Here is a 57,671-nt window from a genome sequence, read left to right as displayed (position 1 = left end):
TTGGTGCTAGCCAGTCCAAAATAGCTTTCCATAATAATATTTTTTCTTTTGTCAGCATTTCGGAAAATGAAAAAGATATTATTCCTGTTGCAGTTAGACAAACAATAATGGTATATCCCAATGTTACAATAATTCTTGCACCAGCCAATTGAGCCGGAGTATAAGGGCAAGACGCCTCCAGTTCGCTTGTATCATAAAGCGCTGCTCGGTGTTCACAAAAAAGTGTCAATAAACCTAGAATAGGCGCTACATTTGTTAAAAAAATCAGCGAATCAGCATTACCTTTTGTTAAAACAATTCCCACAAAAATAATCAAACTGGTTAGCGCCATAAACCGCCAATTCAGTATATTTATTTGTGGTTTCACCAGACGAAAAACAGAGAGTAATCCGCCATCACCAACCGTTCTTCGCACCGCTAATCTATCAACGGGTTTAATAATTGGAACATCGTTATTCGCATTTTCCTGCAAAACTTCTTTAAGGTTATCTACCAAGCTGCAGGTCATCGCAGTAGTCGGCTTAGGGCCGATATATTTAGATAGTTTATTAAAAACAGCAACCATCTCTTTGTCATTAGCCTCTTTATCTATTTCGCTAAGAATTTCTCGATATTTATCCAAGTTCCTCGCCCTCTTCTTTAAGCAGCTTTTTAAGATTATTTAAACCATTGGATAACCTTGATTTAACAGTACCTACAGGAATATTCAATACCAATGCTATTTCTTCCAGCTTTAATTCCTCATAAAAACGAAGGATAATCACTTCACGGTGAATATCTGACAATTTAGTGAGAACCTCCATAATAGCTTCCCGCTCGTCCTGCTTTCGCAGACTTTCTTCCGGTGTATCCTCACTGTCCCAAATATTCTCTGACATCTCAAGACCAAAAACATTTTTTTGTACATATGCGCTTTTCAAATAGTTTTTACATGTGTTTAACGCAATTGCATAAATCCAGGCTTTAAAAGGAAACTCCGGATGATACGTCCTTATACTCCGACATATCTTGATAAATACCTCTTGCGTGATATCGTTAGCACTATGATAATTCTTACTCATCAAGTAAATATAGGAAAATATCTTGGAATGGTAACGAACAATCATGGTCTCCAAAGCCGTTTCGTCTCCCTGTTGTATTTGCCTTGCAAGTTCTTCATCAGAAATAATTACTGTCACCTTCTGGTTTAAGCCAATTTTTTTATACTATATATATAGAAATGATTAAATTCGGCCCTATTTAATTCCAAAAATAAATAGAGATAAAATACTCACAACTGTAGTATAGAATAAGTTACCACACAAATCCAAACATAGGAAGTGAGTCCATGTCTCATGCCTCTATTTTATCAGATGATTCAACAATTCACAATTTCATTCCAAAATTGCATTTAATCATTCCTAGCTATTATAATGGGGATAACATAAAAAAAATCCTATTTTGAGACACCTTTTTTATTTGTTTAGGACCATAGTCATTTTGTGTAAATATTTGCTAGGAAATAGCAAATATTGTGACGAATGTAATGATAGAATTGCAATTGAGTATTTCGGGGGATGAAATATTTTGCGGAAAATTAACATACAATATGCTAAACCGGACATGACTTTAGCCCGCGACATTATTACCGACACTGGCATTATCCTACTTGTACGCGGTATCGCCCTCTCACAAAATTTAATTAATAAATTAGCCACTTTACACATCACAACCATTTTTGTAGAAGACCCTCTGTACGAAGGAATTATAGCGCCCGAATACATTAGTCTCGAATTGCAACAACAAGCCCTATCAGTACTCAGTACTGTGCTCCAGACCTTGAAAAACAAAGGCACGCTCAATGTACAACCTGTTATCCAATTGTCTACCCAGATTGTAGAAGAATTAATGTGTAATCCCAAAACATCCATTTGCTTAAATGAAATTATGACGCATGACGATCCAACTTTTTCCCATTCTTTAAATTGCGCAATTTATGCCATTTTACTTGGTCAATTCAATGGCTTAAACTATCCAGATTTAAAAGAACTGGCTGCAGGCGCCTTACTGCACGATATAGGGAAAAATGATATTAGCACAACCCTATTAAATAAACCAGATAAACTATCTGCCGATGAATTTGAATTAATCAAGAAGCATGCGCAATGGGGCTTTGAAAAACTGATTGTTTTGCATTGGGACTTATCCAGTCTCGTCGCTCATATGGCCTGGCAGCATCATGAAAAAATGGATGGCAGCGGTTATCCACGCGGTATAGGGGGAAATGACATCCTTTTTCATGCTCGAATTGTGTCTATTGCTGATGTATATGAAGCACTTACTGCTAATCGTCCGTATCGTCCTGCCCTATCACCCAAAAAGGCCCATGATATTATCCAAGCCGGACTCGGCACCCATTTTGATGATGAACTCGGAAAGCTTTTTTTATCTAAAGTAGCTCTTTACTCTCCAGGCACACTCGTTACAATCAACACAGGAGAAACAGCCCTCATTGTTTCTATTCCACCGAATAACCCTAAATATCCAGTCATTAGAATTATCAAAGAACCTGACGGACAACCTTGTAAGCCCTATGAAATCCATCTTGAGGAACATCCACAAATTCATATTATTAATAGCCAATAAGAAACAATCAATAAAAAATGCAAAATTCCCCTGTTTGTTGTATAATCTAATCATTGCTGATAATTTTGAAAGGAGCATACAGGCATGGCTACAATTAATGAAAACTACTTAAAATTACCTGGAAGTTATTTATTTGCGGAAATCGCTCGGAAGGTTAATTACTTTAAAGAACAAAATCCCTCCGCGAACATTATCCGCTTGGGTATTGGCGATGTAACCCTGCCACTCCCGCCGGCAGTGATTGCAAGCCTGCATGACGCTGTTGACGAAATGGCCAATGCAGATACTTTCCATGGCTATGGACCCGAGCAGGGTTATACATTTTTAATTCAAAAAATCATTGACACAGACTATAAACCACGTAATATTCAGCTCGATGTTGATGAAGTATTCGTAAGTGACGGATCCAAAAGTGACACAGGAAATTTCCAGGAAATTTTTGGTGTAGACAACACCATTGCCATTACTGATCCCGTTTATCCCGTTTACTTAGATACCAATGTTATGGCAGGGCGTACAGGCGAACTCGTAAATGGCAAATTTGGTAAAGTACTTTATCTCACCTGTAACCAGGACAATAATTTTGTACCTGAATTGCCTAAGGAAAAAGCCGATATTATTTACATATGTATGCCAAACAATCCGACTGGCACGACCTTGACAAGAACTCAACTAAAAACTTGGGTCGAATATGCCAAGAAAAACGGCTCTATTTTACTCTACGATGCAGCCTACGAAGCTTATATTCAACAAGACGATATTCCCCATAGTATTTATGAAATCGAAGGCGCAAAAGATGTTGCCATAGAATTTCGCTCTTTCTCTAAAAATGCCGGATTTACAGGAACTCGTTGCGCCTTTACTGTCGTACCCAAAAGTGTCAAAGCTAAAACCGCTTCAGGAGAACTCTATCCTCTAAATAGCTTATGGAATCGACGTCAAACAACCAAATTTAATGGTGTCCCTTATATCATTCAGAAGGGCGCAGAAGCTGTTTATTCAGCTAATGGTCAAAAACAAATCAAAGACCTTGTCAGTTATTACATGACAAATGCTAAGGTTATTCGTGAAGGACTGACAAGTATCGGTCTTAGTGTCTATGGTGGCGTAAATGCCCCTTATATCTGGTTAAAAGTTCCACAAGGACTCGACTCTTGGGCCTTCTTTGACAAACTGCTTGAAGAAGCACATATTGTCGGCACCCCAGGATCAGGCTTTGGTCCGGCAGGCGAAGGTTACTTCCGTCTCACTGCTTTTGGTAGCCAGGAAAGCACGGTTGAAGCCATCGAACGTATAAAAACACGTTTAAAGCTTTAACAAAAATAGGCAGTAGTTAAACTACTGCCTATTTTTTATTCTTGCTGGACTACTATCTGCTGTTCTGATTTACGTTGCATATAGTCATGGAGTTTTTTCTTAGCCTCATGAAACTCAGCCTCATCAGGCAAATAATTAAAAATAACATTTACGTAATTTTTCGCTAAAATCTGCTGGATTGTCCATGAATAATTTATGTCATAAATCCACATCAATCGCACTAACTTGCGATCATCAGGAGTTTTCATAGCTGTATAGAGAGACTGCCCCCCTGTAAGCAGCTTATCAAGCAAACTGGGTGTACAACCGTCCGGAGTCGGCGGCGTTAACATCGGTTGCAACACACGGTAAATATCCAATTTATCAGCATCACGAATGATCTTAGCAAACATTGCTTGCCTCGTCGTGGCTGTGCTTGGAATGCCTACTGCATTATGATAGGCAATCGCAAATTGAATCATTTCCTGTTCGTCAGCAGAAAAACGCTTTAACCAGCCAAGTTCCTGCAATTCCGTTAAGGCCAGCTGAGCATGATTGGTTGAAATAACATCGTTAAAAGTACGATACAAAGTGTATTGCTTAAATCGTCCCAAATCATGCAGCAATCCAATTGCTTGACAAAGAAAGTTATCATAAACCGTAAGACCTAGCACTTTCGCTAGACTTTGGCAATGCTCAACAACCTTTTCCGTATGCACAGCTTTCATATCCATATGCAGCTGAATATCGGAATTGTCGGACTGAAACTGGTGTACATAATCCAAAAACTTTTCCGTCAGATCCTTTAACTCTAGTTCTGTCATTATTATCCTCCCTATCCTATTCTTATTGTAACGCCAAAGATCCGAGTGGTAAAGTGCTTTACTCTGCTATCAACATTTAGTAAGATATAGGAAGAAGATACATTTCGAAGGAGAGATAGGAATGAAAACTATTGCACTCATTGCTCATGATCGAAAAAAACAAGAGATGTTGGAATTTGTAAAGAAGCACCAAACCATCCTAGCTAAATATCAGCTTGTTGCAACAGCTACAACGGGTCACATGGTAGCAGAAAACACAAATCTCGCTGTTACAACCTATTTATCCGGTCCATTAGGCGGAGACCAACAAATTGGTTCAAAAGTCGCTTGTGGTGTTATAAACTTAGTCGTTTTTTTACGTGACCCTTTAACAGCCCAGCCTCATGAACCCGATATTACGGCGCTCCTCCGGCTATGTGATGTTCATAATGTACCCCTTGCAACAAATCTTACAAGCGCTCATTTATTGCTCAAAGGATTTGATGCACAAGAAGCCTAACAAAAAAGTGCTGAATATATTTAGTATATTATAAAAGTAAGTCCTCATCAGTTATATGATAAGGACTTTTTTTATACCCTTATATGCTTTTCAGCCTACTTGATCACCATTACAGGAACAGGCAAGTAAGTCACTAATTTATGTGCGACACTGCCTACAAGTAATCCTTCAAAACCACCTAACCCGCGGGTGCCACAAATGACCATATCAGCGTTACAAGATTGAACATAATGCAGAATTTCATCAACAACATTTCCAAATAACGTTTCCGTTGTAACTTGTAACTTCTTTTCTTCGCAAAAAGCTCGAGCTTCAGCTAGTTTTTCACTAATTTCCCTTTCTGCTAACTCTTTCAAGTCCTCCGAAAAACAGACACCTGCGTAATCCACTCCCACTAAGAGAGAAGACGGCACAAGCACCATTACAACATGAATAGCAGCCTGTGAAGCAACTGCGAATTTACTTGCCCAGTCTAACGCCTTTTTACTATGCTCAGAACCGTCGTAAGCAACGACAATTTTTTTCAAAGTAATCATATCACCACTCCTCTGCCGAAATGAACTCTCTAGCCTATTACTAAACGCATTTACACAATTTTTTCGCCATGGTACCTCTCACCGTCAGCATCAGGCAAAACACCATACCGCTCCGTCCACAAGGTTTTATATTTAATGGCTTGAGCATGGATGCTATCAGCCTCTTCAACTGTTGATTTAACAATTTTTCCTGGTAACCCAACAACAAGGGAATAAGGCGGAATAACTTGTTTTTCTCTCACAAGGGCTCCAGCAGCAACGATACTTCCAGTACCAATAACAGCACCGCTAAGTACAATAGCCCCCATACCAATAAGGCAATGATCCTCAATGGTACAGCCATGAAGGATGGCGTTATGTCCTACTGTCACATAATTGCCGATAAGTGTCGGAAAATCATCTGTTACATGGACAACACTATTGTCTTGCACGTTGCTATATCGGCCAATCTCGATTCGATTCACATCGCCCCGAACGACTGTATTAAACCAAATACTGCTAAATTCTTTCATTTCTACGGCACCAATGACCTGCGCTCCATCAGCAATAAAGGTCTTCTTGTCGAGCGTGGGAAGCACTCCTTCAAATTCCTTTGTCATATACCCTCACCCTTTCCATGATATCTCAACGTTCTATTGATAGTATTCACACATTATCCAGCAAAATCCTGCATATCAAACAAAGCCCATCCATTTCACTAGAAAACAAAATCTTTCATCCTGGTTCAAACATTTATATAATTTTCAAACATTCCACATTACCCCGGACACGAAAATCACCCAAACAAGCCGGAATAAGCAGTGTATCACCCGGTCCTACAGGCTCACTGCCAGCTCTAGACAAAATCGCACCACTGCCAGATATAATACACAAAACAACAAAATGATCGGCTGTAAAACAATTCAATTCGCCCTGAACAGATACTTTCTCCATAGTAAAATAGGGTGATTTTAAAATAGACCGTTTAAATGAAATCGCTTCTTGTGAATGAAAATGAATAACACTTAGCGCTTTATCCACAGCAAGTGGACGTTTCTTGCCATCGGCATCCACACGATCATAGTCATAAATGCGGTAAGTAGTATCTGACGTTTGTTGAACTTCATACACGACAACGCCGCCACACAAAGCATGAACCTGACCTGCCGGTACATAGATCATATCTCCCGTTTGAACAGGTACCTTATGAAGCACTGCAGCAATATTCTCATTCATGGCCTGCAAAAAATTCTCTTTCGTTAGACCCGGCTCTAGTCCATAAATAATTTCAGCATCGGGTGCCGCTTGTACAACATACCAAGCCTCTGTCTTTCCTTGGCCCGATTCCATGCGCTGCGCAGCTTCATCATCAGGATGAACCTGCACAGAAAGTTTATCATTAGCATCTAATAATTTTACGAGCAAGGGAAAAGCGGCTGGGCCTTCATAGTGACTACCAAAAATTTTCCCGGGTTCTCGCGCCGTCAACGCATTCAGTGTTTGACCCGCATAACAACCGTTTTTGATAATACTTTGGCCGTTGTCATGACTGCTAAGTTCCCAGCTCTCACCTGTTTTATTTGTAGGCAAATTTCTGCCAAACAAAGACTGAAATTGATTGCCGCCCCAAATGCGCTCTTTATAAATAGGAATAAATTTCATTGGATACATAATATGTCCCCCCCTTAATCAATTACGGCAATTGGCAATACATATAAAAATACAGCAATAAAATGGGCTGCACTACCAGCAAGAACAAAAACATGCCAAACAGCATGATGATAAGGAAGGCGATGATACAGATAAAAGATAGCACCCACTGTATAAAACAAGCCTCCACCAACTAGCCAATAGAAACCGGCAGCAGGCAACACAGCCATCAGCGGTTTAATGACAACAACAGCAAGCCATCCCATCAACAAATAACCAATCGTTGAAAAAATCTTGAAGCGCTTCACAAAAAAGATCTGAAAAACGATGCCGCCAGCGGCAATCGCCCACACGACCGTAAAAACATGCCAGCCCAGCTGCCCGTGAAGCGTCACAAGGGTAAAGGGAGTATAGGTACCAGCAATAAGTAAATAAATGGCCGAATGATCAATAATTTTAAAAATATATTTCAACTTTTCATTAGAAAAACTGTGATAGAGAGTCGAGGCCAAATAAAGTAAGACTAACGACACTCCATAAATTCCAAAACTAACTTGATGCCACAAATTTCCATGAACATAAGCCGCAACAACAAGAATAATCAAACCAATAAATGACAATGCAGCTCCTACACCATGAGTAATCGCATTTAATAATTCTTCTTTCATAGCCCCTCCAAACAAATTTTGACCTGTAATTAATCCAATATTTCCTGAACTCGCCCCACAATGCCATTATCCAGCCGAACCTTAATACCTCGAGGATGAATAGCACTGTTGGTCAATATATCTTTTACAATGCCCTCTGTTAACTGCCCGGTCCGTTGATGTGGTTTTTGTACAATTTTTACTCGCTTACCTGGCATAATATTTTTTCGCTCTGTACCTGTCATAACAATTCCTCATTTTCCATCAATTTACTTGCCTTTTTTATGACTCACTTAATCTCATTTTCGCCTAAGTTTCAGTGTGGCACCTGGCACTGCCGGACTCCACACAGGAACTGGCATCCCTGTAGCCGGAAAATCGGCTGGTGCTGTCCACACTTCACCACAATCATGCATGGTCACAAGCTGCTTCACATTGACTGTTAAACAAAATTGCTCAACCCCGAGTGTTCGGTATTCAGCTAACCGACTATCAACAGGGAAAAAAGCAATGTCCAATGCGACTCCAGAAAGCCGCTTCAATTCTTGCTGAAAAGCGGCGGCAGCAGCATGATTATTCTCATCTGTGTCACCCTTCCAGTGCCACCAATTAAGATCCCCGGCATGAAAAATTCGCCAGTCATCTGCTTCAACATAAAATGAAAGCCCCTCATCTGTCGAACCATATGTCACTACTTTCAGGCCTGAATGCTCTTTCTGCTCATACGGCCTCATATACACAATCTTGTCACCTGTTATCCCCGACAATCCACCAGACTGTTCAATATCATCACTCAGATAATATTTCTCCACATCATGAGCCCACTTACTAATCTTGGGGTTAAAATGATCGCCATGCTTGTGAGAACAAAACACGCTTGTTGTTTTCCCAACGACTCGGAGGGGAAAAACACTTGCTGAAGGATCTTGATAATAATCAAAAATCAATCGATGCCGTTCTGTTTCTACAACAAATCCGCTGTGCTGTAAATAAATAATCTTCACATAAATTCCTCCTGTTAAAGATTCAATACATCCATTGATCTTATGCAACCTTCACTCATTATTTTACACTAAATCTATTACCCCCACAGAAGGAGAAGTCCCGCCCCATTCTTTCACGCTTGTACGCTACCTTTTATTTTATTATACTACACTAAAATAAAAATTATCTAGAACAGTCAAAAGATTACGCAGGACTCTCATAAAAAAAAGCAGAATAATAATGAAAACAAATTACATTTTACTAAAGGAGGTTTTCCCATGCAACGAATAAAAAAACTACGCCGCAATATCATTGTCTCTGCTTTACTAGCCAGTCTGCTCTTCATGCCCCTTGTACCAACAACAACTTCCGCTTTTGGTTTTGGGAGTCTTTTTAAAGTCGCAGGAATTGGCTTTTTAGTGGATCGGTTTGCTTCACCGCTGAACGACTTTATCAATAGCTTGATGGCAAAACACAACGCTGGAACTTCCTACGCTACCAAGGTCGTTCCAATCTTAACGGTAGGTTCTAACAGCTACATCGGTGCAGCCCAGGTAACAGGAAGTGAAGATCTAGTGGCACAGACGCAAGCTGTACTCCAGCTTGAAGGCGACTTCAACGGCGGAACTTTCCGAGTCAAAGGATTAATTCCTATTGACAGCAAAAACCCCCTGAATTTTTCTCGCGTTCAAGGTGTCGGCATTTCAGCGATTATTGACGTACGTACCTAATAAAACAATGCCTATCACAAAAAGTGATAGGCATTGTTTTTTAATCAGACAAACGAATAATGGTCGGTGGAACCCCCTTGACATCAGCCGTTCCTGTCAAAATCATGGCCGCCTGTAGTTCATTTTTAAGCCGTTCCAAAGCAAACGCCACACCATCACTACCGCCGCCCACTGCTGCCTTAGCAAGAAACCTTCCAATAAGTACGGCATCCGCTCCCAAAGCAAGCATTTTCAAAATATCAGCGCCCGTCTGAATGGCACCATCAACAAAAATCTTCACTTTTCCCTTCACAGCCTGACTAATTTCGCCAAGCACCTCTGCTGTCCCCGGCGTATGATCCAAAGCCCGCCCACCATGATTAGATACAACGATAGCATCTACGCCTGCTTGATAACAAGCCTCTGCTTCATCACCTGTCATAATTCCCTTCACAATAAATGGAATTGTTGTATGTTGTTTAATATATTTTAGTTCAGATAAACTTTTCGGCCCTACTGCCTGTCCGGCCCGTGTCATATTGACTAAGGCAGCCGCGTCAATATCCATGCCGAAGGCTAATGCTCCCGCTGCTGCGGCCTGCTGAGCCAAAAGAACAATTTGCTTCGGTTCACGAGGCTTAATAACAGGAATCACCCGTCCTTTTTCATTCTCTAATGCCGCTAAGCCTGCAGCAAAAATTTCCGGTTTCGGACCATCGCCAGTCATAGCCACCACACCCGCCTTAGCACAGCCTGAAACAATGGCAGAAACATAGTCTGCTTCACTCATGGCACCTCGCATATTGAGCGAAATCCCACCAATCGGCGCAGCAATGACAGGTAGTTCCAGCGAAAGTCCCAACAATGTTACAGCCAGGTTGGGTACGTTCACAGCATGAATCGTACGCAAATTGAATTTCACATCAGCCAATGCCTTTACATTATTAGTAAAACTAGTCCCTGTTCCAAGACCTCCCATGCCAGGCACCTCTCCAGCACAAACAATGCCATTACACACCCGACAAACACGGCAAGCGCCATTAAAATTTTTACGCGCACTCTTTTGCAATGTATCCCAATCCATGATCATATCCCTCCGTCCTATTTGTACAGAGTAATATTCGCTATTTTAGATAAAATAACCTTGTAAAACCATTGACACCATGATTGTCCCATTGTAAAATAAACTCATAAACAGTTTGTGAAAAAAATAACGAGAAAAAGGGTGGGTTATGATGAGTAGATTTACAATCCCTAGAGATGTTTATTTTGGCAGAGGCTGTATGACAGAAGTATTAGAAGGCTTAACAGGTAAAAAAGCCATTGTTGTAACAGGTGGAAGTTCCATGCAAAAATTCGGTTTCTTAGACAAGGTCGTTGCCAGTTTAAAAAAGGCCAACATGGAAGTAAAACTCATTGAAGGCGTTGAACCGGATCCTTCCGTAGAAACCGTCTTTAAAGGCGCACAAACGATGCGCGAATTTCAGCCTGACTGGATTATCGCACTAGGTGGCGGCTCTCCCATTGACGCTGCCAAAGCCATGTGGATATTTTACGAACATCCTGAAACTACTTTTAATGATGTCAAAGATCCCTTCACTGTCCCCTTGCTGCGCAACAAGGCACGGTTTGTTGCCATTGCTTCGACAAGTGGAACAGCAACAGAAGTAACTGCTTTTTCCGTCATTACTGACTATAGCACCAAAGTAAAATATCCTTTAGCTGACTACAACTTAACACCTGATATTGCCATCGTCGACCCTGAACTTGCCGAAACGATGCCGCCAAAACTCGTTGCCCATACAGGGATGGATGCTCTCACACACGCCCTTGAAGCCTATGTCGCCACAGCGCGTTCACCCTTTACCGATCCCTTGGCCCTGCAAGCCATTCTTATGGTCAAGGATAGCATCTTAAAGTCCTATGAAGGCGACCATGACGCCCGTGAACAAATGCATATGGCTCAATGTCTGGCAGGCATGGCTTTTACAAACGCCCTTCTCGGCATTACACACAGTATGGCCCATAAAATCGGTGCGTTGTTCCATATTCCTCATGGCTGTGCCAATGCCATTTTATTGCCTTATGTCATTGAATTCAATCAAAAGGTTTCACTGAAAGACTATGCCAAAGTTGCAAAAGATATGGAACTGCCCGGATCTTCGGCTGAAGAACTTGTAGCGAGTCTCATCCGTTTCATTCAGGATTTGAATAAAAAACTCGCCATTCCGGCGACCCTCAAAGAAGCAGGCGTAACAGAGGAACAATTTACTGACAATGTAAAATTCATTGCCGAAAATGCTGCTAAAGATCCTTGTACAAGCTCAAATCCACGTCAGGCAAATGCAGATTTACTAGAAAAAGTATTGACGTGTGCCTTTAAAGGTGAAAACGTAACTTTTTAACCGATAAATTCTCCTACCATAACAAAAACTGTCTGGGAAATCATTCCCAGACAGTTTTTTTATTACGAAACTAAATTAATTTTAATTTCAAACAATCGATTCCAAGGAAAAGAAATCTTCACTTTTTTCGGATCCATCCATAGATATTGCTTAGTAAATAATTGCTCTCTCTCCTCAGCCTCACGAACCATCACTGCTTGAGAATTATCAAGAAACTGCGAATTGCCACCCAACTCATATAACTTTTGCTGCAATTGACTGCGAATATTCGCCTGATAAGCCCAGTCATCAAGATAGCGCACAGCTAATAATTGCTGTCTGCCTTTCTCTGTCATACTGCCTGCCATCATCCCCTGGGCCACCGCATATCCTACCGTATTACTCGCTGTATTCCAACCCGAATAAGCACTAATCTTATCAAGCAATTGCTGTTTCGCTAATGAATTCATCAAAGCATTATCAGCACCATTAGCAAAAGCAATATCAGCAACAGCGACCTGCCTGCCTTGAATTAAATCCGACTGAATCTGAGCCGTTTGCATCCGTGACGAAACATTATCCAATACCTGATTCTTCATTTCATTTGCTTCATGAGTTATGCCATCCATAGGAGTATTGACAGCCAAAATCAAATCGGGAACTTTGGGATTAAGTAATACAATACCGCCTGCAGCCACAACATGATCCCGAATAGTACCCGCAATGGGCTGATCTTCATACGAAGGAATAGTAGTGCCGCCGGTACCTGGTGCATAATCAATACGCACAAATGGAAGCTGCCCGGTTAAATTATTATAGGCCCGAGCCAATAATACCATGCCCAACTGGTCCGTACCGGGAAACGCCCCAAATATACTAGCCGGTAACTCAGCTCCATCCTTTTGAAGAATCCGCCACTCATGTTGCGACTGTGAATAAACAGCCGTATCGTCCCGTCCCATAATGACATAATCAAAAACTCCCGTTTTCGCCATTGTAATAATTTGCCGATTAATGTCCAAATTTTTATTGCGCCGCTCAAACCAATCTGTCAAATACTCTTGTGGAATCTCAGCCTCATCTTTTTGCAAGGATTGCCGTTCCTGTGCCGAAAGGCTGTTTCTTTCCGCCTTGTCTTGCAAAGCCGTTAGCTCAAAAATCCGCGGCCCGTATTCTTCATAATAATCCGGCTCCACACCGCCCGCACTCATTCTTGGGGATCGCATAATCGTACTGAAAACATAGAGCTGCGCCCCAAAACTCCGTTCCTTAATTGTCTTAAATCTCTCTAAACGTTCCTGCAGTATGCTCAAATCTAAATGATGCACACGCGAATCAACAAGCCCGCCATAAATAAGCGAATCTGTTGACAGAACCAGTGCATCAGCCTGCTGACAATGATCAAATACCCACTGCCATAGTTTTTCAGGATCTCCCTGATGAGCGCGACTGGCTAAATATTCTGCCGGGGGTGTCAATATAGTCAACCCAGCCGCCTGCGCTGTATCAACTGTATAGTCCAAACTGACGGGTCGATCATCAATTGGCACATATAAAATCGTTCCAGCATAGGCAAAAGAAAACGGTACAAAACAAGCAATAAAAAAAATAACGCCACTAATCCATTTTTTCATATCATCAAACCTCATGTTTTATTCAAATTCAACAGTTCATGAATACACTTCCAATAAGTTATTATTATACCACTTGTCAGCCAATTTTTGAATTACAAAGCAATAAAATTTCTTGCAAACATCACTTTAATCGCGATAATACACTGAGTTCTCCCCCCACTTCCTGCTCCAATTCAGCAAGCATAGCCAGTGTCATATGTCGCGCATTGGCCATTTTCCATGAACAAAACTCTTGACAAAGTTGAATTTCATGAGACTTTTGATGATAATTTGTGTGATTTTTTTTATCATAAAAAGCTTGAATCATTTTATCTAAGTAAACTGCTTGTATGTTCTCCTGCGATAAATTTTGCGGAGCGTCCTCTAAGTTACAAAATTTTTTCTCATAATAAATCATTGGATGCTCTAGACCGAAAACAGAACAAACAAGCTGGTGCATAGCGATTACATCGAGCCCGAATTTTCGGCAAAAATAATGATCCATCTCTAGCAGCTTCCCTAAATAATACAAAACATACCCTTGCGTCAAATAAGCCACCTGACTCACTTGAGCATGCTGGGCATCATCAATGAATGAACACACACGTTGATTGGACTCATTAGCAAGAAATAATTCTTCAAACAAGGTCTGAGGAATCTCAATAAGCCAATAGTAAAATAAAGCACGTGTCTTCCAGTCTATTATCTGAAGAATAGGCTCCGTGGAGTAAGTAAGAGACTCGATTAAATCAAAATGAATCCTTTCCTCTGTAGAATATAGGAAAGGGCGAAAAAACAATCCCAAACCACTCCGTGTCAAAAATATTTTTAGTAAACTATTTTTCCATATTCCTCTGGCCATATTCTCACCCGATTCCAACGTAATTTGGAAAGGACTTGGTGCAAAATGCCTAAAAAAAGACCTGCTAAAATAGCAGGTCATCATTGACTCATATTATTTATCTAATTAATAGCTACGATAGAGCAGTTTTTTTTGATAATTCCGTGCAACAACGGACAAAGAATAATTCAAAACAAAGTACGTCAGTGCAATCACCCCAAACAAGGAAAACACCTGTGCCGTCGTACCGTATTTCCCCATAATAATCATCCCTTTGCCTGTCAAATCCTCAATTCCTACAGCCCAAACAAAAGAAGTGTCCTTAATCACTGTCGTAAACTGAGAAACAAGCGGTGGAATCATATTCCTGAGTGCCTGAGGTAAGATAATATAAAGCAGAGTCTGAACTTCACTCAATCCTTGTGATTTTGCTGCCTCCCATTGCCCCTTATGAATAGAATTTAACCCGCCACGAACAATCTCAGCAATAATGGCTGACGTGAAAACAGTCATCGCTAGAACGCCAGCATTGAGCGGCGGAAGATTTGTCATAAAACGAGCAGCTAAAATAAACAGCAAGAGGGGTGTATTGCGGACAATTTCAATATAGATCGTAGCACCCTGGCCCAAAACCGGATAATTTGAAAATCGTGCAACACCTAAAATAATGCCGAACAACATACTTAAAATAATGGATGCCACTGCAATATAGACAGTCGTGAACAACCCTTGACATAGAAACACCAATAAATCAATCTGAAACAATTCTTGAATCATAACGACACCTCCAACTTGCGTTCGAGACGTCGGGCATATCTAGCTAAAGGCATGCATAGCGACAAATACAATAGACCTGTTACGACATAAGCCGGACCGTAATAAAGATTATTACTCGACCAAGAATCAGCATGATACATCAAGTCGCCGCCAGCAACCATAGCCAATACAGAAGTATTTTTAATCAAACTCACCGCCTGATTCGTAAGCGTTGGCAATGCAATACGCTTGGCCTGCGGCAACACAACATGCTGCATGGCACTCCAGTAAGACATGCCTTGTGAAGTCGCCGATTCAAGCTGACCACGCGGAACAGCTTGAATGCCGGCACGAATAGCCTCAGCAACATAGGCACCATGATAAACGCCTACACCCAAAACACCCACAGTAAATACAGGAAGCATAATACCCAGATGAGGTAGTCCATTAAACAGGAAAAAAATTTGAATGACTAGGGGAGTATTTTGAATAAACTCAACATAAATCCGACTGCACAAGCGAACCTTTTTACCCTCCGCTGCCCCTAGCACACCAAAGAAAACTCCTAAAGCCAAAGCCAACAACAGTGCAAGCGCCGACAACAGAATTGTCATGCCAAACCCTTCCGCAAAAACTGGCCAGTCGCGTAACACTGCTGCCCATTTAAAACCTGCGAACGGTCCGGGCACTATTTAAGACCCCACTTTTGGATAAGTTTATCAAGCTCGCCGGATTGTTTCATTTCATTGATCGTGTCATTGACGATTTTGGCTAGTGCAACATTGCTCTTTTTAGAAGCAACACCATATTTTTGCGGGTCATAACGATCGTTCAAAATTACCGTCGAATCATCTAAATAACCAAACAGAATAGCACCATCAACAGAGAAACAATCGACACGTCCGGAATCCAGGGCAGCTTTAATCTCCGGATAAGTACCGAATTCCAGGAACGAAATTTTAATTCCAGCTTTATCAGCAGCATCTTGAATCGCTTTCTTTGATGTTGCACTCTGAGCCACGCCAATTTTTTTGCCATTTAAATCCTGCAAACTTTGTATCCCGGAACTTTTCTTAACAAGCAAACCCACACCATCGGTAAAATAAGGATCAGAAAAATTATAGCTTTGCTTACGCTCATCCGTAATCGTAAATGTAGCAATAACTAAATCCACTTCACCATTATCAAGCAAAGGTCCTCTGGTTTTCGCTGTAACCCCTTGAACATCAATTTTATTTTCATCACCCAGTATTTTCTTAGCCAGGGCTTTGGAAAGATCAATTTCCATGCCTTCAACTTGACCTGTTGTAGGATTTTTAAACCCAAACTTCGGTACATCCAGCTTGACCCCAATCTTTAAAGTACCCCGATCTTTAATAGCTTTAATATCCGGCGCGGATGCAGGGTCCGTTGATTCCGCCTTAGGCGCTTCACCACATCCGGAAAGTAACAACATCGATAAAGTTATCATGCCTAAAAACAGGCTTATTATTTTTTTCATAATAGCTTATCCTCCTTATTATTTCAGCTTTATTTTAACGAATAATCCGGCTTAAAAACAGTTGTGCACGATCATTCTCAGGAGCGTTAAAAAAGTGTTCCGGACTTCCCTGTTCCAAAATTTGACCGGCATCCATAAAAATAACACGATCAGCAACCTGACGGGCAAAACCCATTTCATGCGTCACAACAACCATAGTAATGCCTTCTTTCGTAAGATCGATCATAACATCTAAAACTTCTTGAATCATTTCAGGATCGAGTGCCGAAGTTGGTTCATCAAATAACATGACTTGCGGTTTCATATTGAGCGCTCTTGCGATAGCCACCCGTTGCTGCTGTCCACCTGAAAGTTGAGCCGGATAAGCATCGGCTTTCGCCTTTAAACCTACTCTATCCAAAAAAGCTAACCCACTTTCTGCTGCCTCATCTTTGGAAACACCCTTCACAAGTGTTGGTGCCAAAGTCAAGTTCTCCAAAACCGTTTTGTGTGGATAAAGATTAAATTGCTGAAAAACCATGGCCACTGATTCACGTACTTTTCGAATGGGTGCTTTGGGTTCAGTAAGTGTCACCCCATCAACAACAATCGTACCAGTAGTCGGTTTTTCCAATAGATTCATACACCGAATCAACGTACTCTTACCTGAGCCGCTGGGGCCGATAACAACGACTTTCTCACCACTCTCAACCTTCAGATCGATGTCTTTTAATACATGAAGTTCCCCGAAATATTTTTGAATTCCAACCAGTTCAATCATTGTTCCCCCCCCTTCCTCAACATGAAATAACAAATAACCAATAAATAAAACATAACTACAACTTCGCTTGCCCCCTAAAAAACAAAAAACTCTCTTACAATGCCCACGGCATCACAAGAGAGTCAACATTGGCTCTAAAAATGTTTTGTTTTTAGGTAAAAGCAATTATAAAGGTTATTAGTAATATAACATCATTTAAACATAGTTTCAAGCACTTTTTTGATGAAAATGCTCACCTGTAGCAACAAATATTGTATACAATATTACACATTATTGTTGACTAAACGTATTATTTTTGTCATAATGTATAGTACATTATAAAATTTATCTGCGAGACAACTACTAAGTTCCGCTACATTATAGGAGGAAGTACCCTTATGGCAACAAAGACAATCAATTTTGGTTTTGGGGACACATCTTTTGCTGTTACCCTGCCGCAAGAGAAAATCATTTACGAAATTGAAGGAAAACCAGCACAAGCCATCATAAATGTTCCTGAAGCTATTCAAGAGGCCCTAAAAAATCCCATTGGCTCAGCCCCACTACAAGAAATCGTTAAACAGGGTGACAAAGTCGTCCTTGTTGTCAGTGATATTACACGAGGTTGGATTCAATCTTCCGTCTTCCTTCCTATATTATTAAATGAACTGAATTCCGCGGGCATACCTGATCAAGATATCGCTATTGTCATTGCGCTTGGTAGTCACCGTCCCCATACCGAACAAGAAAACCTTGCTGTCTGTGGCGAAGAAGTTTGTCGCCGTGTAACCATCCACATGCATAACTGCCTCGACGAATCCCAACTTGTCTATATGGGAACAACCAAGCGTGGAACACCTGCCTACATTAATAAACATGTTGCCAACGCCGACAAAGTTATCTTAACAGGCGGCATTGTATTTCATTTACTCGGCGGTTTTGGCGGTGGACGCAAAAGCATTATGCCTGGCGTAAGCGGCAATGTAACCATTCAGACCAATCACAGTCTGGCCCTCAATGCCCAAGTAGGCCATGGTGCCAATCCGGATTGTATGTCAGATAAGCTCACAGGCAATCCCTTTCATGAAGATATGACTGAAGTTGCAGCCTTTGTAAACCCTGATTTTCTATTCAATGCCGTCTATACACCGGAAGGAAAGTTCGCACAATTTTTTGCCGGACATTGGTTAAAAGCCTGGGAAGCGGGTTGCCAAAAAGTTGAAGAAATCTATGGCATCCCCATTACGCAACAAGCTGATCTTGTTATTGCATCCGCTGGCGGTTTTCCAAAAGATATCAACTTATACCAAGGATCAAAAACAATTGATAATGCCTATATGGCTGTCAAACCCGGCGGCGTCATGCTGTTATTTATGGAATGCCGCGATATTGCAGAACCTGCTGAATTTAGCGACTGGTTCCAGTTTAAAGATTCTCTTGAATTTGAAAAAGCCGTACGCGCCAACTTTACCATTCCAGGCTTCATTGCCTTTAAATTATCGGAAATTGCCAAAACCAATACAGTCATTGTTGTAACCAAGCCAGAAAACGCGGATTTTATTCGCAAAACAGGCTACATTCCCGCTACAAGTGCCGACGAGGCCCTCGCTCTTGCTAAAAAAGCGCTAGGCAAAGAAGAGTTTACCATTACCTGCATGACACATGCTGCCAATACAGCACCACTGCTTAAATAAACAGCAGCTGTAAATAAACCATCTCATATTCGCCCAAACAGCAAAAAACCGCTATGCGTGGATTCATAGTGGTTTTTTGCTGTTTTAACTATCCTGATCGAAAGCGAATAACAGCTTCCGTAATCGGGCAGCCACCTCTTCCGCTATACTTGCTGATCGAACAGCTACGAAGACCGTATTCACATCAGCGATGGCGCCAAGCACCTCCGGCCAATGGATCGCATCAATGACATACGCAACAATCCTTGCCGAAGCCGGTAATGTTTGAAACACAATCAAAGTGCCACTACATGAAATAGAAAGAATAGCTTCCCGGACAATCTGGCGGTATCCCTTGGCTCCCATCGCTATGGAATCAGGAGTGTTCCGCTTTTCCCCTTTAAGGCATCCATCCCCTTTTCTAGCGACGCAATGATGGCCTGCCGCCCCTGTTTTGATTCGACAAACTTCACGGCGGCCCTCACTTTCGGCAGCATACTGCCTGGCGCAAACTGACCTTCCTGAATATAACGCTCAGCTTCATTGGTCGTCATCACATCTAAATTTTTCTGATTCGCCTTGCCGAAATCAATGGCCACCTTGTCCACAGCCGTCAAAATCAGCAGCATATGGGCTCCCAAATCCTCCGCCAATTTTTCTGCTGCCAGATCCTTATCAATCACAGCCGCTACCCCGCTTAGACCATTCCCGCCCGTTTCGACAACAGGAATACCGCCACCGCCAGCCGTAATGACGACTTGTCCATCACTCACCAAACGACGAATCGTATCAAGCTCCACAATCTTTTGCGGCTCAGGCGAAGCGACAACGCGCCGATAGCCTCTTCCAGCATCTTCTACCATAACGTAGCCTTTTTCTTCCTGTAAAGTTTTGGCTTCATCCGCTGAATAGAACGGTCCAATGGGCTTGGTTGGCTGCAAAAACCCCGCATCTTCACGCTTGACAACGACTTGCGTAAGCACCGTTGCCACGGGTTTATAAATCTGCCTGTTTTTTAGCTCGTCCCCTAAAGCCTGCTGAATATGATAGCCAATCATGCCTTGACTCATAGCCCCGCAAACATCAAACGGCATAGCTGGCGTCACGTCTTTGGCAACTTCATTTTGTACAACGAGTCGCCCGACCTGCGGTCCATTGCCATGGACAATAATAAGCTGATGGCCTTGTTCAATCATATCCGCCAAATAGCCGGCCGTCTCCTTGACCACCTCTAACTGCGCCTGGGCTGTAGCCGGTCTCCCTTCTTGCTGCAAAGCATTTCCCCCTAAGGCCACAACTACTTTCACTGTTCATCCTCTCCTCTGTTTAGCTGCTTTACACTCTAAACTAAATTGCCTGTCGTCATCATGATCAAAGCTGTAATTCCTGCAACCAACAACAAAGAAGCCAGGATTTTTTCCGCATTCAAAAATATTTTCTGCCCTTTTTCGTGCTTGGTCCGAATAAATACACCGATTCCTACAGCATATAAAATAGTCACCATGAGGATATACTCCAGCCCTGCCGCATAAATGAGCCAAGCGGCATACACACTGGACAAACTTGCCAGGATCAGGTCTTTTCCTCGCCCTCTGGGATTTTCAGCATAGGTTTCGCCTGTCACAACAAGTTTCAAGGCATATAAACCGCTGAATAAGTAGGGAATCAAGATGGCCGAACTGGCAATGGAATAGAGAACCTGATAGGTACTGCTAGAAAACAACGTAATAAGCAAAGCCGTTTGAACAAGCAGATTGGTAAAAAGCAGTGAATGAACAGGCGCTCCCTGCTGATTCTCTTTGGCAAATACTTTGGGGAACATGCCGTCTTTAGCCGCCACATAGGGAATTTCCGCCGCCAGCATGGACCAGCCTAGAAGCGCCCCAAGCAAGGAAACGACCAGTCCCAAATTAATGATCACAGCCCCCCAGGGACCCACAACGGATTCCAGAACATACGCCATCGACGGCGTATCGAGTGACGCCAAGTCGGCTTGTTTCATGACTCCCAGTGACAGCACCGAAATCAACACATAGATGGTCAGCGTCCCTACCAACCCGATCACTGTAGCCTTACCGATGTCTTGTCGTTTTTCGGCTCGGCCTGAAATAACAACGGCCCCTTCAATACCGATAAATACCCATAGAGTAATAAGCATGGTACTTTTAACCTGATCAACCACACTGCCTAAGTCCGCACTGGCCTGTCCCCAAATATCAAGGGAAAAGATGTCCACCTTAAAAGCAATAACCAAACAAATCAAAAATACAAAAATCGGAACAAGCTTGGCAATGGTTGTAATAACATTGATAAAGGCCGCTTGTCTGACGCCGCGGCTAATTAACAATTGAATGGACCAAATCAAGAGTGATGCTAAAACAATGGACAGGCCATTGTTGCCCTTCCCTAAAACAGGGAAAAAATAACCGAGAGCGCCAAACATCATCACGGCATACGATACATTGCCCAAGAGAGCGCTCAGCCAGTATCCCCAAGCCGAATTAAACCCCATGTAATCGCCAAAACCAGCCTTGGCATAACTATAAACGCCGCCGTTCAAGTCCGGTTTTCGCATGGAAAGGTTCTGATAAACAAAAGCCAGTGAAACCATGCCCATACCGGTAATCAACCAGCCAATGATAATAGCTCCCACACCGGCTCCTTTCGCCATATCCGCCGGCAAAGCAAAGGCCCCGCCACCGATCATTGAGCCTACAACTAATCCAATCAGTGAAAACAAGCCTAACTTTTTATCCTCTCCCACTGTGCACATTCCCCTTTCTATTCCAGCAACGATGGCCCATCGGGCCATCCTGCTGAAATCACTGTCTTATGCGCCTAACGTTGCCACCATCACCGCTTTAATCGTATGCAAGCGATTTTCCGCTTCATCAAAAACCACCGAGTGCTGTCCTTCAAATACGTCATCGCAAACTTCCATTTCCTTTAAGCCGAACTTGTCAAAAATCTTCTGGCCTGTCATCGTAGCCAGATTATGAAAGGATGGCAAACAATGCTCAAAAATCACCTGTTCATTGCCTGTAAACTCAATCATTTTCTGATTCACCTGATAGGGCTTGAGTAATGCAATTCTTTGCTCCCATACCTCATCAGGCTCGCCCATGGATACCCAGACATCGGTGTATAAAACATCGGCATTTTTAACGCCTGCTGCGATTTGATCGGTAAGGATCAGCTTGGCCCCCGTAGTTTCGGCCACTTTCCGGCACTTTTCCACCAAATTGTCAGCAGGAAATAACGCCACAGGCGAAACCATGCGAAAATCCATCCCGAGTTTTGCAGCCCCGATCATGAGCGCGTTAGCTACATTATTTCGGCCATCCCCGACATAAACAAAAACCATTTGGTCATAAGGCTTATGAAGATGTTCCTGGGCCGTTAAAAAATCGGCTAGCACCTGCGTCGGATGATCCGCATCGGTTAAACCGTTCCAGACAGGAACGCCGGAGTATTTAGCCAAATCCTCGACAATGCTTTGTGCAAAGCCCCGATATTCGATACCGTCATACATGCGTCCCAGCACCCGTGCCGTATCGGCAATGGACTCCTTCTTCCCCATCTGGCTGCCTGTCGGTCCCAAATAAGTCACATGAGCGCCCTGGTCTAACGCAGCTACTTCAAAAGAACACCGGGTCCGCGTCGAATCTTTTTCAAATAAGATAACAATATTTTTCCCCTTCAGCCGCGGCTGTTCCGTTCCCGCATATTTCGCCCGTTTTAACTCCCGCGCCAGTTCCAGGAAATAGCGAATTTGCCGTGGAGAAAAATCCATGAGCGTTAAAAAATTTTGATTACGTAAATTAAAAGCCATTTTCTTCATCTCCCTTATCCATGAATGGTTATTTTTCTAAGTTGTCCCGATAGAGCGGCATACTCATACAGCGCGGCCCGCCCCTGCCGCGGGAGAGTTCGGAAGAAGGAATGACATGCAGCTTCAAACCATAACTCTCAAGGATCTGATTGGTCACATGATTACGGGAATAAACGACGACTTCCCCCGGCGCAATCGCCAGCGTGTTGGCGCCATCGTTCCACTGTTCCCGTGATGCATCGATACGGTCGCCATTGCCGCAGCGAATCAGCGTCACCTTTCTTCCTAAATGCTTCTCAAGGATGTCCGCTAATTTCATGTCCTGCTTCTCAATCTTTATTTTCAATCCATTCTTCGAATCAGCCGCTTTAGTCATCTCATAAACTGTCAGAGGCTGTTCAATCGCCGAATGAATCGTAAACTTATCGTAATCAACCATGGTAAAAACAGTATCCAAATGCATAAAAGCCCGCGACGAGGGGATGTGAAAAGCCAGAACCGTTTTAAAACTGCTATTCGCTTCGAATAATCGTCGACAAACTTTCTCCACCGACGCCGAATCAGTTCGCTGGGAAATCCCAATAGCCAGTACTTTGTCACTTAAAACGAGTTCATCGCCCCCTTCCAGCGAAGTCGTTTCTTCCCTGTTAAACCAAAATGGGATCACATTGTCCTTAAATTTAGGGTGATGCTCAAAAATCAGCTTGGCAAAAATCGTCTCCCTGTTGCGCGTTTGTGTACGCATGTGATTGAGCGTAATGCCACTGCCGATCGTGGCAAAAGGATCGCGGGTAAAATATAAGTTCGGCATGGGATCGCACAGAAAAGGATAAGCATTGTTGATTTGATCGCACAGTGACTCACCCTTATAGATGGTTAACTCCTCCTTCCTGACACCCGCCATCATCTTGTCAATCATGTCCGGAGTATCCAGACTATAGAAATAATCAGCCAAAGCTACTTTTACGCTTTCACTTGCTACCGCTGCTTCCTCAATAAACTGCTGAACAAAAGTGGCTTTGACTTTGGCATCCGTTAACGCCTCTGCCGCCAGCTTTTCCAGATACAAGACCTCGACGTTCTGACTTTTTAACACATTAGCAAAGAAATCATGTTCTTGTTGGGCCATTTCCAAATAAGGAATATCATCAAACAGCAACTTTTCCAATAGCTCCGGGATCAGATTTTCCAGCTCACGTCCGGGCCGGTGCAGTAAAACCGATCGCAGCCTGCCTATCTCTGAAGTAACATTTAAACAAGGTTGCTCAAGCAACTGACTCTGTAACGCCGTATTTTCCATTATCTCTCCCTCCGAATAATTACGAATTTTCGTTCTATTTACAAAAGAAATTTCCCACACTCCTTTCCACTACACAAACCACATGCTGTTATGCAGTTTACGTTTTCTCAAAGATACGGTATAATTAAAACGATTAGAAAATTTTTACACCCTTACTCTTGAGACGCTATCGCCAGTAAGGCGCACTGAAACACAGCTACAAGTTGTACCCACGTCATTTGTGGTTTCGTCACAAACCATCAATGACCAACTCAGCTAAGGAAGATCGACTTTTTCTGTTGGCATATGCGCCCAAGAACTCCGGGGGCGTTTGCAGGCATCTGCCGTGCTTTCTCTTGCCTCCTTTCATCGCGTGTGTGAAACGCGGCATTTTTTGAAGATACTAAATATACAATTTATACTTGCAAGTTAATTATAATCTAATATTTGATTTAATTCAAGGATTTTAATCTAATATTTGATATTATTTTTCTTTAAGGTGGTGATCCTGTGCAAGATTATCAAGCATCCCCAGAAATTAAAGAGATTATTGAAAGATTAAAAACGGTAAGAAAAAACTCAGGACTTTCACAGGCTAACTTTGCCAAAGAACTTGGTGTTTCACAAGGGAACGTTGGAACATGGGAAACGGGAGGATCTTTGCCTGGAGCACTAGCACTAAAAACTATTGCTCAAAAATTTGATTGTTCGATTGATTGGATACTTCTAGGGATAGAAAAAGATATGCAACAACAAAAAAGCGAGGCCATTTCTGACCCCGACTTAAAAGACATGATAGCTATATTAAGAAACTTAATGGAAAGCGACGATTCCGATCTACGCGTTTGGGCAAAAGTACAGTTTAAGAACGCGTTTAAAGAATACTGCGATGAGAAAAAGCCGTGATAAGAGGATGCAGGAAAAATTCAAAGAATTTATCTGCCTTAAATACGCCAAAAAACCTGCTAAAAAGAAAGAGGCCACTGAAAAACTTTTGGTTTTTCAGTGGCAAAACTCAAAGTACGAAACAGAAGACGACCCTTGTTCCCAAATTGGGATAAGGTCGTCTTCTACTATTTTGGAAAAAACCGTTATAACTTGCTTTATTTTATCAGTTTTAATATCCTCTTTATATTCACAGCAAAGATTGCCATCGCCCCTTGTAATTCCATGCCAACAAGACCCGAAGATGACGCTGTGTCATACCCGTGTCTGTGCTTGAGTTCACTATTTTTTGCTTCAATCTTGTAGCGCTCCTTCGCCTTTTCTTTAAAGTACTCGCCTTCTTGGAACGCCATTTGTTCGATGTGCATGCCAGATTTAATACTCACCGAGTAAGTTTTGCTTTTTGCCCCCTCTTTGTAGCACCCTTCTTTGAAAGGGCATCGCTTGCAATGCTCAATACCGAAATAGTACGTATCAACTTGCTTCTTCCCAACGCCTTTCCTTCCTTGCCGCGCTTTCCGGATTGCCATGTGACCGGCCTTGCACACATACATGCCCGCGTCCTTATTAAATTGGAATTCGTCTTCTTTTTTTCGGCCCCCTTGCGTAATGAGGGGATGGAGCTTGGCAATGAGCTCTATGTTATTGTCCTTGGTGTATGTTATGTTATCTTTTTCAGAGTAAGCCGTATCCCCAATGACCGTTTTGATTTCCATACCGGTTGCCTTGCTTTTTTCAAGCAACTCCTGTAGTTGCTTGCCGTCATTCTTTTCGCCCGTTGTGACGACAGCTGCCGTAATAATCCGTTCCTCGGTCATGGCAAGATGCGTTTTATATCCAAAAAATGAGGAATCTGCACTCTTATGACCAATTTTTGCATCCTGGTCCTCCGAAATTCGCAACTGATCGAGGTCATCTGTTATCGTTTCTTTGAGCAGATTGAGAGGTTCTTTTATCTTCGGAAGCTCGCAAACGCCGCCTTCTGCTTCAATCACATCGATAAGCTTTTGGCAATAGGCAATTTCGTCTTCGAGTACATCGCTGGGGCTTTTCGTCGGGAACTTCACTTTCAAAGATTCATCGACCTTATAGACGACTTTTCTCAGTTTTCGGGAACGGTCCTGCAAGATTTCGATGGGGGATTTCTGATTATAACGGGCTTTTGTATGGGTTGCATCCACAATGATCGATTTACTTCTGATAATACCCTTTTCGATTGCAATTTCAACGGTTTTATTTATGAGCATATCGAGCAAATTTAGATCCTTTAACCGGAGTCTCCGGAACTTTGTTAAAGAACTTGGATCAATCACCGGATCTTCCGGCGCCATATGGAGAAAATATTTGAAAGACATATCGTATTTAGATCGTTCGACAATGTCAACGTCAGACAGTTCGAAGATCGCTTTGAGCAGCAAATATTTAAACATCCGAATAGGGTCAATCGCATTTCTGCCGTTATCAAGACAATAGCGCTCTTTCAGTTCCTCATATACAAAGGAAAAGTCAATAAGCTCGTTGATTTGCCGCAGTATATTATCTTTAGAAATAATCAAGTTATAGAGTTCTATATAAGGACTTAAAATCATGGATTGTTGTTGTTGAATCATTTGACTCACCTGCTCCCTTTGATACCTTAATTATACAGGAAAAAAGGTACAGCCTCCTCAGTTTTCTTCAGGGGCTATACCTTTTTTGGCATCAAGAGACTTTTTCAGTGGCCTCCCGATAAATAGCAGGCTTTTTCTTTATAAACTTTGAACAAACATAAGCAATCCTCTACTCCGGTCTAAACCGAGATAGAGGATTGTTCCATCACATGACATCAATGGCACGTACTATAGCCGATACTTAGAAATATCGGCTTGTCTTCATTCTTTACTTTGGCAAAGGCATCTGAGCCCCACGGGTACCAATTCAGTGAATTATACGCTTGCCGCAACAGTACGGACTCTTCTCATCGATCAATTTATTTGGTATTCCTTTTATATCACTCATACTTTGCCCCCTTGAAATTCCAATAAGTCTATTATAAACCAAAATAGGCACCAGCATAATGCTGCCGCCACTTTTTGTACTATTATATTTTTTATGCTCAGGAATGTCGATTTGAAAAGTCTCAAGTAATTAACATAACAAACTACTAGCTTAAATTTTTAATAAGATACTTAGGTGATTCAACAAATCCCTGTCGATAATAAAATCTATGTGCATCCACTCTCCTAGAATGCCAATGCACTTCAATCCTATCACACTTCCTGTCTTTTGCTAAAGATATGCAATACTCTTCTAGTTCGCGCCCAATACCTTTACTTCTAATTTCATTATCTACAGCAAAATAGCTTATCCTAGCAAAATCACCTTTAAGAGCTAATTGTGGAATAAAATGAATGGATATGAGCGCAACAACCTTTCCATCACACTCATAGACTAATAATCGTTCATCAGAGTGGTTTAATAACGTTTTAATTTTATCTTGTAAGAATGAATCAGTATCCGAATAATCTAGTTGTTTAAGCAGTTCCTTTATGTCTTTCCAATCAGTTATCTCTGCATCCCTAATTCCCACACAATTAACCTCTTTCCAATCAAACTTTAATACCATCACTGGATTATACGCATGCAACAGGCAAGGATAACTTGCTGGATATTAATGTGATTCTTTCTCAATATACAAAAATATGGTCCCACCAAAGAATCGTTCCCATTCTCACTACGGTCATATATAATTTTATGGATTAAAGTTCTAAACTGAGAAAAGCATAACCAAAAGAAGGCCCCCCCTGGTAATAGCTACCAAGGAAATTATCTACCCTTGTCGAATTTAATAGAAACACGAGTATGGGGGTAAATATGTCGAAAAAAAAAATAATCATTCCACCAACAGTACCTAATAAAAAGGAAAGAGATTGGCTAGTTATTGGATGCACAATAGTAGGTGTAATCATTGCATTAGCAGGAGTAATTTTTACTTCTGTAAAGTATTTTGATGAAAGACCTAGATTACAAATAGTTCAATCCGATGCTCAACTTTATGCTGTTAGTATAAAAAAAGACGATAATTCATTCTTAGCCATTTTTCCAATAAAGATTATAAACCCATCAACTTCTCTAATGACAATTGATCATTTCGAAGTCGATGCTTCTAAAATAAATGCTAAAGAGTATGCATATGGTATTGTAACTAAAGATTTTGTAAATATTAAAGAATTTCGTTTAAAACATTTTAATCCCAATAGTAGTGTCACATATTCTATATATCCGGAGAAATATTTAGTGCCACGCTTTGAAATTGGACCAAAGAAAATTGAAGAAGGGTACATAGTTATTAGTGGCGTGTCATCGGAACCAGTAACAGCAATATCACTCAAAGCACATACCCAAGATGGTGTATTTCCATTCAAAGTAAATCTAACCTCTGCTGAACTAATAAAAACCGAGTAATTTAAATTACTTTTTCGACCACTAACCCCGCTAGTCTCATTATTAATGAATTGTTTCGCATCTCGGATCTCTATTTATTTTTAGAGGTACCTCCATTTTCTATTTTGGTTTTGGATACGAAAAAACCGCCATTTCTGGCGGCGTAGGACTTCGGGCCAACTTGGCCCGAAGTTAGTTGTTAAATTTATGTAGGGGGTTAAGCAGAGGCCCACGAACCATAAAAATCACCTCTTTTCTCATTGTTCTGTGGGGAAATTTGGCGTATAATGGAAATAATCACTTTTTTAAATGGTTGTTGAATAGACATCCTTTTAATACATAAAGTTGAAAAGTCATAGTTTAGCAATTAGACGCAGTTCAATTTATATTCATCATAGTTGATTGAAAAGGGGGTGATTACTACTTGTATCTCAAAAGATTTCTTGCGGCATTATACATTAATTTAAAGACGATTATTTTGCTGACCTTAAAAATATGTGGGATTCTTTTTACTGCAAATACAACGCTTCTTACCTTTATTTCATGGGATGATATTGGAAAATTAAGCGTTTGCCATCGGTTATTTTACTTTGCATCCATCATTATTGCTTCTTTGATAATATCATTCCTTATTGTTATTTTTAAGAGAACAAAGACAATCTGGGAAAACGGTACAGGAAGAATCTCAATAATCTATGGGGATATTTTTAAGATAAGCTTTCCAAAGAAGAATAAAGAGAACCGAATCGTCGTAATCCCTGTAAATACTCATTTTGACACTATAATTGATGAATATGTCGGAAATGTTGCTAAGCCACTTGTTTCTATAAAAACCGTCCATGGGCAATGGTTAAAGAAAATGTTTAGCAACATAACACAGGAGCAATTGGATACAACCATATTGGATAGTTTGAATCTACAAAATAAGCAGTTTAATTTTGATGATACGCGGTATCGCGGAAACAAGCGAGAATATCCAACTGGAACAACAGCGATAGTACCCGGGGAAAATAACGTGACTTTCTTTTTGCTTGCATTGTCAAAATTTGACGAAAACAATAATGCTCAATGCGATGATGATTCTTTTATAGAAGCATTACGCAAATTGATTAGGTTTTATAATGCCAGTGGACAGGGGTACACCATGTATTTACCCTTAATGGGAACCAACCTTTCCCGAGCAGGTTTTTCACATGTAGATGCACTTAATAAAATTACATCAATTCTTAAGCTCGAAAGCAATCAGATTCATGGGCAAATCAATGTTGTGGTTTATAGTAAGGACAAGGATAAAGTATCAATCTGGCAATGATGAAAGGAGCTAATATGGCATACAGAAACGGTAATTATTCAGCCTTTTATGTCGCTGAACCATTTAGCGAGAGCAATTTGGGGGCTTCAAGCACTCACGATTTTGTTTATTACAACACATTACGTATGTGGAAAGGTGCTGACAGCGATTTCCCGTTTATTGATTCTCATAACAAAAATTATAATGTGCGTGATGGGAGCGACTGGGAATCCACTCTAAAGCCTCGGCTTCACGAACGGTTGCGCAACTCAAAAAATGTCATTTTGTTTCTTAGCTCGATTACAAAAAACAGCAAAGCTCTGAGAGAAGAAATTGACTATGGAATAAACAATCAAGGACTTCCAGTAATAGTAATTTACCCCGACTTTTCTGAGAAAAGCGATATAGTGGACAGTAATGGAAACTACAAGAAGCAGGTAAAAGATTTGTGGGATAAGCTACCAATGTTTAGAGATAGCAAGTCTTCTGTGGCAGTCCTTCATGTTCCGTGCAAAAAAGCGCTTATTACGTCTGCACTAAAAGACAATGATTTTATGGTTGGAACAATGACAACGGCTGGCGACTATCATTACAAGTTGTAAATACATCTCAGAGTTTTTTTAACCGCTAATTACGTTTTATAATAGCCCACCAGGTTCAAATATTGGTGGGCTATTATAACTTCGGGCCAACTTGACCCGAAGTTATGCAAACGTTTCGGGGTCGTCCACATCATCATAGTTGAGAATGTCCTCGTTCTCGTCTATGGCGGTGGCTTCCTCGTCAGCACTTACTTTATAAACGGTATACTGCCCATTGGGGTTGAGCTTCTTCATGCGGCGGTTTACCAGCCTGAGGTGACACTAGGGACGTTCCCGCATCATGCATTAAATATTACCAGGAACAATTCAATGGATTCCTTCTTGTGACATCCAGTCTTCTATTCTCTACAATTCCATTTAAACAAAGGAAATCTCTACCAAATCAATACAACGTTCAGCAGAAGTTTTATATTTTTACCTAAATTCATCTTTCTATTACCTATACAAAACCTCCAGCGTCACACCATTTTCTTCCCTATCATATACAATCCTATCTATCAGCAGCCTATACGCTTATTCTGTAGGATACATTATTCTAAGCCTTATTATTTAACATTTCATCAAAAACCTGTAAAATCAACTCTGTTTTAGCAGGTAAGATCCTAGTATCAAATTTTTTACCAATAGCTAATGGTTTATTTATTAATCTTTGAGCTAACGGATTATCGGTTACAAAATAATCACAATATGGTATTGCACTGGAAGCATGATGAAAATCAAATAAATCATTTGGGGTAAATTTTTTTGATTTATCATATCTTACAGAAGCATGTAGACCTGAGTGAATTTGGAGCGACGGAAAATATTGTTGTATTTTTCCGTAACGAAATAGGTTGGAAAAAATATTAATTAATTCTTTTTCTTTTATTACTTTTATTTCAACCAGAGTAGTATCATAATACCACTTCATAAATGATACCAGTGCAGAGTTTATTATTTCAGAACTTGCTTCAATCGCCCCGTGAAATTCTTCAATATATAATTCTTCTAAATTTTTACTTCGGACACCTTTTTTATAAGCCAAGTCTTGATTTAATTCGTCTGATACCTTTTTGAAACCATCGATACCTTGATTATGAAATTCAAATAATTTATAACAATCTCTAAATGGAATTTGATAAATAGCATCTATTAGCGTTTTATTCATTGCAATTACGGCATCATTGCTATTTTTAACATTTATAAATGGCATTCCATAAATCGCTGATGCCTTATCCCATTGGTAACTATTAAAATCAAAATCCGATTTATTTACTTTTAACATATCCATTAAGCAAAAGAAGGTTTCATCAAATACAAGTTGTAATGGATTTTCAACAGTCAATTCTTTACTCAATTTTCCTATAATTTTTAGTAATTCAATAAAATTTTCACTAGTGTCTTGTTTCTGTAATTCAGAATAAATATTGAGACTTGTCACAAAATACACATCATAAAATTCATTTAGATAAATTGCTTTTTGATATATATCGTTCCATTTGGAATTACTTGGCTTTTTCCCCATATGTACATCTCGAAAATTGATCCATACATTTAAATCTAAATATATCTTAGTTGAATTTTTAGGTATTGAGGATATAAAATTATGCTTTTTTAACACCCGATATTCTTCTGTTGTCAAATTATTATTAGTAATATGATAATTAAATTGATTATTCCATTCAAAACCAATTTCTTTTAAATATTCTATAAAGCAATCATTTTCTTTCATCATTTTCAATTATACACCTCTGAATTAATCAACATAATTTACTAAATTATTAATAACATATTATTTATCTCAGCCCCATATTATGGACTTTCCTTTATAGTATTCATTTACCATAAAAGAATAAGAATCCTGCCAAAATCATACAAATTTCAGCAAGATTCTTATTTCTCATTATTAAAATTTATATTTACTTGTACAAAACTTCCAACGTCACGCCATTTTCTTCCCTGTCATACACAATTCGCTCAACCAACAGTCTATATGCCCTATTCTGTTCCCCCGGACTGATAGCACTAGAAAATAATTCCTTAAACTCATCGATCCTATTCTGTATCATCTCTACCGTCACTAAATGAACCTGCGCTGCCAAAGCTAACTTACACTTTTCTATCTCAGCCTCTAGCTCATTCTTCGTCTTCTCATGACCACCAATCCGTTCAGAAAATCGCTGTTTCGTTATCATCCCATCTTCATACAAATCAAGCATTTTTTCTATGCCCTTCTCTGTTTGCGCTAATTCTCGCTGCTTCATCTCAAGAAATGCTTCAAGCTCTTGGCATTGCTCATTTGTTTCCTCTACCAGTTCTAGCGTCTTATCATCAATTTTGATTATTTTCTGGTATAACAAAAATAGCCTTTATCCATTTAATGTGGATAAGGCTATTAAATTCCGTCGCTACCAATAATATGGCTCCGTATCGTAATACAAACGAAATCTTTTCACCAAATGAAGTCAATGAAACAAACAAGTCAAGCTTAGCCCCGCGACTCCTAATCATTATTTTACATCCTTTTAAAACTAAACTGGAACTTCGTTTAGGGGCTGAATAGGTATCAATCTAACTTATTAATGCCTCCAGCTTGAATATATTTAATATTTGCTTGGATTTTTTCATATGACCAATCCCACCACTTAATTTTTAGCAATTTTAAAATTACATCATCACTAAACCTTTTCTTTATAACTTTTGCTGGTATGCCTCCAACAATGGTATAAGGTGAAACATCGTTAGTAACTACTGCTCTGGTTCCAATAATTGCACCATCACCAATTTTCACACCTGACATAATTATAGCATCATATCCTATCCACACATCATTTCCAATTACAATATCACCTTTATTATCCCAAGCATCTTTTGGTTTTAATGCTTCATCCCATTCTTCTCCGAAAAGAGGAAATGTATAAGTAGATAGTGATTTCATTGTGTGATTTCCACTGGTCATGAGAAACTTTGCTTTACATGCAATTGAACAAAACTTACCAATTATTAATTTATCATTGTTTATAGGATACTGATATAGTACATTATTTTTTTCAAAATCTCTTGGGTCATTAAAAAAGTCATTATATATTGTATAATCTCCGACTTTTATATTATCTCTTGTAATTACATTTTTAAGATATATAGTTTGGCAATCATTACTTCTCGGATATACTTTATTTGAATTTGGAATAGTCATGTTTAATTCTCTCCTTTGTATTATGCTGCTTTTATGACTATCCCATTACTGTAAAACAATTGAGATTTACATGGTGAAGGCGAGCCGTATCTAACCCCTATCCCTGCCTATCATGAGCACCTGCCATTACTAATAATATGACTAACCAGTGTCCATTTTTTGTTACTTTAGTGTACATAGGAAAAAATAAAAAGCCAATTGCGTTTCAATTTTTCCAGATTAATAGCATGCCTTGTCGCATATTATAGAAAAACAGCCTCTAATGGATTTCTATCCACTAATCTCTTATAGCTATACTTAGGATATCCAACCATAACCGCGGCTGTTATCTTTTTTCCTTCCGGAATATTGAATAATTTAAGCATCGGAGAATTCTCAATCGATGCAAAATACTCAAAAATCTCAGCCCAACAAGATCCAAGTCCTAGTGAAGGAGCATATAATTCTAGATAAGTCAAAAATGAAACAGAGTTATCTCTAGCACTTCGAAGATCTTTATCTGCAATAGTGATGATTAAGTTGGGAGCACCACGGAAAATTGAATCAACTCCACCTTCCCTGTAACTTCTGACAGCTTTTTCTACTAGATATCTTAATGGGGAATTTTCTATCATTTGAATAGAAATTTCAGTAGCTTTTTCAATTAATTGTTTATTTTCAACTACCACAAAGGATATACCTTGACTATTTTCTGCAGTAGGAGCTAACCTTGCAATATCAATTAATTTTGTTAATTTTTCTCTTGATACTGACTCGTCTTTATAATTTCTTATGGAACGACGCGATCTTAAAAAATTCTCCGCCTGCTGTGAAGTTAACTTAGGAAAATCTTTTGTATCAACTTGTTGCACTAAAGTTGCTTTTTCATTATCTATAGCGGTATTAGGGCATATAGCAACACAATGTCCGCAGGCAATACAAGTGATGTTTGCTATTTCTTCTGGTCCCTTTTCTCCCATCTTTAGGACATCTACTGGACATTCTCTTTAATACAAAGTTCGCATTTAATACATTTTGATTCATCTACAGTGATAAGATTCATTTTGCTCAGCTCCTTATTAAAATCAGGTTTTAAACATACGATAAAAATAGACTAGATTTATATAATCACCCAGATCCCCTCATGGCAAGCTTGAATAATTTCAACCGGGACAGGCTGCATTTCTTGCAAATAAGCAGCCGAATCTAAATCTTGTTTAGCATAGCAAAAACATTCCTGAGCAATCAAGTTATTAGCTGAACCCCTTCTAGCTCTCCATTAAGCATCTCTTCTAATCGCCGCTGGTGCCTTTTACCTCCACGATAATTTCATTATATAATATCATACTTTTTAAGCAACTCCTCTATAACAGTTCCTGAAATTTTGCGCAACACATTTTTCTCTATTAAACTCAATATAAAGGGAAGCTTTAAGTCAGTCAATTTTTTCCCATCCATCATCTTAAATGTGGAATCCAGCAGTACACGAATGTCATAGCAGGAGCCGAAAACCTCCGGCACTCCGCGGTCTACATCTAATAACGTATAGACTGCCTCCATAGCCGTTCGCACGGAATATTCAGTGGTAAATACCGTGTCACGCACCGTATCCGCAAACTGTCCGATAAAAGCAAAGTTTACGCACCCGTCCGGCACCACTTTAGGTCTATCCCCCTTTATCCTAGGCATAAAAAAGGCTGTAATGTACGGTAACATGCAGGGAATGCAATGGGATGATTGAGTGGCCATGTCATGAATTTCATTCTCCGGCACGCCTAAATGGTATAGCCACTCCTCGGTAATTTCTGCGCCAGTACACTTTCTCATGGGCTTCTTGATGTAGTTGCCCGGAACATCTGTGAATAGGCCATACAGCCAAACAACTATCTGATTTTTGGGCTGCTCTTTAAAATGCGGCTGCCGGTTTACTGTATAGCTCATAAGCCATTTAGAATCCTTAACCGTAATGATTCCACCCGTAACCACCCTTCCGTTGAAAGGGTCACGCTTGCAAATTTTCTCGATATAGGAAGGAATCCGGTTATCAAGGGTGGTAATGGTAGCAGATTCCCAGTTTGTCTTTTTAATGTTGGTGCAAAATTTATCGGGATGTCCGAAAGACGGATCTTGTTTTGCAATATTTTGCCAAAGCTCCCAACAACCGCCGACAGAATCATTTAGTTCAGGTGCGTGATGATCGTCGCCAAACGAGGAGTTTTCCGTGCAGCTTCCATTGGTAACAAAAATCAGGTCATCTTCAGTCAAGTCGACAACCTTTTCCCTTCCGTCGCATTGGTAAGCTATTTTCACAGCAACCTTTTTCTCGCCATGAATATCAAAAACCACACTTGTCACCCTGCTGTCGTATTGGAACTGCACGCCATGTGATTCAAGATATTTTATTAGCGGCCGGATCAACGATTCATACTGATTGTATTTTGTGAACTTCAAAGCAGAAAAATCAGGAAGTCCCCCGATGTGATGAATGAATCTCTGAATGTAGAGTTTCATTTCCAGCGCACTATGCCACTCTTCGAAAGCAAACATCGTTCTCCAGTAAAGCCAGAAATTCGATATGAAGAAATCTTCTGTGAAAACATCGGATATCTGCTTATCATACAAATCTTCGTCCCGTGTTATAAATAATTTCACAATTTCCATAGAAGCTTTTTCGCTCAATCCAAATTTTCCATCATTATGGGCATCCTGTCCTTTATTAACAGTCACTCTCATGAGAGAATAGTTCGGATCTTGCTTATTCAGCCAGTAAAATTCATCTAAAACCGAAGCTTCCTTTGTCTCAAGAGAAGGAATCGACCGGAATAAATCCCACAAACACTCAAAATGATTTTCCATTTCGCGTCCGCCACGAATGATGAATCCCTTCTGGTTATCATGGATTCCATCACATGCACCTCCTGCAATGCTTAGCTCTTCCAGGATATGAATGCGTTCTCCTCTCATTTGGCCATCACGCACTAAAAAACACGCGGCTGCTAATGATGCTAAACCAGAGCCGACAAGATACGCTGATTTATTATCCACTCCAGTTGGCTTTTTAGGGCGGGCAAAAGCTTCATAATTTCCGCTGCTATAATACATAACAATTTCACTTCTTTCTTTGTGCTTAAGCACGTTTTTTTGTTTCTCCATCGGTGAGTCTTTCCGCTTTGTTATCTCATTGATCGTTTCTCTTAAACCAATTGCTTTAGTTATTAGAAAACATTGAGACAATATATTCTGGTAAGTGTATTAACTATATTAGACCCTAGCTCGTGCTTGACCATACACTATTCCCCCTTTATTTTTTTAAGTAAAAGCACGATTAAAAAGGCCGGATTAGGATAGCTGTAAAAACCTTTTCCATTGCCTCTTCCGGCCTTGCTTTTTATCTAGATACTTCGTTTTCGACCCTTCTGCGAAATACTCAGCAACTTATCTCCGGCCTCGCCCTTTCCCATCACGATATTGTAAATCATTCTAATTCTCACAATATCTAAAATGGCAAATGGGCCATAAGAAGCTATATTTTATTCTTTTCAATTTCATGAGAATTATGCCGGATGGCTTACGGCTTAATACAGGAAAAAGTCGACTTTTTTCTGCAGCAAAAACTCAAAATGCATTGTACATCAAATCTGCAATACCACACTTATCTACGGGGACAACGGGGTCAGGCTTGAGTTATATAAAATTGACTTATTTACTCCCCCTCAACATTAATCGACTGCTGCCAAATTCTCGTTATATTAGCTGGATCAATTTGGAGTACTCTTGCTAACTGTGCCCTTGTCATTAGATTTCTCTCTATCGCTTCATAAATCAGTCGTTTTCTGGCCGCTACGATCTGTCGTATTCGACATTTCCCTACCTAAAATGTCAAGGGAACGGGGTTGTTGACACGCTTATCGCCCCAGCGCCTGAACCTCTGTCAATCGCCTGACAAAGGTCTATCACTAAATAAACTAAGCAATCGCAATATATCCTCCATCTCCTCTGAATAAAGCTACTTATATATTATTGGGATAGATAACTTAAGCCTGATCCCAAAGTTCCAGTCTAAGACTGCATTTAAAGAATGCTACGCCGCTCATGATGAAAAAAAGCCGTGATTAATTATGCGGAAAAATTCAAAGAATTTATCTACCTTAAATACGCCAAAAAACCTGCTAGAAAAAATAGCAGGTTTTTCCTTATAAAACTTTGAACAAACATAAGCAATCCTCTACCCCGCCTAAACCGAGATAGGGGATTTTTCCATCACATGACACCAATGGCATGCAACAAGTGGAACTCCCTATAAATACTGGCTTCGTCGCCATTTTATTGTTCCAGTACATGCCATTAAAAAACGCGCTTTTTAGGCTTTGAGCCCATACGTTATACGGCTTTGAGCCCTTTCGATTCACTTCCATTACATGCCGCACTTCAAAATAAACATAAGTCAGTAAATTGACTATTGTCTATTCTTTTTTAAATTCGAGATTTCTTCTACAATTTAAATTGACTCAGTTCCTGAAGTACGCAAAGTTGGTACAATAAAATCAAGAGGTACTAGTCAAAATTTATATTAGTTTTCAGGAATTTAATATATTGATTTCCCCATATTTGAAGACTATCAAGTACAGGTTTAAATTGTTTACCCAATTCACTTAATGAATATTCCACCTTAGGTGGTATCTGATTATAAACTGCACGATTAATCAGTCCATTTTTTTCCATTGTGCGCAACTGTTTTGTTAGCGTGGCCTGAGTCAAATCAGGAAGTTCTCTATGCAGTTCATTAAACCGCATTGTCTTAATATTCAAATGATGCATTATAAGTAGCACCCATTTACCTGTAAGTATTTTCTGTGCTGTTACAAACGGGCAAACACCGAACAAATCTTTTTCCATATTAGCCTCCTATAGTATCCAGAAATATACTAACTATCATAAAATATCGTACTTGAATTTTATATTATATCCTGTAAAATATATTGTATATTACTTTTAGCAAAGGAGCAATAGTATGAAAAAAGTATACGAATATCTAAAAAATTGTGGAACCTTTTATTTAGCAACCATGGATGGTGATCAACCAAGAGTTCGTCCGTTTGGCGCAGTAGCAATTTTTGAAGACAAATTTTATATTCAAACAGGAAACGTTAAAAAAGTTTTTGCTCAAATGACCAAGAATCCTAAAATTGGAATTTGCGCCATGGGGAAAGACGGTTCTTGGATTCGTGTTGCTGCAACTGCCATTCAGGATGACAGATTAGAAGCGAGACAGCATATGATTAATGAAAATCCATCATTAAAAAGTAGATATGCTGCCGATGATGGCAATTGTGAAGTTTTATACTTAAAAAATGCTACAGCAACAATTACCTCATTTACTTCAGAACCTAAGATCATTAACTTCTAATTTATTAACCTCACATCGACAGTTCAAAAATTGTCCTTGTGAGGTCATTTTTCTTATTGAACTCTATAACGACGAATGTATCCCATTCGAAATGGTTTCTTCATTCAGTTCTCCAGCCATTCCCCCAAAAATATTACTTTAATGTACATAACACCAGTCTCATGCAACAAGTGGAAGTCCTTATAAATACTGGCTTCGTCGCCACTTTTTTCATCCAGCACATGCCAAAAATGCAGTTTTTAAGCTCTGAGTCTATACGTTATATAGCTTTGCTCTTTTTTAAGTTTTCTTCCATAACATGCCATGCTGTTTAATCAAATAAGGTAGTCAATAATTTGACTACCTTCTATTCCCATTATTACGATAAAGTAACCTATTCCTTAAATCCATAATCTACTGTATGTTTTCATTACTCATTAAACATTTTAAAGTCATATAATGCGGCACCAACTGCCTTTACTCTTTTATATAGGAACAGCAATAATCCGATAATTCTTTTACGACAATTTTAAATTTTGAATGCGCTGGAATTTCAAACGTTTGCCCTGACTCAATTGTATTCCATTCCTCACTATCAGGAAGCAACACTTCCAATTTTCCAGCCAAAAGTTCCATGTGCTCTTTATCCGCAGTTTCAAACTCATATTGTCCCGTCATCATTATTCCCAGCGTCTTTCTTTCTCCACCTGTAAACAAGACAGTACGACTTGTCACCTTACCTTCAAAATATACATTCGCCTTTTTTACTACAGAAACATTCTCTAACTTATCCATTTTAAATCCTTATTTCTAATTTTTATTGTATAATAAGTATTCATATTTTTTCATCATCATAAGCTATAGACTTTAATCGCTCGTGATTCAAACCACCATGACAAGTTAATTGAGGATAAAATTACTAATTTCCAGTGAAATATCTTTACTTCGAGTAATACCTTTTCTCAATGCAGTTATAAATAAGTCACCCGCTTTTAAACTATCTATTATTGCCTCGGTAATGCCCCCTTTTGTTACCATTCTTGTAATATATTCGACTTTTTCACTTTCTGTATTAAACGATGGTAGAATTTTTTTTGCCCACGCATAAAGATCTAAAAACATAGCGCAGTCTTTTTCTATTTCATTTATTGCTTCTTTTATGGTTTCTTCATTATCTTCTTGCAATAATGCTGCGGGTAAACATACGCCAGTTGTAAAAATGTCCATATCCCGTTCATCCGAAATTTCAAAAATACGAAGGTTCATTTTGTTTAAAATACAACCCACTAATTTATTATAAGGATATACAGCTGCAACTCCTTTTGCTGCAACGATAGTATCTGGTCCACTTAGCATTATTCTACAAACATGGGTTTTAAATATATTCTTTAATATTTCAACAGATACTCCGGCTAAGCAGGAAACTACAATCGTATTTTCAGAAAACAATATTTCTTTAAAGCATATAACATCCTGCGGTTTTGTTGTAACAAAAACGACATCTGCTTCATTAAAAATCTTTTCATTCTCTGAGATACATATAGCAAGCCCCAATTGTTTTATTTTCTTATATGTGGATGAATTACCTTTATATGAAACAAAGATATTTTCTTTGAAGAATCCATGGTTAATCAAAGATTCCAGAATTGCTTGCCCCAAATGTCCGCACCCAATAATTCCAATCTTAATATGATTAAAAACATTTGAATCGAGATTATTCATTTTCCATTCCCCCATTTACTTCTCTTGAATGGATACATTTTTTCCACATCCCTAACGATTCTGAATGAGGTAGGATAGCATATCATTACTATCACACATATTATTGAACTTTTCCTTACCGATGGTATCAATCAAAATATTCCCCCAAATATCATGTTTTATATATTCCTTAGCCACTAGGATAATGCTTGGTGTTGTTGTCCAAACGCCATCTGCTTCCCCATTTTCACCAACCTCACAAATTACCACTTCTCTAGAGTCTCCAATTACTATATTAAGTCGTTTTCCCAATCTCGTTTGTGATGATTTTCCACAGCTTTCCAAATTAATATAATAGCTACTTTCCATTGAGGAATTCCCAAATATCCCTGCAATAACTTTAACTCCTCGTTTTTCCGCTTTTGCTATAACATCATTTAATAGAACATCCTCATCTGGCCAAATGGATGCAAAAAGAGATATGCTAGTATTATTAATAATACTCATAGACTTCTCAACAAAGGTTTCATATCCAGAAAAATTAAGCGTTAAATCAATATCAGGTAAAGGCTCTGTTTGTTTCAGTTGGCTTTCCAAATCTTGTATCATTGATGTAAATTCTTGCTTCAATTTAGCTAAAAGTGCTTCTGGAGGAACAGGGTAGTATTTTCCCGTTTCTGTAGCACTCTCAATAATAGCTCCTTTAATCTTAAGCTGATTTAAGGTCTCATAAATTTTCGCAGATGGAACTTTTCCTATCTTACTAATTTCATAACCATTGGCAGGATATTTTCGGATTAAGGCATAATAAGCTTTTGATTCATAAGAAGAAAAGCCCAATTGCTCTAACTTCAAAATAATATCGTTCACTCCATCATCTCCTCGTTAGTTCATATCTTAATTCTTAAATTACATTATGGCAATAACTACCAAGGTACAGTGTATAAAAAAATTCAATTATACGATCCAGAAAAATCCATATGAAAAAGCGGTTGAGAAAATAAATCCTTCAACCGCTTTTGGAGAGTACTTTGAGAGCTTGAGCTATCTTATATTTTTAAATTAAAATCAATGTTCGACCCAAATAATCTTATGTTTTTGATTACATACCATTAAAAATCGCAGTTTTTAAGCTCTGAGTCCATATGTTATATGGCTTTGAGTTTCTTTCAGTTTTCTCCCACAACATGCCACTCAGCTTAATTTAACCAATTGCCAAACATGCGTGAATACTCTCGGCTAAATTGTGATGCGGCAAGCAATGAAGCAACCACTAAAGTATACCCTAGTGGTTGCTATTTTTATATCCATTTTCTTATTGACGCTTACTGTACAATTAAATATAAGCTATTATAATGGTTGTTCTTAATTGCTAGATAGCACCACAGTTTCCGCTTATCTTTTTCTGGATTTCTATAAATTCCATTGGGATGCTTGTATTTTACCGGAATATTACTTTCACGTATTTTTCCAAATACTTTGACTCTTGTAATATCACCACGTGAGACATTTTGTGAACCTGCCCCTTTCTAATCATATGCATGATATCAATTCCACAAATTGTTTTCCTAACAGTTTAAAAGCTATCAAATCCAAGCATAGGCCTGACTTTTCGTTTAATAAATAGGTGGTCTAGTTCAATAATATTGTTTAAATACTTTAATCTGAATTATTCACATAACCCCTAAATATTAATCAATTACTACTGCTTCCGTTGAAAAAAGCGAACCCACAATCACAGCTATCTTTTTACATTTTTTGCTTTTTTCTATAGCGCATTCTCTAAAATTTTTCGGCTCACATCCAGCGAAAGATCTTGGGTTTCTGAAAGTGCTGTCATGCCATGCGACTTTAACTGTTTAATGATGACCAGAAGTTGATCTTTGCCAATATTATAGTCGGACAGCCGTGTTTTTACGCCTAGACTTTCAAAGAATTCACGCGTTTTTTGTATAGCTGAATGTATTCGAACATCTTCACTTCCTTCCGTTATGTTCCAAACACGTTCGGCATATTGTAGAAGTTTAGCATGTTTTTGCTCGCGACGGATTTCCAGTAATGACGGTAATAGGATGGCTAATGTTTGCCCATGATCAATGCCGTATAGGCTGGTCAATTCATGTCCAATCATATGAGTTGTCCAGTCCTGCGGAACACCTGCACAGATTAATCCGTTGAGTGCCAGTGTTGCGCTCCAGACCAGGTTGGCGCGCGCATCATAATTTTCCGATTCGACAATTGTGGTTTCACCTATTTCGATCAATGTTTGCAGGATACCTTCCGATATACGGTCCTGAATTCTGCCGTCTACAGGATATGTAAGATATTGCTCCGTCGTATGTACAAAGGCATCAATTACGCCGTTTGCTACTTGGATCTCGGGTAGTGTAAAGGTGATGGTTGGATCCAATACCGAAAAGCGAGGAAAGACTAATTCACTGAAAACCGGGTATTTACCTTGTCCGTAACTAATTACACCACCGCAATTCATTTCTGAACCGGTAGCGGGTAGTGTCAATACGGTACCAAATGGAATCGCTGTTTTTATAGTATCCGGGCCAATGGGCGTAAAACCGTAATGCAAAAGATCAAGTGATACTCCTTCGTATGAAGCGGCAAGTGCAATGAATTTTGTTCCGTCAATGACAGAACCGCCGCCGATGGCAAGTAAAAAATCAATGCAGTTACGACGCACTACCTCTACAGCTTTTAACAGGGTTTCATAATGGGGATTTGGCTCTATACCTCCAAATTCATGAATTTTTCTGTTTCCCAGTGCGGTTTTTACTTTTTCCAGCGTCCCGTATTTTTTTGCACTTCCGCCTCCATACGTGATTAAAACATTTGCGTCGGCTGGAATAAGTTGATCAATGTTGTTAAGCATGTCCTTACCAAATAAAATGCGCGTTGGATTGTAAAAATTAAAATTCAACATAATAAACACTCCCTTATTTATATATAAGGATAAACCATTAAAGAAGCTCTAAGTCAACCATATTTTTATAGTAAGAAAACAAAAGCAATAAATCCGCGCGATATCTTAGATATCATAGCAATTAAGATATCTAATTTGTACTTACAAAACCAAATTTATCGCATATGTTATTGTTGAAAGATTCATTTTATGATAATATCTATATAGAGTAACTCTAAGTTAGTCGTTCGATTGGGAGATGAATTAATGGCAATTTTCATCAAACAATTTGCAAAAGAAACAGGTGTTTCCGAACATACTTTACGTTTTTATGAAAAAGAAGGCGTATTGCCTTTTGTAAAGCGTAATAAAAATGGCAATCGAATTTACGACGAACAAAATTTCGAGTGGATATACTTTATTATATCTTTGCGCGAAACAGGTATGCCTCTTTCCGAAATCAAAAGGTATGCGGAATTATTTAAACTAGGGGATAGTACAATCTCGGAGCGCAAACAGATGATGCTGGAGCATAAAAAGAAAGCAGAGGAACAACTGACGCAGATTCTAAAGCATCTGGAAAGAATCAATTATAAGCTAGCATTATATGATGTAATGGAAAAGACAGTTAAATTCCCATAATCCAGGTCGGTTTTTGAAAGTAATACGCGCTTGAATTGATAAGGATCGAACAGAACTCCAGACATTTCATGCCAATGGAGATGGCACATTCGTTGTGGATGGAAGCACTATTAACCTTCGCAATTTGATGGAAGATCAAATACCGTCCGACAATTGATTTTTCAAAAAACAGAGTGCCAGCAATTCCTAACAAGATGGGTTGCTGGCACTCATTCTAATAGAAAAGAAGTTACTTTAATGTACATTGCACCAATGGCACGTACTATAGCCGATACTCAAAAACACAGGCTTGTCTGCTTCCTTCGCCTTTGTAAACGCCTCTTCGCCCCATGGATACCAATTCACTGGATTATAAGCATGCTGGAGTAAATATGGAGACTTTTCATTTATTAATCGATTTGTCTTTTTAACCACGGAAACACCTCCAAAATTGGTTCCATTACATGGCACGTTCTTAAGTAGTATGTACAAAAAAAGTATCAGCATTACGCTAATACTAATTTTTTAAAAAATTTCTTAACGAACATTTCACCAATTTTCATAATGTATTATTTCTTCAAGTGTCTTTCGTGGACGAGCTTTTGGTATTTCATTTGCATAGCCAAGAGTGAGAATACCAACTACATATTTATCAGTAGGTATATTTAAAATTGGTCTAAACCTAAATTGTCAGCTTCAAGTAATATATGTCCTACCGAAATTGATGTATCTCTGATTATTTGTTTAAGTTCTTCTTGTGGACTATCTTCATTTAACGATATATCTACATCTTCTTTTTATTTTGCAACGTATATCCGCTACACATACAATAAAAACTGGAGCCGAAAGCATCCATTTTTGGCTATGAGATGCTTCAGCTAATTTTTGTCTAGTCATTTCGGATTTAATGACAATAAAGTGCCATGGTTGTGTATTACTGCCAGATGGGGCGAGTCTTGCACTCTCAAGTATTAAAAGTATTTTTTCATCTTCTACCGATTTATCAAGGTATTTTCTTATACTTCTACGCATTTTAATCTGTTCCATCTTCCATTATCTACTCCCTTTTATATAATAAAGCTATTTCACAAAGTCGGAATGAAACACAAAATTATGCTTATGACCAATTAAACCTGCCACTCTATTTACCTCTTACATACGAAAGCGCTTAAAATATTTTCATAATTGCTGGCGATATGGCTATGCTTAACCAAATTTAAATTCGTTGGTGTCGTTTACAGTTAATATTTATTTGACCAATCTAGTATTATTAAACTACAGTTTGCATAATATCATACATGGTCATAGCACCACGGTCATGTCAAAAAGCTGTTTAAAAACCACCATTGATTATTTTAAATGGATTGTCAACACTTAGTCGGACAATTTTTATAAGGCCATTTTTCTAAACTCCATAGGCGTTAAATAATTTAGGGGACAAGAAATTTTTGCATTATAAGGTAAAATATGATAACTTATCGTTATAGAACAAAAGATCAAGCTCTAACACTTCACATGATAAGTATAGAGTTTGATCTTTTTATATCATAAGTTTAAGTAATTGGCTGAAAGGGAGACAACAACATGAATCAAAAAGCTGTAAAATGGCTGTATGGGCAGTTGCCAGAATTAGTAAAGAAAGAGATTATTCCAGCAGAAAGTGCCGATTTGATACATAGTTATTATGGGCCAGTTGACAAAAGTCTTGGAAATAGAACTCTGCTCACAATGTTTGGTATTGTTGGAGTTATATTAATAGGCCTCGGGATCATTTTAATTCTTGCTCATAACTGGGAGCAAATGAGTCGGATGACACGAACATTAATTGTTATTAGCAAGTTGCTAATAGCTCAAATTTTAGCAGGGGCTATTATTTGGTTTAAGAAAGACAATGCTCTTTGGACGGAAAGCACCTCCACCTTCTTGATGATTATCATAGGATCATCAATTGCTTTAATTGGGCAAACGTATCATATTGCCGACGATTTTAGTAATTTTATGCTTACTTGGATGTTGTTGTCCATCCCATTAGTTTATTTAATGAGAGTTACGACTCCAGCTCTACTATACTTGATAGGGATAACGACTTGGGCAGTGAGTGGAGACTTTGGTGATATAGATAAGCATCTAATATGGGTCCTAATAGCTTTAAACGGTCCTTATTATTGGAAATTAATAAAAGCAAATCCTTATGCCAATCCTCCAGTACTTATTTCATGGGTTCTTACCCCGTGTTTTTATATTTGTTTTGGAAAGGTTTTTTCAATACAGTTACAGCATCTATCGATGCTGATATACGCTACCTTATTCGCAGCAACATATTTTATTGGTCTTATATGGTTTGATAATCCTGTGAAAACTTGGCAAAAACCATTTAAAGCAATCGGACTTACCGGGTGTATTGGCATATCCTTTCTGCTAACCTCAAAAAAAGGATGGTACTACATAGGACAGGGATTTAACAATATAGAAAAGTCAGAATATCTGTTGTTGTTTTCACTATTGGTACTAGTCATTATCTTAAGCATCATACTAGTAAACAAAAAAAGCCGCAGGAATTTATTGTTTGGTGGCGTTCCAATAGTTGCTGGACTTGGATTGTTGTTAGTATACTTTGACCTTAGTGGAATTAATTCCACAGTGCTTATGAATGGATATGCACTTTTATTAAGCGTAACCCTTATTCGTAGAGGAGCACGAGAAAAAAGTTTGGGCATGCTTAATATTGGTATGCTAATGATAGCAATCCTGATTATTATGCGTTTTTTTGATAGTAATTTCAGTTTTGTTGTTCGTGGTCTGACTTTCGTAGTAATAGGTAGTTGCTTTCTGGTTACCAACTGGATCATGGTGCGTCGTAAGAAAGAGGTAACACAATGAAGAAAAACAAACGGACATTATGGTTATTTATCGTATTAGCTGTTATTCAACTAGCCGTGCCTTTATACATGATATGGCGTTTTGAGGATACATTACAGACGGGCCAACAGTATACATGGATCACGGCTCCTGTCGATCCTTATGATGCCTTACGCGGGCGTTATGTAGACCTTCAATTTAAAGATGCAAAAGCACCCATTCTTAATAGTGATTTGTTACATTCTGGTCAAACAGCATACGCAATCATTGCTAAAGATGAAAAAGGTCATGCCTTTATCAGTGGGGTCAGTGCCTTTCGTCCAGAAGGGAATGCCTATATAAATGTCAAAATCAATTATATTCAGGATAATACGATCGCTAATTTTACACTCCCCTTTAAACGGTATTACATGCGAGAAGAACTGGCACCTATCGCTGAAAGAGCATACCGCCAGAATGCAGGTAGGGATGGTATTGTTACAGTTCGTGTAAAAAATGGCAATGCTGTTGTAGAAGAACTATATATCGGTGATAAAACCATTTATGAGTATTTGAGAGCTGAACGACAAAAATAATTACAACCAGCGACGGCCTCACGAAGATTAGCAAGTCAGACTTGCTGTTCAAAGCCCATGGAAACATGGAAAATCAAAGGATTATACCCTCGCTGTCAAAAAAGAACTGCCCATTCCTTATTATCTCAATTAGATGGCTGAAAAGGAAAGATTAATTTCTTCCATAAACTACAATCTGCTTAAAAAAATCGTATGACCCAATGGGAAAAGAAAGGGGACGGTGGAAGTGTCTTAAGTTCACGACACTTCAGCGGATGAGCTTTAGGGGGTACTAAAAGGTATACCCATATGAACAAGTAACACTATAACTTAATTTTGTGGGCGAAAAAGTTTTCTTGGTAATATGATTTTTTACGACATCGACTTTTTCAGTGGTTTCGGACAGATCGCTGTCCCGCCGCATTCTATGAAATTACACTTTTGAATATTTTGTTATCCTAGCCAATTACCTTGTCGAAATGCCTTCTATCCCTTTATCTTTTGTCAAACATCGTCTCTTTGTTCAGTCGCTGCAATTGACTTATATTGTTATGCCATTTTTGTTTAGATATTTCATTATTTTTTTTATCAGATTCACCAGTCTTTCCTTATAGTCCACATTCGTCAACGTTATTTGCATAAGATAATCTGTGAATAATTTTTGGGCCATTATTCTATCACTTGAAAAAATATCTAATGCAAAATCTATATCATAATTTCTGAAGTACCTACTAGATAACAAAATGGGGAAAATCGTTGCAAAACGATCAGGAGTCAATACGGCTAGCTCTTAAGAGAAACTAATATTCGCACTCCCATTGAAAAACTTGTCAATCATCATACCGATAACTCGCTACAGGATTTACCACCTGAGGCATTAGAACGACTTGAAAAATTCAAAGAATTTATCCGCCTTAAATACGCCAAAAAACCTGCTACTGATAAATAGCAGGTTTTTCTTTGTAAAATCTTTGAACAAACATAACCAATCCTCTACTCCGGTCTAAACCGAGATAGAGGATTTTTCCATCACATGGCACCAATGGCACGTCAATTTGTAAACAATTTTCCCTCAAATTTTGACATTAGATATTTCCTCTTTTCTAGTTTTAATTGGGTCAGCAGACATAAAATCTGCTGACCATTACTTATATTTACCTGTTTTACCGAATCAACTAGAACCATCTGGGCGTTCTAAAACTTTTTCCAATAAACACCGTCACTGTCCCCATGTTTCTTTTTTCGCAAAACTTCCGATTGAACCCTAAACGAACCGGCCTCTTGCTTTATTCTTCACTGATTATCGTTGTCGGATTCGCTTCAGCCACAAATATCATTCCGTTGTACAACTCTGCGGGTGGCTGGAACATTCGATAGCTTGGGGGCAGAAGGCGCATAAACCAAGAATAGCCCTCACCGAGGGTGCCCATATAGGTATACTGTGCGATTTGCTCTGCCAGCACGGGACTTTCGGAAGCTTTTGCAAAGTCTAGCCAGCAAATATCCAGCCCCGCCATTTTTGCCGCCTTGGCCAGCGGATCATAGGAGTAAAAGACCTGATTTGTGCGGCGCCCGGAAGAACCATTGGGCATATTGCAGTAGGTTTTATAGAAATCCGTGCCGATGACATAGTAGCCCTCGCCCAGTTCATTTGCCAGCAGCTTGCCCATGGAGTCATAGCTGCCCCATTTTGCCACATGACTGTTATGTCCGGCAACGAAAATACGCTCACATCCAGCCTCCCGCTCCTGCTCTGCGATCCATTGGGTATTCTCCGCCATGAGCCTATCCCTCAAATCCGGGTCTGCCGTAGTTTGAAGCTCACAATACTGTAACAGCATATCTGCCAAGTGTATGGTCTGTACCGAGTTTTCCTTGCCCTCCAGCTCGGTTTTGATGTGCGTTATCATCTCCACTCTAGCAGGGTAGTCATACTTATCGCTCCAGTTATCACCGACCATAAGCTTTTCCAAGTTCCCGTTGTCCACGCCCAGCTTTTTGCAGGCTTCCGTTAAGAAACGAAAGCTGTAGACATATCTCTGCATATCGAAGCCGTAGAAGTGCAGATCTTCGCCTTTGGCGGCACTTTCATTATACTGTCGCATGAACGAAATAAGCTTTGCCATCTCCTCCGTGCGATAGATGGCAAAGCCGATGGCCACTGCAGCCTCCTGCGCTGTGCCTTCTCCGCCGTGGATGTAGCGGTTTACCTGTTCACAACCGCCGTAGTCTCCCTCCAGTGCAAAGGCTCGTACACCGTAATGCTCCACCATGCCTTTGAACACATCCAGCTTAAGCTGCTGAAATTCTACATTCCCGTGGGTTGCCTCGCCCAAGGCTATTATTTGGGCTTGCTCCGGTATGGTGATATCTTCTATCGTCCCCGCATAGGCCGCAAACTCCATTGGACTCGCATTTTCTCCGGTGCCGAAGCCACCGAAACGCATAAATATAAGTGCCAATACAGTCAGCATCCCAAACAGGCATAATACTGTAAGCCGTATCATGGGGTGTTTTTTCTTTTCTTCTTCATCATTGTCCTCCTTATGGTTTGTTACTGCTATGGTAACAACTGGTACTATGTCAAGAAAAAGTACAAATTAAAACGAGAAAATTATTACCCAATTATTACCCAATTTCTACCAAGTTTAACACACGACGTTTTTGCCTAAAAAAATATTCTTGTTCATATTGATTTGGCGACTTGTATCCGCAATAACTGTAAATTCGAAAGACACGGAAATGGTGGTTGCGTCTACTCTAGACAGTACCACCGTTTCCGTGTCCTTTGATTCATGTTAAACTGTATAAATCTATTGTTCTAACTGCTCATATACAATCTTCGCAGTTTCGGCAACTAGAGAATCCTCTATTTTGGCATTTTCCCCGTGATGTGTGGTAAGTATTGCAAGAATGATGGATTTACGCCCTGGCGGCGTAATAATTGCAACATCATTTCTTGTTCCATAACCACCACTGCCACTCTTATCTGCAACGCTCCATTCCTTTGGCAGACCCGCTCGAATTAATGTATCTGTAACTTTATTGCCGGACATCCAGTTAAGAAGAAGCCCTTTCTTCTCCACTGGTAATATATCTCCCAATAGATAGGTTTGATAATCAATTGCCAACTGACGTGGTGTACTGGTATCACGCAAATCTTCCGGGACTGCCTCATTCAACATGGGTTCTATTCTGGATGGTTCTGTCACCGCATCCCCTATTTGACGTAATGATTTTTTTAATGCATTCGGCCCGCCAATATGTGCCAATAACAAATTCGCTGCTGTATTATCGCTAACCCTCAGTGCAGCCGAGCAAAGTTCTTCCAAAGACATTCCTGTCTCAACATGCTTCGCCGTTATAGGCGCATAAGATAAAATGTCTTTCTGATTATACGACACTGTCTTTTTAAGTCCATTCAAGGTCTCCTGCCGCAAAAGAGCGCCTGCTATCAGAACTTTACTTGTAGAACAATATGCAAATCGGTCATCCGCATGATAAAAAATTTCTTTATTACTTTCTGTATCCAGTGCATACACGCCAATCTTCGCTTGATGTTGCTTTTCCAATGAAGCAAGCATTTCATCCAATGCCATCCCTTTTTCGAGTTGTGCTGCCTGTATCAATGCCTGCCAAGAAATCGCAAAAAAAATTGCCATCACGAAAACTATACATATTCTCATTCCACTATTTCTCATTATATAATAACTCCCTGCTCTTTTATAAACTCTTTAGCAATATAGCATTATTGTCAATTACTAGCTATTTATCACTTCATAAGCATATCACGAAAAGGCTGCATTCTAATTAATGTCTTATTAATTCTAGATATTATACTCACTTGTATTTCCGCGACTGAGATAATGCTAGAAGGACAAGGGACAGGAATAGTAGTGCCAGTCCCCCTCAGAAACTTTTTTTCGCTTGCTGTTGCCTATAAAAGATTAAGAATAATTATCCTTATTGTCAAAAATATTAACTAGGCAAATCACTTATATTATTCCTTGAAAAAAGAAAAGCTCCTGCCAAATTCCAAATTATTGTTAATTTTTACAGGAGTTCTTCTTTTCTCATCACTAAAGATGATACTTCTCACCATGACTAATCTTAAACAAAAATGTTACCTTTACGAACCTGCCACCAATGACACGTGCTATAGCCGATACTCAAAAACACAGGCTTGTCTTCTTCCCTCGCCTTCTCAAACGCCTCTTCGCCCCACGGATACCAATTCACTGGATTATACGCATGCTGCAACAGATAAGGACTCTTCTCATCAATCAATTTATTAGGCTTTCCTTTTATATCACTCATACTTGTCCCCCTTAAAAAATTCATTACGTCTATTATAAACGAAAATTGGCATCAGCATAATGCTGACGCCAATTTCTATGTTATTATATTTTATAGAGCATTGATTTCTGATGCCTATGAGCTTTATAAATATCTTCATCGCCCCTAGCCTAGGTACCACTCTATAGAATTATAAGCATGTTGAATAGGTATGGATGTTTGTCATTGATTATCACAATCCAAAAGTTCCCGTTAAACCATCTAAAAATAAATCATTTAATATATAAAGTAAACCGGCTAAAAAAATCATATAACAAATTATACAAAATATTTTTAAAGTCAATGAATATGATTTAAAACTGACTACATTACCGATCTCTATAGAGGTCTATATAATACCGTCATCTATCATGAACGGGCGTGAATTAGAATCACTACAACTGGGGGTATTGGGGCAATATCCGTTTTAAATAGGGCAGTTAATTTAAAAATCTGTGGGGGCATTAAGATTTTACTTCAATTTATAGTTTTATTTTTCTACAAATAGAGTTTTCATCTTTATATTTTCGATTTACCTTAAAATATTGTATAGCATCAATTATACATTGCTATCAGTATTGTTTATTGGCAGATCATTGATAATCATTGAGCGAACTATAATAATACCACAAACTGCAGCAATAAATCCGAAAAAGAAGGTTGAAGAATAGCTGAATTTATCAGCAATAATGCCTCCAATTGGTGCAGAAAAGGCATAAGCAACATCTTGAAACATTGCAAATCCTCCGAATGCGGTACCACGCTGTTCTGGGCTGATTTTCTTTATAACTTCTACCCCCATAGCCGGATATATCATTGAGCAACCCAGACCAGTAAGTAAGGCTCCTAGTAATGCGAGACTGTAATAAGGTGCGATCCAGAGTAATCCCTGCCCAACTGTTTCAACCACAAGCGAAACAAGTGCTACCTTTACACCTCCAATTTTATCGGGTAAACTACTGAAAAGAATACGACTTATCACAAATCCAATTCCGAATAATGAAAGACCGATACCTGCATATGGCCATCCTTGATCTTTAAAATAAAGCGAAATGAAGGCTCCTAAAATCGCAAATCCGACTCCTTGTAGCGTTATTGCCATGCCTTGCTTCCATATTATTCCTAAGAGTTTTAAAAATGACTTTTTCGCTTCAATAGCCTTATGAGGTGCAACTTCCGGAGAAGTGATAAACATGACAATACCAATAATTGGCATAATGGATGAAGCTAACATAACGGAATCAAACCCAAAACTCTTATAGAGTGTAAGTCCCAAAGGACCACCGAATACAAAAGCACCGTACATAGCCATCCCTAAAACCGAAAGTATTTTTCCTGAATGTACTGGGCCGAGATAGGAGAAATGCCAACTCGGAATTCCGACGGTCGTCATACTTTCTCCTATGCCGAGCAAAAGTCGCCCCACAATAAGAATAGCGAATGATACTGTAGAACTCAATCCTGTAATTGAAGCCCCCATGCAAACAAGTGCAGCAATCATATAAAATAAGAACCCGACCATAAAGCATTTTTTACTACTCTTTGTATCAGCAAAATCTCCTGCATACTTTCTAGAAATAATTGTTGAAACAAACGACACGCCGACTGCAAATCCACCTAACCAGTTAGGTAGATTGAGAACTTCTTTTACAAATACCGAGACGACCGGGAGTGCCATCGCAACGGATAAATAAGTGAGGAAAAGTGCAAAGCCTAGTTTTACAAGACTTTGTTTTAATGATATTTCTGACATATAATCTCCTTATAACTATAAGCACCACCTAGCAAAAAGAACAAAAACGCACTTTTTGCACATGGCAAAATAGTGCGTTGGCTTACGTGAACGCTTACGTTATTTTGATAAATATACTCTATAGTGCTCTTTACAAAGATAGTTTTGTATTAATATTTTATATTCTACAACCCTGTTCCTCCTGACACTTCAATACGTTGTGCAGTAATCCATCTGGCATTATCTGTACACAAAAAAGCAACTACTCCACCGATATCTTCTGGTTCTCCCACACGACCAAGAGCTGTAATTGTTTTAATTTTTTCATTGTACGATATATTATCTCTTATTATTCCACCGGCAAAATCAGTCGCAATTGGTCTTGGAGCCACCGAGTTAACTTTTATGCCTCTATAACCTAACTCTTTAGCCTGGTATTTTGTCAATGTTTCAATCGCCCCCTTCATAGCTGCATATGCCGAATATCCGGGCATACAGGATTGCGCCAACCGACTTGATATATTGATAATACCGCCACCATCATTCATATAAGCTAGTGCTTGTTGTGTGAAAAAATAAACACCTTTAAATTGAATATTCATTAACTTATCAAATTGTTTTTCTGTTGTATCCATATAAGAGATGTTCATACCAATACCTGCATTATTAACTAAATAATCAAACCGGTTTACATTAAAATACTCTTTCAACTCAATAGAAAGTTGTTCAAAGAAACTAGCAAACGATTTTATATCACCTAAATCTGAAGGAAGCGCAACTGCTTTATTGCCATTTTTCTTAATTTTTCCAATGATTTTTTTCGCCTTTTCTGCTTGATTATGATAGGGGAAAATTATATCGAACCTATTTGACGCAAGTTTCATGACCATATTTTCACCCACCCCACGGCTGCCGCCTGTTACTAAAACAATTTTTTCATTATTCTCTATCCTTTTTAATATTTATTTTTGCCAGAAAAAGAGCAACAACAAAAAGTGCACTTTCTTTGATAGTCCTATTATCACCACACTAACTGATTGAAAGCACCTCGCCATCACCGCTATACCTTCCAGCGAAGTACCGACATAATCATTTAACTAAATACAACTTAACATATTCTTTTTACTGCTACCGTCAAACCATCCCCTATCGGCAGCAAAGTACTCTCAAATTGCGGACAATCCGCAATTTTTTTATTGAAAATATCTAATGCTTCACACATTTGAGTCAAATCGCTAAAATCAGAACCAAAATCAAATACAGGAAAGAGTGTATCCTCAGCAAGTAGCACTCCTCCTGGCTTAAGCACCCGAATATAGTCCTCAAGCATTTCGCCATACAGTTTTTTATCACCCACATCCTGGAAAATCAGATCAAACTCTTCGTTCATACTTGAGATTATTGCGCGCGCATCACCAATCCTAACCTCAATTTGTTCCTTTACCCCTTCACGTTCAAAATTTTTGACCGCTTGTCTAGCCACGTCCCTGTCGATTTCAACAGTAACTATTTTACCGCCATACTGTTTAATCACTTTTGCCATCGAAACAGTTGAAAAACCCACGCTTGTTCCAATTTCCAGAATTTTTCGTGGCCTAACCAAGGTGATTAACACTTGCAGCATTCTAGCCACATCGTCATCAACAACCGTCCCAAATTCTTTTAACTCCGTAGTCTCGATATACTGTTTCTTAGTTAACTTTCTTTTTTCATATAATCTTTCGATATAGGCACTAGCCTTTTTAAAATCCATTTTCTAATCCTCCTTAAGTTTTCAAATATTTAGCGATGTCATCAGTCTACTGATTTTCAGTCAATCCCATAAAAATCCACATCTTATGCACCCCCTTAAGAAAATCTAGAACGAGGACTAGATTTAATTTGTATGATGAAAACTACAAACTCATGTGATAACAATTCAATAACATTTGCACTGCCTCCAAGGAATTGCACCGCTATTATCCAGTTTTAAAGTAACGTTGTATTTTCTTAAATAGTAATCATTGCTTGATCTGTTGTTGCCTCAGTTTTTGTGAATTGATTTACTGCACCGTTCCAGTAATATTCAAAGCCTTGCATAATGAGCTCGTTTTGCATGTGAATAGGCATCCTCCTAATTTTTTTTTGCATATCGGTATTTACTAGAGGCAAGAAAAGAACAGTGCTACTCAATAAAAATAAAATAGCAACGACAGAATTAAATTTGTCCCGATATGCAAGTATACTGGCTTGATAAAGAATAGGAAGCGAGTTTTATAAAGTCATCATTTCAAGAAAATTAAAGTTATAAATCAGTGGGATAATAATTAGTCAAGCTAACTATATGCAAATAAAATAAAGATTATTAGCTATGATTTCAGCTTCTTTCCTCCACAATTTTAGGATAAGGGTTGAGGAGTGTGAATTCTGCAATCCATTCAATTGCGACATTGGCTTGCTGCAGTCATAATTCAAATTGCTTACTTACATACCGGTGATTCTTAAAATTCTCTTCAGCTACTCTTGCGGATTTTAGTTAGCCAGACTAACTAAAAGAGCCAACAACTTCTAATAATTCACTAATTAGTAAATAAAGCAGTAACCCTAACTGTGAGTTTGGTGGATTTTTTTCAGTAGTGTGAGTAAAAGTATCGTTTCTTCATTGGTCAACTTATTTGACAGTCCAGCACAAGTTTGCCAGTAATGAGGCATCACTTGAGCCAATAGCTGGTAGCCTTCTTCAGTAATAGTAACATTAATCATTCGTTGATCTTCGCTGCTGATAGTTCGTGTAATGAATTGATGCTTTTCCATCCAAATTAGTTGTTTGGTTACAGATGCGCGCCGAATACCAAGTTTCTCAGCAATTTCTGAAGGCTGCAAAGATTGAGGGTCGTTACTTGCGGCGACAAAAAGCAATAATAAACTAAGTTTGCTCTCGGATATGTGATAAACTTCTAAAGTTTTGTTTACAGCATCTAATACATCATCTGCCAGTTGTAGTAACAATTGTCCTAACTGAGCGCTTGTATTTGGAGGAACAGCGATATGGTATTTTTCCATGTAGTGAGATCCCTTTCTTAATATAATTAGCCTTACTAACTATCATTATAAAAAGGAGATGTTTATTTGTCAATAATTTTATTTCCATAAGCCATAGGTAATTAACTGTCACAGTACGAAAAAATTTGGCGACGGCAATGACCGGCAACGAAAATTCATCAAATAGCCGATTCCACCGTATCGTATACGCTACATTGGTCGAGGGTTACATGATTACTCGTAATAAAGAAATTTCTATCTTAATTTTAAAATTTTACTATAGAAATAATTACCAAAATATAATGTATAAAAGAATTTAATTATACAACCCGAAAAATTATATATATGAAAAATCGGTTGAAAAAACAAAACGTTCAATCGCTTTTGGAGAGTGCCTTTAAAAGCTCCACCATATCTTATATTTTCAAATTAAAATCAATGTTCGATCCAAACAATCTTATGTAAAATGTTACTTTAGTGTACATGGCACCAGTGTCATGTACTATGTACTATAGCCGACACTCAAAAACACGGGCTTGTCTTCTTCTCTCGCCTTCACAAACGCCTCTTCACACCAGGGATACCAATCCACCGGATTATACGCGTGTTGAAGTAGGTATGGACTCTTCTCATTTATCAATTTATTAAGGGGACACGAGGACAGGTTGAAACCACTGAAGAACCCCCTTTTTTTTAAGCGGCAAAATAAGCTTGTCTTGCTACACCATTTGGTGAATTTCTTAATTTTAAGCAATTGGGGGTTAA

The 57,671-nt window shown here is 39.1% G+C and carries 58 protein-coding genes and 2 pseudogenes (1 of these 60 running past the window's edge); 14 read left to right on the top strand and 46 right to left on the bottom strand.

Annotated features, from left to right (window positions below; translation table 11 throughout):
* Window positions 1-622, bottom strand: the 5' portion of a protein-coding gene (locus tag Ga0466249_RS19240) for a hypothetical protein (RefSeq protein WP_215831106.1). 245 nt of this gene lie to the left of the window's left edge; 622 of the gene's 867 nt are visible here — the first part of the coding sequence; its start codon is at window positions 620-622; the stop codon falls past the left edge of the window.
* Window positions 615-1,178, bottom strand: coding sequence for an RNA polymerase sigma factor (locus Ga0466249_RS19235; protein WP_215831105.1), 564 nt, complete (start codon window positions 1,176-1,178; stop codon window positions 615-617). Before Ga0466249_RS19235 ends, Ga0466249_RS19240 begins: the two co-directional genes overlap by 8 nt.
* A gap of 388 nt (window positions 1,179-1,566) precedes the next feature.
* Here Ga0466249_RS19235 and Ga0466249_RS19230 point away from each other — a divergent pair, with 388 nt between their 5' ends.
* Both Ga0466249_RS19230 and Ga0466249_RS19225 read left to right on the top strand, forming a co-directional pair.
* Window positions 1,567-2,625 carry an HD-GYP domain-containing protein gene (locus Ga0466249_RS19230; protein ID WP_215831104.1) on the top strand — a complete coding sequence of 353 codons (1,059 nt, stop codon included), beginning with the start codon at window positions 1,567-1,569 and terminating at the stop codon, window positions 2,623-2,625.
* Between the two features lie 84 nt (window positions 2,626-2,709).
* Window positions 2,710-3,942: an LL-diaminopimelate aminotransferase gene (locus Ga0466249_RS19225; RefSeq protein WP_215831103.1), complete on the top strand. Its 1,233-nt coding sequence runs from the start codon at window positions 2,710-2,712 to the stop codon at window positions 3,940-3,942.
* Window positions 3,943-3,977: 35 nt separating this feature from the next.
* On the opposite strand, the gene Ga0466249_RS19220 is transcribed toward Ga0466249_RS19225, so the two are convergent.
* Complete coding sequence (locus tag Ga0466249_RS19220; RefSeq protein ID WP_215831102.1) at window positions 3,978-4,745, bottom strand: HD domain-containing protein; 768 nt, start codon at window positions 4,743-4,745, stop codon at window positions 3,978-3,980.
* A 121-nt stretch (window positions 4,746-4,866) separates the two neighbouring features.
* On the opposite strand from Ga0466249_RS19220, the gene mgsA reads away from it, so the two are divergent.
* Window positions 4,867-5,244: a methylglyoxal synthase gene (gene mgsA, locus Ga0466249_RS19215; RefSeq protein WP_215831101.1), complete on the top strand. Its 378-nt coding sequence runs from the start codon at window positions 4,867-4,869 to the stop codon at window positions 5,242-5,244.
* 95 nt (window positions 5,245-5,339) lie between these two features.
* Here the strand turns inward: mgsA and Ga0466249_RS19210 are convergent, their stop codons facing one another.
* The 6 genes from Ga0466249_RS19210 to Ga0466249_RS19185 all read right to left on the bottom strand — a co-directional run bounded on the left by Ga0466249_RS19210 (window position 5,340) and on the right by Ga0466249_RS19185 (window position 9,060).
* Window positions 5,340-5,780 carry a universal stress protein gene (locus Ga0466249_RS19210; RefSeq protein WP_215831100.1) on the bottom strand — a complete coding sequence of 147 codons (441 nt, stop codon included), beginning with the start codon at window positions 5,778-5,780 and terminating at the stop codon, window positions 5,340-5,342.
* Window positions 5,781-5,830: 50 nt separating this feature from the next.
* Window positions 5,831-6,379: a gamma carbonic anhydrase family protein gene (locus tag Ga0466249_RS19205; RefSeq protein WP_215831099.1), complete on the bottom strand. Its 549-nt coding sequence runs from the start codon at window positions 6,377-6,379 to the stop codon at window positions 5,831-5,833.
* A gap of 133 nt (window positions 6,380-6,512) precedes the next feature.
* Entirely contained in the window at window positions 6,513-7,430 is a 918-nt protein-coding gene (locus tag Ga0466249_RS19200) for a type I phosphomannose isomerase catalytic subunit (RefSeq protein ID WP_215831098.1), read from the bottom strand.
* A gap of 14 nt (window positions 7,431-7,444) precedes the next feature.
* A complete protein-coding gene (trhA, locus tag Ga0466249_RS19195) occupies window positions 7,445-8,077 on the bottom strand; it encodes a PAQR family membrane homeostasis protein TrhA (protein ID WP_215831097.1) in 633 nt (210 codons plus the stop codon).
* A gap of 29 nt (window positions 8,078-8,106) precedes the next feature.
* Window positions 8,107-8,301 carry a YwbE family protein gene (locus tag Ga0466249_RS19190; protein ID WP_215831096.1) on the bottom strand — a complete coding sequence of 65 codons (195 nt, stop codon included), beginning with the start codon at window positions 8,299-8,301 and terminating at the stop codon, window positions 8,107-8,109.
* Between the two features lie 54 nt (window positions 8,302-8,355).
* Window positions 8,356-9,060 carry an MBL fold metallo-hydrolase gene (locus tag Ga0466249_RS19185; RefSeq protein WP_215831095.1) on the bottom strand — a complete coding sequence of 235 codons (705 nt, stop codon included), beginning with the start codon at window positions 9,058-9,060 and terminating at the stop codon, window positions 8,356-8,358.
* Window positions 9,061-9,318: 258 nt separating this feature from the next.
* Here Ga0466249_RS19185 and Ga0466249_RS19180 point away from each other — a divergent pair, with 258 nt between their 5' ends.
* A complete protein-coding gene (locus Ga0466249_RS19180) occupies window positions 9,319-9,771 on the top strand; it encodes a hypothetical protein (protein ID WP_215831094.1) in 453 nt (150 codons plus the stop codon).
* 40 nt (window positions 9,772-9,811) lie between these two features.
* Here Ga0466249_RS19180 and Ga0466249_RS19175 read toward each other — a convergent pair whose 3' ends face one another.
* Window positions 9,812-10,834 (bottom strand): alpha-hydroxy-acid oxidizing protein, encoded by a 1,023-nt coding sequence (locus Ga0466249_RS19175; RefSeq protein WP_215831093.1) that lies wholly within the window; start codon window positions 10,832-10,834, stop codon window positions 9,812-9,814.
* A gap of 151 nt (window positions 10,835-10,985) precedes the next feature.
* Between Ga0466249_RS19175 and Ga0466249_RS19170 the strand changes: the two genes are divergently transcribed.
* The gene (locus tag Ga0466249_RS19170; protein WP_215831092.1) at window positions 10,986-12,155 is read left to right on the top strand and encodes an iron-containing alcohol dehydrogenase; all 1,170 of its coding nucleotides are present in this window, start codon (window positions 10,986-10,988) and stop codon (window positions 12,153-12,155) included.
* 62 nt (window positions 12,156-12,217) lie between these two features.
* Here Ga0466249_RS19170 and Ga0466249_RS19165 read toward each other — a convergent pair whose 3' ends face one another.
* From Ga0466249_RS19165 to Ga0466249_RS19140, 6 genes are all read right to left on the bottom strand, one after another.
* Entirely contained in the window at window positions 12,218-13,768 is a 1,551-nt protein-coding gene (locus Ga0466249_RS19165; RefSeq protein ID WP_215831091.1) for a DUF4127 family protein, read from the bottom strand.
* Between the two features lie 121 nt (window positions 13,769-13,889).
* On the bottom strand, window positions 13,890-14,609 hold the full coding sequence (locus Ga0466249_RS19160) for a hypothetical protein (RefSeq protein WP_215831090.1): 720 nt from the start codon (window positions 14,607-14,609) through the stop codon (window positions 13,890-13,892).
* Between the two features lie 105 nt (window positions 14,610-14,714).
* Entirely contained in the window at window positions 14,715-15,365 is a 651-nt protein-coding gene (locus Ga0466249_RS19155; RefSeq protein WP_215831089.1) for an amino acid ABC transporter permease, read from the bottom strand.
* Window positions 15,362-15,997: an amino acid ABC transporter permease gene (locus Ga0466249_RS19150; RefSeq protein ID WP_312889807.1), complete on the bottom strand. Its 636-nt coding sequence runs from the start codon at window positions 15,995-15,997 to the stop codon at window positions 15,362-15,364. The genes Ga0466249_RS19155 and Ga0466249_RS19150 overlap by 4 nt, the downstream gene beginning before the upstream one ends.
* Window positions 15,998-16,032: 35 nt before the next feature.
* Entirely contained in the window at window positions 16,033-16,845 is an 813-nt protein-coding gene (locus tag Ga0466249_RS19145) for a transporter substrate-binding domain-containing protein (protein ID WP_215831087.1), read from the bottom strand.
* A gap of 34 nt (window positions 16,846-16,879) precedes the next feature.
* Complete coding sequence (locus Ga0466249_RS19140; protein ID WP_215831086.1) at window positions 16,880-17,605, bottom strand: amino acid ABC transporter ATP-binding protein; 726 nt, start codon at window positions 17,603-17,605, stop codon at window positions 16,880-16,882.
* A 377-nt stretch (window positions 17,606-17,982) separates the two neighbouring features.
* Here Ga0466249_RS19140 and larAH10 point away from each other — a divergent pair, with 377 nt between their 5' ends.
* Window positions 17,983-19,278, top strand: a complete 1,296-nt coding sequence (gene larAH10 / locus Ga0466249_RS19135; protein ID WP_215831085.1) for an NPN-dependent 2-hydroxyacid racemase, LarAH10 family — start codon at window positions 17,983-17,985, stop codon at window positions 19,276-19,278.
* 84 nt (window positions 19,279-19,362) lie between these two features.
* Here larAH10 and Ga0466249_RS19130 read toward each other — a convergent pair whose 3' ends face one another.
* From Ga0466249_RS19130 to arcA, 5 genes are all read right to left on the bottom strand, one after another.
* Window positions 19,363-19,623, bottom strand: coding sequence for an arginine repressor (locus Ga0466249_RS19130; protein WP_215831084.1), 261 nt, complete (start codon window positions 19,621-19,623; stop codon window positions 19,363-19,365).
* A gap of 2 nt (window positions 19,624-19,625) precedes the next feature.
* The gene (gene arcC, locus Ga0466249_RS19125) at window positions 19,626-20,564 is read right to left on the bottom strand and encodes a carbamate kinase (protein WP_215831083.1); all 939 of its coding nucleotides are present in this window, start codon (window positions 20,562-20,564) and stop codon (window positions 19,626-19,628) included.
* 35 nt (window positions 20,565-20,599) lie between these two features.
* Window positions 20,600-22,021 carry an arginine-ornithine antiporter gene (gene arcD / locus Ga0466249_RS19120; protein ID WP_312889804.1) on the bottom strand — a complete coding sequence of 474 codons (1,422 nt, stop codon included), beginning with the start codon at window positions 22,019-22,021 and terminating at the stop codon, window positions 20,600-20,602.
* A 66-nt stretch (window positions 22,022-22,087) separates the two neighbouring features.
* Complete coding sequence (gene argF, locus Ga0466249_RS19115; protein ID WP_215831082.1) at window positions 22,088-23,089, bottom strand: ornithine carbamoyltransferase; 1,002 nt, start codon at window positions 23,087-23,089, stop codon at window positions 22,088-22,090.
* Between the two features lie 28 nt (window positions 23,090-23,117).
* Window positions 23,118-24,389 carry an arginine deiminase gene (gene arcA, locus Ga0466249_RS19110; RefSeq protein WP_215831081.1) on the bottom strand — a complete coding sequence of 424 codons (1,272 nt, stop codon included), beginning with the start codon at window positions 24,387-24,389 and terminating at the stop codon, window positions 23,118-23,120.
* 489 nt (window positions 24,390-24,878) lie between these two features.
* Here arcA and Ga0466249_RS19105 point away from each other — a divergent pair, with 489 nt between their 5' ends.
* Window positions 24,879-25,274: a helix-turn-helix domain-containing protein gene (locus Ga0466249_RS19105; protein WP_215831080.1), complete on the top strand. Its 396-nt coding sequence runs from the start codon at window positions 24,879-24,881 to the stop codon at window positions 25,272-25,274.
* A gap of 197 nt (window positions 25,275-25,471) precedes the next feature.
* On the opposite strand, the gene Ga0466249_RS19100 is transcribed toward Ga0466249_RS19105, so the two are convergent.
* From Ga0466249_RS19100 to Ga0466249_RS19090, 3 genes are all read right to left on the bottom strand, one after another.
* Window positions 25,472-26,923, bottom strand: a complete 1,452-nt coding sequence (locus Ga0466249_RS19100; protein ID WP_215831079.1) for an IS1182 family transposase — start codon at window positions 26,921-26,923, stop codon at window positions 25,472-25,474.
* Between the two features lie 215 nt (window positions 26,924-27,138).
* Window positions 27,139-27,255, bottom strand: a complete 117-nt coding sequence (locus Ga0466249_RS19095) for a DUF255 domain-containing protein (RefSeq protein WP_246588886.1) — start codon at window positions 27,253-27,255, stop codon at window positions 27,139-27,141.
* A gap of 201 nt (window positions 27,256-27,456) precedes the next feature.
* Window positions 27,457-27,882, bottom strand: a complete 426-nt coding sequence (locus Ga0466249_RS19090) for a GNAT family N-acetyltransferase (protein ID WP_215831078.1) — start codon at window positions 27,880-27,882, stop codon at window positions 27,457-27,459.
* 284 nt (window positions 27,883-28,166) lie between these two features.
* Here Ga0466249_RS19090 and Ga0466249_RS19085 point away from each other — a divergent pair, with 284 nt between their 5' ends.
* The 3 genes from Ga0466249_RS19085 to Ga0466249_RS19075 all read left to right on the top strand — a co-directional run bounded on the left by Ga0466249_RS19085 (window position 28,167) and on the right by Ga0466249_RS19075 (window position 30,629).
* Entirely contained in the window at window positions 28,167-28,757 is a 591-nt protein-coding gene (locus Ga0466249_RS19085) for a hypothetical protein (protein ID WP_215831077.1), read from the top strand.
* A 403-nt stretch (window positions 28,758-29,160) separates the two neighbouring features.
* Window positions 29,161-30,048: a macro domain-containing protein gene (locus tag Ga0466249_RS19080; protein ID WP_215831076.1), complete on the top strand. Its 888-nt coding sequence runs from the start codon at window positions 29,161-29,163 to the stop codon at window positions 30,046-30,048.
* 14 nt (window positions 30,049-30,062) lie between these two features.
* A complete protein-coding gene (locus tag Ga0466249_RS19075; RefSeq protein WP_215831075.1) occupies window positions 30,063-30,629 on the top strand; it encodes a TIR domain-containing protein in 567 nt (188 codons plus the stop codon).
* Between the two features lie 102 nt (window positions 30,630-30,731).
* On the opposite strand, the gene Ga0466249_RS27285 is transcribed toward Ga0466249_RS19075, so the two are convergent.
* From Ga0466249_RS27285 to Ga0466249_RS19045, 7 genes and pseudogenes are all read right to left on the bottom strand, one after another.
* Window positions 30,732-30,863, bottom strand: a complete 132-nt coding sequence (locus tag Ga0466249_RS27285; protein WP_281422677.1) for a hypothetical protein — start codon at window positions 30,861-30,863, stop codon at window positions 30,732-30,734.
* Between the two features lie 301 nt (window positions 30,864-31,164).
* The gene (locus Ga0466249_RS19070) at window positions 31,165-32,343 is read right to left on the bottom strand and encodes a hypothetical protein (protein ID WP_215831074.1); all 1,179 of its coding nucleotides are present in this window, start codon (window positions 32,341-32,343) and stop codon (window positions 31,165-31,167) included.
* A 184-nt stretch (window positions 32,344-32,527) separates the two neighbouring features.
* Window positions 32,528-32,968: a hypothetical protein gene (locus Ga0466249_RS19065; protein ID WP_215831073.1), complete on the bottom strand. Its 441-nt coding sequence runs from the start codon at window positions 32,966-32,968 to the stop codon at window positions 32,528-32,530.
* Between the two features lie 206 nt (window positions 32,969-33,174).
* Window positions 33,175-33,804 carry a CatB-related O-acetyltransferase gene (locus Ga0466249_RS19060; protein ID WP_215831072.1) on the bottom strand — a complete coding sequence of 210 codons (630 nt, stop codon included), beginning with the start codon at window positions 33,802-33,804 and terminating at the stop codon, window positions 33,175-33,177.
* Between the two features lie 242 nt (window positions 33,805-34,046).
* A pseudogene (locus Ga0466249_RS19055) lies at window positions 34,047-34,846 on the bottom strand (nitroreductase family protein).
* A 269-nt stretch (window positions 34,847-35,115) separates the two neighbouring features.
* Window positions 35,116-36,936, bottom strand: a complete 1,821-nt coding sequence (locus Ga0466249_RS19050) for an oleate hydratase (protein ID WP_246588884.1) — start codon at window positions 36,934-36,936, stop codon at window positions 35,116-35,118.
* Window positions 36,937-38,337: 1,401 nt separating this feature from the next.
* Complete coding sequence (locus Ga0466249_RS19045; protein ID WP_215831071.1) at window positions 38,338-38,679, bottom strand: winged helix-turn-helix transcriptional regulator; 342 nt, start codon at window positions 38,677-38,679, stop codon at window positions 38,338-38,340.
* A gap of 115 nt (window positions 38,680-38,794) precedes the next feature.
* On the opposite strand from Ga0466249_RS19045, the gene Ga0466249_RS19040 reads away from it, so the two are divergent.
* Window positions 38,795-39,190, top strand: coding sequence for a pyridoxamine 5'-phosphate oxidase family protein (locus Ga0466249_RS19040; RefSeq protein ID WP_215831070.1), 396 nt, complete (start codon window positions 38,795-38,797; stop codon window positions 39,188-39,190).
* Between the two features lie 456 nt (window positions 39,191-39,646).
* Here Ga0466249_RS19040 and ppnP read toward each other — a convergent pair whose 3' ends face one another.
* The 5 genes and pseudogenes from ppnP to Ga0466249_RS19015 all read right to left on the bottom strand — a co-directional run bounded on the left by ppnP (window position 39,647) and on the right by Ga0466249_RS19015 (window position 43,805).
* The gene (gene ppnP / locus Ga0466249_RS19035; RefSeq protein ID WP_215831069.1) at window positions 39,647-39,964 is read right to left on the bottom strand and encodes a pyrimidine/purine nucleoside phosphorylase; all 318 of its coding nucleotides are present in this window, start codon (window positions 39,962-39,964) and stop codon (window positions 39,647-39,649) included.
* Between the two features lie 105 nt (window positions 39,965-40,069).
* On the bottom strand, window positions 40,070-40,891 hold the full coding sequence (locus Ga0466249_RS19030; RefSeq protein ID WP_215831068.1) for a pyrroline-5-carboxylate reductase family protein: 822 nt from the start codon (window positions 40,889-40,891) through the stop codon (window positions 40,070-40,072).
* A gap of 51 nt (window positions 40,892-40,942) precedes the next feature.
* Window positions 40,943-41,740: a TrmB family transcriptional regulator gene (locus tag Ga0466249_RS19025; RefSeq protein WP_215831067.1), complete on the bottom strand. Its 798-nt coding sequence runs from the start codon at window positions 41,738-41,740 to the stop codon at window positions 40,943-40,945.
* 571 nt (window positions 41,741-42,311) lie between these two features.
* Window positions 42,312-42,536 (bottom strand): annotated as a pseudogene (locus Ga0466249_RS26725) (DDE-type integrase/transposase/recombinase); the annotation flags it as partial.
* Window positions 42,537-42,638: 102 nt separating this feature from the next.
* Window positions 42,639-43,805: an iron-containing alcohol dehydrogenase gene (locus tag Ga0466249_RS19015; protein ID WP_215831066.1), complete on the bottom strand. Its 1,167-nt coding sequence runs from the start codon at window positions 43,803-43,805 to the stop codon at window positions 42,639-42,641.
* Between the two features lie 246 nt (window positions 43,806-44,051).
* Here Ga0466249_RS19015 and Ga0466249_RS19010 point away from each other — a divergent pair, with 246 nt between their 5' ends.
* Complete coding sequence (locus tag Ga0466249_RS19010; RefSeq protein ID WP_215831065.1) at window positions 44,052-44,426, top strand: MerR family transcriptional regulator; 375 nt, start codon at window positions 44,052-44,054, stop codon at window positions 44,424-44,426.
* A gap of 234 nt (window positions 44,427-44,660) precedes the next feature.
* Here the strand turns inward: Ga0466249_RS19010 and Ga0466249_RS19005 are convergent, their stop codons facing one another.
* Window positions 44,661-44,840, bottom strand: coding sequence for a DUF255 domain-containing protein (locus tag Ga0466249_RS19005; RefSeq protein ID WP_215831064.1), 180 nt, complete (start codon window positions 44,838-44,840; stop codon window positions 44,661-44,663).
* A gap of 333 nt (window positions 44,841-45,173) precedes the next feature.
* On the bottom strand, window positions 45,174-45,452 hold the full coding sequence (locus tag Ga0466249_RS26720) for a nitroreductase family protein (RefSeq protein ID WP_246588882.1): 279 nt from the start codon (window positions 45,450-45,452) through the stop codon (window positions 45,174-45,176).
* A 537-nt stretch (window positions 45,453-45,989) separates the two neighbouring features.
* Between Ga0466249_RS26720 and Ga0466249_RS18995 the strand changes: the two genes are divergently transcribed.
* Complete coding sequence (locus tag Ga0466249_RS18995; protein WP_215831063.1) at window positions 45,990-47,285, top strand: DUF2157 domain-containing protein; 1,296 nt, start codon at window positions 45,990-45,992, stop codon at window positions 47,283-47,285.
* Entirely contained in the window at window positions 47,282-47,839 is a 558-nt protein-coding gene (locus Ga0466249_RS18990; RefSeq protein WP_215831062.1) for a GDYXXLXY domain-containing protein, read from the top strand. The genes Ga0466249_RS18995 and Ga0466249_RS18990 overlap by 4 nt, the downstream gene beginning before the upstream one ends.
* Window positions 47,840-49,104: 1,265 nt before the next feature.
* On the opposite strand, the gene Ga0466249_RS18985 is transcribed toward Ga0466249_RS18990, so the two are convergent.
* The 8 genes from Ga0466249_RS18985 to Ga0466249_RS18950 all read right to left on the bottom strand — a co-directional run bounded on the left by Ga0466249_RS18985 (window position 49,105) and on the right by Ga0466249_RS18950 (window position 57,546).
* Window positions 49,105-50,280: an erythromycin esterase family protein gene (locus Ga0466249_RS18985; protein WP_215831061.1), complete on the bottom strand. Its 1,176-nt coding sequence runs from the start codon at window positions 50,278-50,280 to the stop codon at window positions 49,105-49,107.
* A gap of 351 nt (window positions 50,281-50,631) precedes the next feature.
* Window positions 50,632-51,519 (bottom strand): class A beta-lactamase, encoded by an 888-nt coding sequence (gene bla / locus Ga0466249_RS18980; RefSeq protein ID WP_215831060.1) that lies wholly within the window; start codon window positions 51,517-51,519, stop codon window positions 50,632-50,634.
* Window positions 51,520-51,928: 409 nt separating this feature from the next.
* Complete coding sequence (locus tag Ga0466249_RS18975; protein ID WP_246588881.1) at window positions 51,929-52,135, bottom strand: DUF255 domain-containing protein; 207 nt, start codon at window positions 52,133-52,135, stop codon at window positions 51,929-51,931.
* 577 nt (window positions 52,136-52,712) lie between these two features.
* A complete protein-coding gene (locus Ga0466249_RS18970) occupies window positions 52,713-53,906 on the bottom strand; it encodes an arabinose transporter (protein ID WP_215831059.1) in 1,194 nt (397 codons plus the stop codon).
* 164 nt (window positions 53,907-54,070) lie between these two features.
* Entirely contained in the window at window positions 54,071-54,817 is a 747-nt protein-coding gene (locus Ga0466249_RS18965) for an SDR family oxidoreductase (protein ID WP_312889806.1), read from the bottom strand.
* 176 nt (window positions 54,818-54,993) lie between these two features.
* Window positions 54,994-55,638, bottom strand: a complete 645-nt coding sequence (locus Ga0466249_RS18960; protein ID WP_215831058.1) for an O-methyltransferase — start codon at window positions 55,636-55,638, stop codon at window positions 54,994-54,996.
* Window positions 55,639-56,468: 830 nt separating this feature from the next.
* Complete coding sequence (locus Ga0466249_RS18955; RefSeq protein WP_215831057.1) at window positions 56,469-56,927, bottom strand: MarR family transcriptional regulator; 459 nt, start codon at window positions 56,925-56,927, stop codon at window positions 56,469-56,471.
* A gap of 481 nt (window positions 56,928-57,408) precedes the next feature.
* A complete protein-coding gene (locus Ga0466249_RS18950) occupies window positions 57,409-57,546 on the bottom strand; it encodes a DUF255 domain-containing protein (RefSeq protein WP_246588892.1) in 138 nt (45 codons plus the stop codon).
* Window positions 57,547-57,671 lie beyond the last annotated feature (125 nt).

Source organism: Pelorhabdus rhamnosifermentans, from assembly GCF_018835585.1.
Taxonomy (GTDB): Bacteria; Bacillota; Negativicutes; order UMGS1260; family UMGS1260; genus Pelorhabdus; species Pelorhabdus rhamnosifermentans.
Note: the sequence above shows the minus strand (reverse complement) of the source record. Positions and strands in the feature narration are given on the sequence as shown.

Coding starts and splice junctions, on each gene's coding strand:
- Ga0466249_RS26720 (WP_246588882.1), bottom strand. CDS start 45,452: ATGGAACAGATTAAAATGCGTAGAAGTATAAGAAAATACCTTGATAAA.
- Ga0466249_RS27285 (WP_281422677.1), bottom strand. CDS start 30,863: ATGAAGAAGCTCAACCCCAATGGGCAGTATACCGTTTATAAAGTAAGT.
- Ga0466249_RS19060 (WP_215831072.1), bottom strand. CDS start 33,804: ATGACTATTCCAAATTCAAATAAAGTATATCCGAGAAGTAATGATTGC.
- Ga0466249_RS19140 (WP_215831086.1), bottom strand. CDS start 17,605: ATGATTGAACTGGTTGGAATTCAAAAATATTTCGGGGAACTTCATGTA.
- arcA (WP_215831081.1), bottom strand. CDS start 24,389: ATGGAAAATACGGCGTTACAGAGTCAGTTGCTTGAGCAACCTTGTTTA.
- bla (WP_215831060.1), bottom strand. CDS start 51,519: ATGAGAAATAGTGGAATGAGAATATGTATAGTTTTCGTGATGGCAATT.
- Ga0466249_RS19010 (WP_215831065.1), top strand. CDS start 44,052: ATGGCAATTTTCATCAAACAATTTGCAAAAGAAACAGGTGTTTCCGAA.
- argF (WP_215831082.1), bottom strand. CDS start 23,089: ATGGCTTTTAATTTACGTAATCAAAATTTTTTAACGCTCATGGATTTT.
- ppnP (WP_215831069.1), bottom strand. CDS start 39,964: ATGGATAAGTTAGAGAATGTTTCTGTAGTAAAAAAGGCGAATGTATAT.
- Ga0466249_RS18960 (WP_215831058.1), bottom strand. CDS start 55,638: ATGGATTTTAAAAAGGCTAGTGCCTATATCGAAAGATTATATGAAAAA.
- Ga0466249_RS19155 (WP_215831089.1), bottom strand. CDS start 15,365: ATGATTCAAGAATTGTTTCAGATTGATTTATTGGTGTTTCTATGTCAA.
- Ga0466249_RS19050 (WP_246588884.1), bottom strand. CDS start 36,936: ATGGAGAAACAAAAAAACGTGCTTAAGCACAAAGAAAGAAGTGAAATT.
- Ga0466249_RS19175 (WP_215831093.1), bottom strand. CDS start 10,834: ATGGATTGGGATACATTGCAAAAGAGTGCGCGTAAAAATTTTAATGGC.
- mgsA (WP_215831101.1), top strand. CDS start 4,867: ATGAAAACTATTGCACTCATTGCTCATGATCGAAAAAAACAAGAGATG.
- Ga0466249_RS19225 (WP_215831103.1), top strand. CDS start 2,710: ATGGCTACAATTAATGAAAACTACTTAAAATTACCTGGAAGTTATTTA.
- Ga0466249_RS19200 (WP_215831098.1), bottom strand. CDS start 7,430: ATGTATCCAATGAAATTTATTCCTATTTATAAAGAGCGCATTTGGGGC.
- Ga0466249_RS18990 (WP_215831062.1), top strand. CDS start 47,282: ATGAAGAAAAACAAACGGACATTATGGTTATTTATCGTATTAGCTGTT.
- Ga0466249_RS19205 (WP_215831099.1), bottom strand. CDS start 6,379: ATGACAAAGGAATTTGAAGGAGTGCTTCCCACGCTCGACAAGAAGACC.
- Ga0466249_RS19045 (WP_215831071.1), bottom strand. CDS start 38,679: ATGGAAAAAGATTTGTTCGGTGTTTGCCCGTTTGTAACAGCACAGAAA.
- Ga0466249_RS19165 (WP_215831091.1), bottom strand. CDS start 13,768: ATGAAAAAATGGATTAGTGGCGTTATTTTTTTTATTGCTTGTTTTGTA.
- Ga0466249_RS19085 (WP_215831077.1), top strand. CDS start 28,167: ATGTCGAAAAAAAAAATAATCATTCCACCAACAGTACCTAATAAAAAG.
- trhA (WP_215831097.1), bottom strand. CDS start 8,077: ATGAAAGAAGAATTATTAAATGCGATTACTCATGGTGTAGGAGCTGCA.
- Ga0466249_RS19030 (WP_215831068.1), bottom strand. CDS start 40,891: ATGAATAATCTCGATTCAAATGTTTTTAATCATATTAAGATTGGAATT.
- Ga0466249_RS19075 (WP_215831075.1), top strand. CDS start 30,063: ATGGCATACAGAAACGGTAATTATTCAGCCTTTTATGTCGCTGAACCA.
- Ga0466249_RS19170 (WP_215831092.1), top strand. CDS start 10,986: ATGAGTAGATTTACAATCCCTAGAGATGTTTATTTTGGCAGAGGCTGT.
- Ga0466249_RS19190 (WP_215831096.1), bottom strand. CDS start 8,301: ATGACAGGTACAGAGCGAAAAAATATTATGCCAGGTAAGCGAGTAAAA.
- Ga0466249_RS19015 (WP_215831066.1), bottom strand. CDS start 43,805: ATGTTGAATTTTAATTTTTACAATCCAACGCGCATTTTATTTGGTAAG.
- Ga0466249_RS18970 (WP_215831059.1), bottom strand. CDS start 53,906: ATGTCAGAAATATCATTAAAACAAAGTCTTGTAAAACTAGGCTTTGCA.
- Ga0466249_RS18995 (WP_215831063.1), top strand. CDS start 45,990: ATGAATCAAAAAGCTGTAAAATGGCTGTATGGGCAGTTGCCAGAATTA.
- larAH10 (WP_215831085.1), top strand. CDS start 17,983: ATGGCAACAAAGACAATCAATTTTGGTTTTGGGGACACATCTTTTGCT.
- Ga0466249_RS19210 (WP_215831100.1), bottom strand. CDS start 5,780: ATGATTACTTTGAAAAAAATTGTCGTTGCTTACGACGGTTCTGAGCAT.
- Ga0466249_RS18975 (WP_246588881.1), bottom strand. CDS start 52,135: ATGAGTGATATAAAAGGAAAGCCTAATAAATTGATTGATGAGAAGAGT.
- Ga0466249_RS19100 (WP_215831079.1), bottom strand. CDS start 26,923: ATGATTCAACAACAACAATCCATGATTTTAAGTCCTTATATAGAACTC.
- Ga0466249_RS19070 (WP_215831074.1), bottom strand. CDS start 32,343: ATGATGAAAGAAAATGATTGCTTTATAGAATATTTAAAAGAAATTGGT.
- Ga0466249_RS19160 (WP_215831090.1), bottom strand. CDS start 14,609: ATGGCCAGAGGAATATGGAAAAATAGTTTACTAAAAATATTTTTGACA.
- Ga0466249_RS19130 (WP_215831084.1), bottom strand. CDS start 19,623: ATGGGAGCCAAGGGATACCGCCAGATTGTCCGGGAAGCTATTCTTTCT.
- Ga0466249_RS19040 (WP_215831070.1), top strand. CDS start 38,795: ATGAAAAAAGTATACGAATATCTAAAAAATTGTGGAACCTTTTATTTA.
- Ga0466249_RS19180 (WP_215831094.1), top strand. CDS start 9,319: ATGCAACGAATAAAAAAACTACGCCGCAATATCATTGTCTCTGCTTTA.
- Ga0466249_RS19220 (WP_215831102.1), bottom strand. CDS start 4,745: ATGACAGAACTAGAGTTAAAGGATCTGACGGAAAAGTTTTTGGATTAT.
- Ga0466249_RS18955 (WP_215831057.1), bottom strand. CDS start 56,927: ATGGAAAAATACCATATCGCTGTTCCTCCAAATACAAGCGCTCAGTTA.
- Ga0466249_RS19145 (WP_215831087.1), bottom strand. CDS start 16,845: ATGAAAAAAATAATAAGCCTGTTTTTAGGCATGATAACTTTATCGATG.